This is a genomic window from Aromatoleum tolulyticum (genome assembly GCF_900156155.1).
GTDB classification, from domain to species: domain Bacteria; phylum Pseudomonadota; class Gammaproteobacteria; order Burkholderiales; family Rhodocyclaceae; genus Aromatoleum; species Aromatoleum tolulyticum.
The window spans coordinates 170,480-226,427 of the sequence record NZ_FTMD01000001.1 but is presented as its reverse complement, the minus strand read 5'-3'; the positions used below and the strand labels follow the sequence as shown (position 1 = coordinate 226,427).

General features: G+C 67.1%; 53 protein-coding genes and 2 tRNA genes (1 of these 55 only partly in view). 9 read left to right on the top strand and 46 right to left on the bottom strand.

All coding sequences use genetic code 11. The features are described 5' to 3' along the window. On the bottom strand, window positions 1-1,370 hold the 5' portion of the coding sequence (locus BW991_RS01010) for a lytic transglycosylase domain-containing protein (protein ID WP_076600233.1). 562 nt of this gene lie to the left of the window's left edge; 1,370 of the gene's 1,932 nt are visible here — the first part of the coding sequence; the start codon lies at window positions 1,368-1,370; its stop codon lies beyond the left edge, outside the window. Between the two features lie 39 nt (window positions 1,371-1,409). On the opposite strand from BW991_RS01010, the gene BW991_RS01005 reads away from it, so the two are divergent. Beyond that, window positions 1,410-2,018, top strand: coding sequence for a 5-formyltetrahydrofolate cyclo-ligase (locus BW991_RS01005; protein ID WP_076600232.1), 609 nt, complete (start codon window positions 1,410-1,412; stop codon window positions 2,016-2,018). Here the strand turns inward: BW991_RS01005 and ilvA are convergent. The 11 genes from ilvA to thiL form a co-directional block, all read right to left on the bottom strand. Further along, window positions 1,997-3,517 (bottom strand): threonine ammonia-lyase, biosynthetic, encoded by a 1,521-nt coding sequence (gene ilvA / locus BW991_RS01000; protein WP_076600231.1) that lies wholly within the window; start codon window positions 3,515-3,517, stop codon window positions 1,997-1,999. The genes BW991_RS01005 and ilvA overlap by 22 nt on opposite strands. Window positions 3,518-3,604: 87 nt before the next feature. Then, on the bottom strand, window positions 3,605-4,546 hold the full coding sequence (gene hprK / locus BW991_RS00995; RefSeq protein ID WP_076600230.1) for an HPr(Ser) kinase/phosphatase: 942 nt from the start codon (window positions 4,544-4,546) through the stop codon (window positions 3,605-3,607). Continuing rightward, window positions 4,515-5,000 (bottom strand): PTS IIA-like nitrogen regulatory protein PtsN, encoded by a 486-nt coding sequence (gene ptsN / locus BW991_RS00990; protein WP_076600523.1) that lies wholly within the window; start codon window positions 4,998-5,000, stop codon window positions 4,515-4,517. Before ptsN ends, hprK begins: the two co-directional genes overlap by 32 nt. Window positions 5,001-5,136: 136 nt before the next feature. Then, window positions 5,137-5,463 (bottom strand): ribosome hibernation-promoting factor, HPF/YfiA family, encoded by a 327-nt coding sequence (gene hpf, locus BW991_RS00985; protein ID WP_018988425.1) that lies wholly within the window; start codon window positions 5,461-5,463, stop codon window positions 5,137-5,139. Between the two features lie 29 nt (window positions 5,464-5,492). After that, on the bottom strand, window positions 5,493-6,938 hold the full coding sequence (locus BW991_RS00980) for an RNA polymerase factor sigma-54 (protein WP_076600229.1): 1,446 nt from the start codon (window positions 6,936-6,938) through the stop codon (window positions 5,493-5,495). 18 nt (window positions 6,939-6,956) lie between these two features. After that, on the bottom strand, window positions 6,957-7,679 hold the full coding sequence (gene lptB / locus BW991_RS00975; protein WP_076600228.1) for an LPS export ABC transporter ATP-binding protein: 723 nt from the start codon (window positions 7,677-7,679) through the stop codon (window positions 6,957-6,959). Further along, window positions 7,666-8,115 carry a recombination regulator RecX gene (gene recX, locus BW991_RS00970; RefSeq protein ID WP_076600227.1) on the bottom strand — a complete coding sequence of 150 codons (450 nt, stop codon included), beginning with the start codon at window positions 8,113-8,115 and terminating at the stop codon, window positions 7,666-7,668. Before recX ends, lptB begins: the two co-directional genes overlap by 14 nt. A gap of 17 nt (window positions 8,116-8,132) precedes the next feature. Then, window positions 8,133-9,167 (bottom strand): recombinase RecA, encoded by a 1,035-nt coding sequence (recA, locus tag BW991_RS00965; protein WP_076600226.1) that lies wholly within the window; start codon window positions 9,165-9,167, stop codon window positions 8,133-8,135. An 85-nt stretch (window positions 9,168-9,252) separates the two neighbouring features. After that, complete coding sequence (locus tag BW991_RS00960) at window positions 9,253-9,732, bottom strand: nicotinamide-nucleotide amidohydrolase family protein (RefSeq protein WP_076600225.1); 480 nt, start codon at window positions 9,730-9,732, stop codon at window positions 9,253-9,255. Between the two features lie 4 nt (window positions 9,733-9,736). Next, window positions 9,737-10,216 (bottom strand): phosphatidylglycerophosphatase A family protein, encoded by a 480-nt coding sequence (locus BW991_RS00955; RefSeq protein WP_076600224.1) that lies wholly within the window; start codon window positions 10,214-10,216, stop codon window positions 9,737-9,739. Window positions 10,217-10,237: 21 nt separating this feature from the next. Then, window positions 10,238-11,197 (bottom strand): thiamine-phosphate kinase, encoded by a 960-nt coding sequence (gene thiL, locus BW991_RS00950; protein WP_076600522.1) that lies wholly within the window; start codon window positions 11,195-11,197, stop codon window positions 10,238-10,240. Between the two features lie 181 nt (window positions 11,198-11,378). Between thiL and BW991_RS00945 the strand changes: the two genes are divergently transcribed. Then, on the top strand, window positions 11,379-13,292 hold the full coding sequence (locus BW991_RS00945; RefSeq protein ID WP_244551570.1) for a flagellar assembly protein A: 1,914 nt from the start codon (window positions 11,379-11,381) through the stop codon (window positions 13,290-13,292). Window positions 13,293-13,308: 16 nt separating this feature from the next. On the opposite strand, the gene BW991_RS00940 is transcribed toward BW991_RS00945, so the two are convergent. The 20 genes from BW991_RS00940 to ybgC all read right to left on the bottom strand — a co-directional run bounded on the left by BW991_RS00940 (window position 13,309) and on the right by ybgC (window position 31,739). Further along, window positions 13,309-14,238, bottom strand: a complete 930-nt coding sequence (locus BW991_RS00940; protein ID WP_076600222.1) for a branched-chain amino acid ABC transporter permease — start codon at window positions 14,236-14,238, stop codon at window positions 13,309-13,311. 94 nt (window positions 14,239-14,332) lie between these two features. Next, window positions 14,333-15,217 (bottom strand): branched-chain amino acid ABC transporter permease, encoded by an 885-nt coding sequence (locus BW991_RS00935; RefSeq protein WP_076600221.1) that lies wholly within the window; start codon window positions 15,215-15,217, stop codon window positions 14,333-14,335. 94 nt (window positions 15,218-15,311) lie between these two features. Beyond that, complete coding sequence (locus BW991_RS00930; protein ID WP_076600220.1) at window positions 15,312-16,529, bottom strand: ABC transporter substrate-binding protein; 1,218 nt, start codon at window positions 16,527-16,529, stop codon at window positions 15,312-15,314. A 28-nt stretch (window positions 16,530-16,557) separates the two neighbouring features. After that, a complete protein-coding gene (locus BW991_RS00925) occupies window positions 16,558-17,286 on the bottom strand; it encodes an ABC transporter ATP-binding protein (RefSeq protein WP_076600219.1) in 729 nt (242 codons plus the stop codon). After that, the gene (locus BW991_RS00920; protein ID WP_076600218.1) at window positions 17,279-18,034 is read right to left on the bottom strand and encodes an ABC transporter ATP-binding protein; all 756 of its coding nucleotides are present in this window, start codon (window positions 18,032-18,034) and stop codon (window positions 17,279-17,281) included. Before BW991_RS00920 ends, BW991_RS00925 begins: the two co-directional genes overlap by 8 nt. 313 nt (window positions 18,035-18,347) lie before the next feature. Beyond that, entirely contained in the window at window positions 18,348-19,988 is a 1,641-nt protein-coding gene (locus BW991_RS00915; RefSeq protein ID WP_076600217.1) for an acyl-CoA synthetase, read from the bottom strand. Between the two features lie 184 nt (window positions 19,989-20,172). After that, on the bottom strand, window positions 20,173-21,834 hold the full coding sequence (locus tag BW991_RS00910; protein WP_076600216.1) for a putative bifunctional diguanylate cyclase/phosphodiesterase: 1,662 nt from the start codon (window positions 21,832-21,834) through the stop codon (window positions 20,173-20,175). Between the two features lie 145 nt (window positions 21,835-21,979). After that, a tRNA-Lys gene (locus tag BW991_RS00905) sits at window positions 21,980-22,055 on the bottom strand. Window positions 22,056-22,096: 41 nt separating this feature from the next. After that, window positions 22,097-22,172 (bottom strand) — tRNA-Lys (locus BW991_RS00900). A 56-nt stretch (window positions 22,173-22,228) separates the two neighbouring features. Beyond that, complete coding sequence (locus BW991_RS00895) at window positions 22,229-23,215, bottom strand: response regulator (RefSeq protein WP_076600215.1); 987 nt, start codon at window positions 23,213-23,215, stop codon at window positions 22,229-22,231. A 20-nt stretch (window positions 23,216-23,235) separates the two neighbouring features. Then, window positions 23,236-25,035, bottom strand: coding sequence for a sensor histidine kinase (locus BW991_RS00890; RefSeq protein WP_076600214.1), 1,800 nt, complete (start codon window positions 25,033-25,035; stop codon window positions 23,236-23,238). Window positions 25,036-25,223: 188 nt separating this feature from the next. Continuing rightward, on the bottom strand, window positions 25,224-25,907 hold the full coding sequence (gene queC / locus BW991_RS00885) for a 7-cyano-7-deazaguanine synthase QueC (protein ID WP_076600213.1): 684 nt from the start codon (window positions 25,905-25,907) through the stop codon (window positions 25,224-25,226). 52 nt (window positions 25,908-25,959) lie between these two features. Further along, window positions 25,960-26,622, bottom strand: coding sequence for a 7-carboxy-7-deazaguanine synthase QueE (gene queE / locus BW991_RS00880; RefSeq protein WP_076600212.1), 663 nt, complete (start codon window positions 26,620-26,622; stop codon window positions 25,960-25,962). Between the two features lie 7 nt (window positions 26,623-26,629). Next, complete coding sequence (gene ybgF, locus BW991_RS00875; protein WP_076600211.1) at window positions 26,630-27,358, bottom strand: tol-pal system protein YbgF; 729 nt, start codon at window positions 27,356-27,358, stop codon at window positions 26,630-26,632. After that, window positions 27,358-27,891: a peptidoglycan-associated lipoprotein Pal gene (gene pal / locus BW991_RS00870; RefSeq protein ID WP_076600210.1), complete on the bottom strand. Its 534-nt coding sequence runs from the start codon at window positions 27,889-27,891 to the stop codon at window positions 27,358-27,360. Before pal ends, ybgF begins: the two co-directional genes overlap by 1 nt. A gap of 48 nt (window positions 27,892-27,939) precedes the next feature. Beyond that, window positions 27,940-29,232 carry a Tol-Pal system beta propeller repeat protein TolB gene (tolB, locus tag BW991_RS00865; RefSeq protein ID WP_076600209.1) on the bottom strand — a complete coding sequence of 431 codons (1,293 nt, stop codon included), beginning with the start codon at window positions 29,230-29,232 and terminating at the stop codon, window positions 27,940-27,942. 108 nt (window positions 29,233-29,340) lie between these two features. Beyond that, the gene (locus tag BW991_RS00860; RefSeq protein ID WP_076600208.1) at window positions 29,341-30,198 is read right to left on the bottom strand and encodes an energy transducer TonB; all 858 of its coding nucleotides are present in this window, start codon (window positions 30,196-30,198) and stop codon (window positions 29,341-29,343) included. Beyond that, window positions 30,195-30,605 (bottom strand): protein TolR, encoded by a 411-nt coding sequence (tolR, locus tag BW991_RS00855; RefSeq protein WP_050417714.1) that lies wholly within the window; start codon window positions 30,603-30,605, stop codon window positions 30,195-30,197. The genes BW991_RS00860 and tolR overlap by 4 nt, the downstream gene beginning before the upstream one ends. Before the next feature lie 16 nt (window positions 30,606-30,621). Next, on the bottom strand, window positions 30,622-31,296 hold the full coding sequence (gene tolQ / locus BW991_RS00850; protein WP_076600207.1) for a protein TolQ: 675 nt from the start codon (window positions 31,294-31,296) through the stop codon (window positions 30,622-30,624). Continuing rightward, window positions 31,293-31,739, bottom strand: a complete 447-nt coding sequence (gene ybgC, locus BW991_RS00845) for a tol-pal system-associated acyl-CoA thioesterase (RefSeq protein WP_076600206.1) — start codon at window positions 31,737-31,739, stop codon at window positions 31,293-31,295. Before ybgC ends, tolQ begins: the two co-directional genes overlap by 4 nt. 183 nt (window positions 31,740-31,922) lie before the next feature. Here ybgC and BW991_RS00840 point away from each other — a divergent pair, with 183 nt between their 5' ends. From BW991_RS00840 to BW991_RS00820, 5 genes are all read left to right on the top strand, one after another. Beyond that, window positions 31,923-33,101: an STAS domain-containing protein gene (locus BW991_RS00840; protein ID WP_076600205.1), complete on the top strand. Its 1,179-nt coding sequence runs from the start codon at window positions 31,923-31,925 to the stop codon at window positions 33,099-33,101. 37 nt (window positions 33,102-33,138) lie between these two features. Beyond that, on the top strand, window positions 33,139-33,678 hold the full coding sequence (gene hslV / locus BW991_RS00835) for an ATP-dependent protease subunit HslV (RefSeq protein WP_076600204.1): 540 nt from the start codon (window positions 33,139-33,141) through the stop codon (window positions 33,676-33,678). Beyond that, window positions 33,675-35,006 (top strand): ATP-dependent protease ATPase subunit HslU, encoded by a 1,332-nt coding sequence (gene hslU / locus BW991_RS00830; RefSeq protein ID WP_076600203.1) that lies wholly within the window; start codon window positions 33,675-33,677, stop codon window positions 35,004-35,006. The genes hslV and hslU overlap by 4 nt, the downstream gene beginning before the upstream one ends. Before the next feature lie 8 nt (window positions 35,007-35,014). Then, the gene (locus BW991_RS00825; protein WP_076600202.1) at window positions 35,015-35,533 is read left to right on the top strand and encodes an acyloxyacyl hydrolase; all 519 of its coding nucleotides are present in this window, start codon (window positions 35,015-35,017) and stop codon (window positions 35,531-35,533) included. Between the two features lie 87 nt (window positions 35,534-35,620). Next, window positions 35,621-36,496, top strand: a complete 876-nt coding sequence (locus BW991_RS00820) for an AEC family transporter (protein WP_076600201.1) — start codon at window positions 35,621-35,623, stop codon at window positions 36,494-36,496. Here BW991_RS00820 and BW991_RS00815 read toward each other — a convergent pair whose 3' ends face one another. The 10 genes from BW991_RS00815 to BW991_RS00775 all read right to left on the bottom strand — a co-directional run bounded on the left by BW991_RS00815 (window position 36,497) and on the right by BW991_RS00775 (window position 47,004). After that, on the bottom strand, window positions 36,497-37,273 hold the full coding sequence (locus BW991_RS00815) for a slipin family protein (RefSeq protein ID WP_076600200.1): 777 nt from the start codon (window positions 37,271-37,273) through the stop codon (window positions 36,497-36,499). Continuing rightward, a complete protein-coding gene (locus BW991_RS00810) occupies window positions 37,270-38,694 on the bottom strand; it encodes an NfeD family protein (protein WP_076600199.1) in 1,425 nt (474 codons plus the stop codon). The genes BW991_RS00815 and BW991_RS00810 overlap by 4 nt, the downstream gene beginning before the upstream one ends. Before the next feature lie 232 nt (window positions 38,695-38,926). Further along, the gene (locus tag BW991_RS00805; protein ID WP_076600198.1) at window positions 38,927-40,201 is read right to left on the bottom strand and encodes a nitronate monooxygenase; all 1,275 of its coding nucleotides are present in this window, start codon (window positions 40,199-40,201) and stop codon (window positions 38,927-38,929) included. Between the two features lie 154 nt (window positions 40,202-40,355). After that, complete coding sequence (gene cysN, locus BW991_RS00800) at window positions 40,356-41,636, bottom strand: sulfate adenylyltransferase subunit CysN (protein ID WP_076600197.1); 1,281 nt, start codon at window positions 41,634-41,636, stop codon at window positions 40,356-40,358. 462 nt (window positions 41,637-42,098) lie between these two features. Next, entirely contained in the window at window positions 42,099-43,034 is a 936-nt protein-coding gene (gene cysD / locus BW991_RS00795) for a sulfate adenylyltransferase subunit CysD (protein WP_076600196.1), read from the bottom strand. A gap of 8 nt (window positions 43,035-43,042) precedes the next feature. Further along, window positions 43,043-43,204, bottom strand: coding sequence for a hypothetical protein (locus BW991_RS23810; protein WP_170879029.1), 162 nt, complete (start codon window positions 43,202-43,204; stop codon window positions 43,043-43,045). A gap of 4 nt (window positions 43,205-43,208) precedes the next feature. After that, window positions 43,209-43,979, bottom strand: coding sequence for a phosphoadenylyl-sulfate reductase (locus BW991_RS00790; RefSeq protein ID WP_076600195.1), 771 nt, complete (start codon window positions 43,977-43,979; stop codon window positions 43,209-43,211). Continuing rightward, window positions 43,976-44,509, bottom strand: a complete 534-nt coding sequence (locus tag BW991_RS00785) for a DUF934 domain-containing protein (RefSeq protein ID WP_076600194.1) — start codon at window positions 44,507-44,509, stop codon at window positions 43,976-43,978. The genes BW991_RS00790 and BW991_RS00785 overlap by 4 nt, the downstream gene beginning before the upstream one ends. Then, window positions 44,502-46,184, bottom strand: a complete 1,683-nt coding sequence (locus BW991_RS00780) for a nitrite/sulfite reductase (RefSeq protein ID WP_076600193.1) — start codon at window positions 46,182-46,184, stop codon at window positions 44,502-44,504. Before BW991_RS00780 ends, BW991_RS00785 begins: the two co-directional genes overlap by 8 nt. A gap of 40 nt (window positions 46,185-46,224) precedes the next feature. Then, window positions 46,225-47,004 carry a sulfite exporter TauE/SafE family protein gene (locus tag BW991_RS00775; RefSeq protein WP_076600192.1) on the bottom strand — a complete coding sequence of 260 codons (780 nt, stop codon included), beginning with the start codon at window positions 47,002-47,004 and terminating at the stop codon, window positions 46,225-46,227. 105 nt (window positions 47,005-47,109) lie between these two features. Here BW991_RS00775 and cysB point away from each other — a divergent pair, with 105 nt between their 5' ends. Next, a complete protein-coding gene (gene cysB, locus BW991_RS00770; RefSeq protein ID WP_076600191.1) occupies window positions 47,110-48,051 on the top strand; it encodes an HTH-type transcriptional regulator CysB in 942 nt (313 codons plus the stop codon). Here the strand turns inward: cysB and BW991_RS24295 are convergent. The 3 genes from BW991_RS24295 to BW991_RS00755 all read right to left on the bottom strand — a co-directional run bounded on the left by BW991_RS24295 (window position 48,039) and on the right by BW991_RS00755 (window position 52,704). Next, complete coding sequence (locus tag BW991_RS24295) at window positions 48,039-49,019, bottom strand: asparaginase (protein ID WP_076600190.1); 981 nt, start codon at window positions 49,017-49,019, stop codon at window positions 48,039-48,041. The two genes, cysB and BW991_RS24295, sit on opposite strands and share 13 nt — an antisense overlap. Window positions 49,020-49,041: 22 nt before the next feature. Next, window positions 49,042-50,781, bottom strand: coding sequence for a cation:proton antiporter domain-containing protein (locus BW991_RS00760; protein ID WP_076600189.1), 1,740 nt, complete (start codon window positions 50,779-50,781; stop codon window positions 49,042-49,044). 99 nt (window positions 50,782-50,880) lie between these two features. Further along, window positions 50,881-52,704: an ABCB family ABC transporter ATP-binding protein/permease gene (locus tag BW991_RS00755; RefSeq protein WP_076600188.1), complete on the bottom strand. Its 1,824-nt coding sequence runs from the start codon at window positions 52,702-52,704 to the stop codon at window positions 50,881-50,883. 86 nt (window positions 52,705-52,790) lie between these two features. Between BW991_RS00755 and BW991_RS00750 the strand changes: the two genes are divergently transcribed. Continuing rightward, entirely contained in the window at window positions 52,791-54,185 is a 1,395-nt protein-coding gene (locus BW991_RS00750; protein WP_076600187.1) for a DNA recombination protein RmuC, read from the top strand. Here BW991_RS00750 and BW991_RS00745 read toward each other — a convergent pair. Then, the gene (locus BW991_RS00745; protein ID WP_088179566.1) at window positions 54,161-55,834 is read right to left on the bottom strand and encodes an alpha-glucosidase; all 1,674 of its coding nucleotides are present in this window, start codon (window positions 55,832-55,834) and stop codon (window positions 54,161-54,163) included. The two genes, BW991_RS00750 and BW991_RS00745, sit on opposite strands and share 25 nt — an antisense overlap. Window positions 55,835-55,948: the final 114 nt, after the last annotated feature.

The following is a 55,948-nucleotide window of genomic DNA, read 5'->3' as shown; positions in this document are numbered from 1 at the left end:
GTGTTGATCGCGCGGTCGTAGATCTCGTTGCGCAGCGCGAGCCGTGCCGCGGCGATCAGGAAGCCCTCGTCGCGGCCGCGCAGCGACCAGTTCCATTCGCGCATGCCCTCGGTGCGCATCTCCAGCCGGTACAGCGCGAGCGCGCGACGCAGCCCGGGGTCGGCATCGGCGCGCGCAATGTCCTCGGCCGTGACGGTGCCGCTACGCGACGGGGCGGCGAAGGCGTTGCCCAGCTCCTCTCCGGCGAGGATGCCGTAGAAGCTGGGCCGTCCGGCGATGCGCTGGAACAGGGCCGCGGCCTCCGCGGGGCGGCTCTGTGCCGCGAGCGCGCGGCCGAGCCAGTAGGTCCATTCGGGTTGCGTCTGCTCGGTTGCGGCGAGGCCCTCGATCGCCGCCTGCACGCCGCGCCAGTCCTCGACGCGCAGTTCGGCGCGCACGCGCCACGCACGCTGCTCCGCGCTCATCGGCACCTTGCCGGCGGCGCGGAACCAGCGCACCGCCCCCGGCGAGCCCTGCAGCGATCCGTGGTGGCCCAGCGTCGCATGGATGTAGGCGCGCTCGTCGGCGCCCAGGCGATCCTCGATGCGCGCGAAGCGCGCGTAGGCGGACGACACGTCTTCGCGCGCGATGCGCACGAGCGCGGCCATGGCGAGCTCGCGGCCCGCGCGCGAGATGGCGAAATTCGCCGGCAGGCGGTCGAGCCAGGTCGACGGGCTTTTCATCATGCGGTCGAAGTCGGCGACCGAGGGAGCGTCCGCGGGTTTCATCCACGACAGCGTCGCGCGCGCGTTGGACGGGCTGCGGCTGTCGATCTGCCGCCGCGCCCGCCACCACAGCTCGTCGCTGCCGATGTGCCCGGCCAGCGCCAGCGTGCGGAACACCGGCTCGCAGGCGTTGTGGTTGTCCGCGAGTTCCATCCAGCGTGCGCGGACCTCGTCCAGCACCGTCATGTCGCCGGACTCCAGCCGTGCGTTGCGCTGCAGACAGCGCAGCTCGGCGTCCGGTTCGCGCAGGTCCGCGTAGACCTGCAGGAAGCCGCTCCAGTCCTGTTCGCGCGCCATGCGCCGCAGCCAGTCGCCGCGCAGGCGCTCGGCGAGCTGGCTATCGGGCTCGCGCAACAGGAAGTCGTTGAGCTCGTCGACCGGCAGCGCCTCGGGGCGCGCGAGGATGTTCGTCAGCCGCCAGTAGCGCACGTAGGGGTCGAGCACGTGCGGTTCGCGTTCCGCGGCAAGGCGCTCCAGCGTCGCGCGGTCGCCGGTGCGCAGCGCTTCGCGCGCCGCGAGAATGCGGTCGTCCCCGATCTGCCCGTAGGCGCCCTGCGTCAGGCTCGCCAGCACCAGTGCCAGCGCCGCCCACAAACCCTTTGCCATCCCTTACCATCCCCTTTCGATCTGCCCGACCATACCACAGTGAATCCCGCTCTTCCCGCCCCCGACATCGACCCGGTCGAGCAGCGCCGGGCCCTGCGCGCCCGCACCATCGCCGCACGCCAGGCGCTGACTGCGACACACCGCGCCGCGCTGATGCGCCATTTCGAAACTCACCTCGGCGAACTCGTCGCCCGCCTGGCGCCGACGACGCTGGGCTTCTGCTGGCCCTACCGCGGCGAGCCGGACCTGCGCGCGTGGGCCGCGCACTGGCTGGCGGGGGACGCATCGCGCGTCGCGACGCTGCCGGTAGTACCGCACGAGGCCGGACCGATGGTGTTCCGCCGCTGGATTCCCGGCATGGAAATGCCGCTCGACCGGCACGGCATTCCTCATCCCGCGGAAGGCGACCCGCTTGTTCCCGACCTGATTCTCGTGCCGTGCAACGCCTTCGATGCCGCGGGCTACCGCGTCGGCTACGGGGGCGGATACTTCGACCGCACGCTGGCGGTGATGAATCCCGTCGCGGTGGGGCTGGGCTTCGAATTCGCCCGCGTCGACGACGTCCGGCCGCAGCCGCACGACCGCCCGATGGACTGGATCGTCACCGAGGCGGGTGCCTTCCCCGCTCAGCCGAGGAACATGCGGTAGGCCGGGTTGGCCGACTCGTCCGCGTATTCGTAGCCGAGCCGGTCAAGGAAGTCCTGGAAGGCATGCTTGTCCTCGGGCGGCACCTGCATGCCGACCAGGATGCGGCCGAAATCGGCGCCGTGGTTGCGGTAGTGGAACAGGCTGATGTTCCAGTCCGAATGCAGGCTGGTGAGGAAATTCATCAGCGCGCCGGGGCGCTCGGGGAATTCGAAGCGATACACCAGTTCGTTGTTCACGTGCGGCGCGCGCCCGCCGACCATGTAGCGGATGTGGCTCTTCGCCATCTCGTCGTCGGTGAGGTCCACCGCCGGCAGTTCGTGGCGTTCCAGCATCTCGATGACGCGCGTGGCCTCGGCGCGGTTATGCACCGCCACGCCGACGAAGATGTGCGCGCGCTGCGGGTCGGCGTAGCGGTAGTTGAACTCGGTGATGTGGCGGTTGCCGATCAGGCTGCAAAACTTGCGGAAGGAGCCCGGGCGCTCCGGGATCGTCACCGCGAACACCGCCTCGCGCTGCTCGCCGACTTCCGCGCGCTCGGCAACGAAGCGCAGCCGGTCGAAGTTCATGTTCGCGCCCGACGCCACCGCGACGAGGCTCTTGCCGTGCAGGTTGTGGCGCTTCGCGTATTCCTTCGCGCCGGCCACCGCGAGTGCGCCCGAGGGCTCGAGGATCGAGCGCGTGTCCTCGAACACGTCCTTGAGCGCGGCGCAGATCGCGTCGTTGTCGACCAGGATCATCTCGTCGACGTACTGCTGGCACAGGCGGAAGGTTTCCTCGCCGACCTGCTTCACCGCGGTGCCGTCGGCGAACAGTCCGACCTGTTCGAGCGCGACGCGGCGGCCTTCGGCGAGCGAGCGGGTCATCGCGTCGGCGTCTACGGTCTCCACGCCGATGATCTTCGTTTCCGGGCGCAGGCGCTTGATGTAGGCGGCGACGCCGGCGATCAGGCCGCCGCCGCCGACTGCGCAGAACACCGCGTGGAGCGGATCGGGGTGCGCGCGCAGGATCTCCATGCCGATCGTGCCCTGGCCGGCGATCACGTCCGGGTCGTCGTAGGGATGGACGAAGGTCAGCTTCTCGGTCTTCTCCAGTTCGACCGCGTGGGCGTAGGCGTCGGAGTACGAGTCGCCCGCGAGCACGACCTCGCCGCCGCGCGACCTGACCGCGTCGACCTTGATCTGCGGCGTCGAGGTCGGCATCACGATCACCGCGCGCACCCCCATACGCTGGGCGGAAAGGGCGACGCCCTGCGCATGGTTGCCGGCCGAGGCGCAGATCACGCCGCGCTTGAGGGCCTGCGGCGACAGGTGCGCCATCTTGTTGTACGCGCCGCGCAGCTTGAAGCTGAACACCGGCTGCATGTCCTCGCGTTTCAGGTAGACGCGGTTATGCACGCGTTCCGAGAGGTTCGTGGCGAGGTCCAGCGGTGTTTCCTCGGCCACGTCGTAGACGCGGGCATTGAGGATCTTTTCCAGGTAGTCCGGTGTTGCGGCAGTCATCAGGGAAGCCTTCGCGGGGAGGCGCAAAGACCTTGAGCGTATCAGCCGATGCGGCAGTGCGGCAAGAGCTACGCCGGCGGCGGGCGATCAGAGGGTTTCGCCGTCCGCGTCGAGCAGGCGCTGCTGGCGGTCGATGAATTCCTGCGTCGAATCGATGCCGCGCAATTGCAGGATCGTCGAGCGCACGGCCGCTTCGAGCAGCACTGCAATGTTGCGTCCGGCCGCGACCGGCAGGGTGGTGCGGATCACCGGCACACCGAGGATGTCCTGCGTCTCGCGCTGCACCGGCAGGCGCGAGGGGTCGGACTGGCCCGGCAGGCGGCGTTCGAGATGCACGATCAGGCGCAGGCGCATCTTCCGCCGGCACGCGGTCTCGCCGAAGATCGTGCGGATGTTGAGGATGCCCAGGCCGCGCACCTCGATGAAGTCCTTGAGCATCTCCGGGCACCGCCCTTCGAGCACCGTCGGCGCGATGCGCGAGAACTCGACGATGTCGTCGGCGACGAGGCCGTGGCCGCGCGAGATGAGTTCGAGCGCGAGTTCGGACTTGCCGGCGCCGGAGCTGCCGGTGATGAACACGCCGATGCCCAGAACGTCCATGAACACGCCGTGCAGCGAGATTTTCTCGGCGAGTTCGCGCGACATGTAGAGGCGCAGCTGGTCGATCACGCTCGCGGAGGGCTGCGGCGTCGTGATCAGCGCGACGTCGGCGTATTCGCAGATGCCGCGCAGGATGTCGGGGATTTCGCAGCCGTCGGCGACGATGATGGCCGGCGGGCGCGCGCTGATGATCTCGGTGAGGTGGTGGGCGACCTTCTCGCGCGAATGGCGTTGCGCCCACGCGAGCTCGGCCGCGCCCAGGATCTGGATGCGCGTCGGGTGGATCAGATTGAGGTGGCCGACGAGGTCGGCCGGCCAGATACGCTCTTCGTTGACCGAGATGACCCGGTCGAGCCGGCCGCTGACGTGCGTCAGCTCCAGCTGCTCGCGGTGCAGGTCATACAGCCGCGCGACGCTGGTCTGCCTCATGCGGGCCCCAGGAGGCAAACAGCGAATGGATCGTCGCGGCGTCGGGCGCGTTCTGCAGCTGGTCGCGGAAGTCGCGGTCGCTGAACATCTGCGCGAGCTCGGACAGCAGTTGCAGGTGGGTCTCGTTGGCCTGTTCGGGCACCAGCAGCACGAACAGCATCGTGACGGGGCGGCCGTCGGGGGCGTCGAACTGTACCGGGGCGGACAGGCGCAGGAAGGCGCCGGCGGCTTCCTTCAGGCCCTTGATGCGGCCGTGGGGAATCGCGATGCCCTGGCCCAGTCCGGTCGAGCCGAGGCGCTCGCGCGAAAACAGGCTGTCGAAGACGACGCTGCGGGCGATGCCCTGATTGTTTTCGAACAGGAGTCCGGCTTGTTCGAAGACGCGCTTCTTGCTGCTGGCGTCCAGATCGATGACCACGTTCGAGGGTGGCAGGAGTTCGGCAATGAGGCTCATGCGAATCACCACCTGCACGACACGGGCCTTGCCGGTGCCGGGAGGGCGCGGAAAGAGGCTCGGGGTGTGCAGCAGGCGCGGATTGAAAACGCGCGAATTATAAACACACCCCGGACCCCCGGCGCGAATTAAAGGATCACAGCTCGGTCGGCTGCTGGTGCTTCAGCGTGTCGTGGCCGTGGTCGTAGTTCTTGTCCTTGTACTTGAGGACCTGGCGGTCGAGCTTGTCGGTCATGCTGTCGATCGCGGCGTACATGTCGCCGTCCTCGCTCTCGACGTAGATGTCCTTGCCGCGTACGTGCAGCGTGACTTCCGCTTTCTGCCGCAGCTTCTCCACCGACAGGATCACACTGACGCTGGTCACGTTGTCGAAGTGGCGGATGACGCGATCGAGCTTGGTGTTGACGTACTCGCGGATCGCGGGGGTGACTTCGACATGATGTCCGGTGATGGTGAGATTCATGATGTTTCCTCGTATTGTCAGATCGTCTTTCAGATCGCTTTGCGCAGGCTGACCGGCGGGATATTGAGTGACTCGCGGTACTTCGCGATCGTCCTGCGTGCCACCACGATACCCTGCTGGCCCAACAATTCGGCAATTTTCGCGTCGGACAGGGGCTTCTTCCTGTCTTCGGCCTCCACCAGCTGGCGAATCAGCGCTCGAATCGCCGTGGAAGATGCCGCCCCACCGGTGTCGGTGGCAACGTGGCTGCCGAAAAAGTACTTCAGTTCGAACACGCCGCGCGGTGTGGCCATGAATTTCTGCGTCGTGACTCGCGAGACCGTCGATTCGTGCAGCTCGAGCTGGTCCGCGATCTCCCTCAACGTCAGAGGTCGCATCGCCACATCGCCATAATCGAAGAACTGCCGCTGCTGGTCAACGATCGCCTGGGAAACGCGCAGGATCGTGTCGAAACGTTGTTGCACATTCTTGATCAGCCAGCGCGCTTCCTGCAGCTGGCTGGTGAGCGCGCCGCCCGATCCGCGGTTCTGCTGCAGGATGCTGGCGTACAGGGAATTGATGCGCAGCTTGGGCATCGCCTCGGGGTTGAGCGTGACCGTCCAGCGGTTGCGCACCTTGCGCACGACGACGTCGGGCAGGATATAGCGCGTCTCCTGTACCGAGTGCTGCGAACCCGGGTGCGGGTCGAGGCGGCAGATCAGCGCGTGCGCGGCGCGCAGCGCGTCGTCGTCGCAGCCGGTGGCGCGCTTGATGCGCAGGAAGTTGCGCTCGGCGAGCAGGTCCAGATGCTCGTCGACGATCTTCAGCGCGAGGTCGCGCGTCGGGCAGGACGGCATCGCCCGGAGCTGCAGGCTCAGGCATTCCTGCGGCGTGCGCGCGCCGATGCCGGCCGGGTCGAGGTTCTGCACGTGGTGCAGCGCGATCGAGAGGTCGTCCAGGTCGTATTCGAGTTCCGGCGGCAGCAGCGGCAGCAGTTCATCGAGCGACTGGTTGAGGTAGCCGTCGTCGTCGAGCGCCTCGATGATGAAGCGCACCAGCGCACGGTCGCGGTCCGAGAGCGGCGACAGGCTGACCTGCTGGTCGAGGTGGTCGCGCAGGCTGGTGCCGGCCGCCTGCAGTTCCTGGAAGTCGGTATCGTCGTCATCGTCGCGGTTCGACGAGCCGCTGCTCGCGCTCGACCATTCGCCGGCCTCATCGAAGCTTGCCGGCTCGGCGTCGCCATGCGCTTCCTCGCCGGGGGCCGGCGTGTCGGGCTGGTTGCCGGCTTCCGGCGTCTCGCCCGGGCCCTGGGCTGAGCCCGGTGCAAAATCGCTGCCATCGCCGTCCTCGCGCTCGAGCATGGGGTTTTCGAGGAGGAAGCGTTCCAGCTCCTGGTTGAGCTCCAGCGTGGACAGCTGCAGCAGCTTGATCGATTGCTGCAGCTGCGGCGTCAGCGTGAGGTGCTGGGAGATCTTGAGCTGGAGGGACGGTTTCATGGGGCGACGCTGCTTGGATCAGAGGCGGAAATGCTCGCCGAGATAGACACGGCGAACCTGTTCGTTGGCGACGATCTCGTCGGGCCGTCCGCTCGCGAGCACGCGGCCTTCGCTGATGATGTAGGCGCGGTTGCAGATGCCGAGCGTCTCGCGCACGTTGTGATCGGTGATCAGCACCCCGATGCCGCGGTCGCGCAGGAAGCGGATGATCTTCTGGATGTCGAGCACCGCGATCGGATCGACCCCCGCGAAGGGTTCGTCGAGCAGGATCAGGCGTGGGTCGGTCGCCAGTGCGCGGGCGATCTCGCAGCGGCGCCGTTCGCCGCCGGACAGCGACACGGCGGTGTTGTCGCGCAGGTGGGCGATGCCCAGCTCCTCGAGCAGTTCCTCGAGGCGTTCGTCGACGCGTGCGCTGCCCAGGCCCTGCAGTTCCAGCACCGCGCGGATGTTCTCGGCGACGGTGAGCTTGCGGAACACGCTCATTTCCTGCGGCAGGTAGGACAGGCCGAGGCGCGCCCGCGCATGTACCGGGATGTGCGTGAGTTCGGCGTCGTCGAGGCGGATGTCGCCGCCGTCGGCGCGCACGAGGCCCACGATCATGTAGAAGCAGGTGGTCTTGCCGGCGCCGTTGGGGCCCAGCAGTCCGACCACTTCGCCGCTGCCGACTTCGAAGCCGACATCGTGGACGACGGTGCGCGCCTTGTAGCGTTTCTGCAGTCCGGCGACCTTAAGCAGACTCATCGGGGTTCTCTTTCAATATCTTGCGGATCACGTCGGTGCCGAAGCCACGACCTTGCAGGAATCTCGCCTGGCGCGCCCACTCGCGCGCATCGGCCGGCGCGGCGCCGAACTTGCCGCGCCATACGGCGCGCGCGCGCTCGACGTCATCCTCGACGGCTTCGGCGTCGAGCGCCGCGTCTATCGTGTCGCGCCCGACGCCGCGCTGTGCGAGCTCACGCCGCAGGCGCGCCGTGCCGAAGCGGGCAGCCTTGCTGCGCACCCAGGCTTCGGCGAAACGGTGGTCGCTGAGCAGGCCGAGTTCGGTGATGCGGTCGAGCACGTCTTCGATCTCTTCGGCTGCGCCGTGCGGGGCGAGCTTGCGGGCAAGTTCGGCGCGCGAGTGCTCGCGACGCGCGAGGTGCCGCAAGGCGCGTTCCCGCAGGCTCGTCTCCGGCATGATCCCGGGAAGGGGCGTCAGGCCGCCTCGGCTGCCGGCTGCGCGGGTTCGGCCGGCAGTTCCTTGAGGCCGACCGCGACGCGCACCTTGTTCTCGATTTCGCGTGCGAGGGCCGGCTTGCTGCGCAGGAACTCGCGCGTGTTGTCCTTGCCCTGGCCGATCTTGTCGCCCTGGTACGCATACCAGGCGCCCGACTTGTCGACGATCTTGTTCTCGACCCCGAGGTCGATGATCTCGCCTTCGCGCGAGATGCCTTCGCCGTAGAGGATGTCGAAGTGCGCTTCCCTGAACGGGGGCGCGACCTTGTTCTTGACGACCTTGCAGCGGGTTTCGGAGCCGATGACCTCGTCGCCCTTCTTGATCGCGCCGGTGCGGCGGATGTCGAGGCGCACCGAGGCGTAGAACTTCAGCGCGTTGCCGCCGGTGGTGGTTTCGGGGTTGCCGAACATCACGCCGATCTTCATGCGGATCTGGTTGATGAAGATCACCAGCGTGTTGGTGCGCTTGATGTTGGCGGTGAGCTTGCGCAGCGCCTGGCTCATCAGGCGGGCCTGCAGGCCGGGCAGCTGGTCGCCCATCTCGCCTTCGATTTCGGCCTTCGGCGTCAGCGCCGCAACCGAGTCGATGACGACGATGTCGACGCCGCCCGAGCGCACCAGCATGTCGGCGATCTCGAGCGCCTGCTCGCCGGTGTCGGGCTGCGAGATCAGCAGGTCGGTGATGTTTACGCCGAGCTTCTCGGCGTAGCCGACGTCGAGCGCGTGCTCGGCGTCGATGAAGGCTGCGGTGCCGCCGAGCTTCTGCATCTCGGCGATGACCTGCAGCGTCAGCGTGGTCTTGCCGGACGATTCCGGTCCGTAGATTTCGACGACGCGACCGCGCGGCAGGCCGCCGAGGCCGAGCGCGATGTCGAGCCCGAGCGAGCCGGTCGAGACCGTCTGGATGTCCTTCTCGACGTTGCCGTCGCCCATCCGCATGATCGAACCCTTGCCGAACTGCTTCTCGATCTGCGAGAGCGCGGCGGCGAGGGCCTTGGCCTTGTTGTCGTCCATGTCCTGTCCTTTCAAAACGTTGGGGAATTATGGCACAGAGATTGCTGGTGTGTTGCAGGTCGCCTGCATGACGATCTAAATATGATTATGTCATCAACTCGGCGAGCGCGCGGATGACCGCCTGGCGCCGGATTCCGGTGCGATCGCCGGCGAAGCGGACGGTCTCGCTGCGGACCTCGCCGCCGCGCTCGCCCCATGCGAAGCACACCATCCCGACCGGCTTGGCGGCGGTGCCGCCGCCCGGGCCGGCGACGCCGGAAACCGCCAGGGCATAGCGTGCGCGGCTGTGCGCGAGGGTGCCGGCGACCATTTCGCGCACCGTTTCCTCGCTGACGGCGCCGTGGCGGGCGAGCGTCGCCGCGGTCACGCCGAGGAGTTCCTGCTTGGCTTCGTTCGAATAGGTCACGAAGCCGCGGTCGAACCAGCCGGAGCTGCCGGCGGTGGCGGTCACGGTCTGCGCGACCCAGCCGCCGGTGCAGGATTCCGCGCACGCGAGGGTTGCGCCGCGCGCGGCGAGCCAGTCGCCGACCCGGCGCGACAGGGCGTGCAGTTCTTCGTCGATCATCGGCTCACCCGAGGAAGTGCTTGAGCATGGCGAGCGCGAGGATCGCGTAGCCGGCGGCGATCAGGTCGTCGAGCATCACGCCGAAGCCGCCGCCGACGTGGCTGTCGGCCCAGCGGATGGGCTGCGGTTTGACGATGTCGAAGAAGCGGAACAGCGCGAAGGCGGTCGCCTGCCACGCCAGTCCGGGCGGAGCGAAGAACAGCACGAGCCAGAACGCGACGATCTCGTCCCACACGATCGCGCCGTGGTCCGGTGTGCCGAGGGCGCGCCCGGTGCGGTCGGCCGCGATGATGCCGGCGACGAAGAAGCTCGCGAGCAGGGCGAGGAACACGAATTCGGAGATCGGCGCGCGCAGCAGCGGATAGAGCAGCCAGGCGGCGAGGGTGCCGGCGGTGCCCGGCGCGCGCGGGGACAGGCCGGAGCCGAACCCGAGCGAGATGAAGTGCGCGGGGTGGCTCAGGAGCAGGCGGACGGTGGGGCGCATGGACGGCCTTCGGTGCGTGGGTCAGGCGAAATGGTCGTAGCCGGCGTGGGCCGTCGGGTGCTCGCGGCCGTCGGTCTCGCGCAGCACGAGTTCGCCGGCGCTCGCGGTGATCGTGCCGATGCGCGACAGCGGCAGCCCGTGCCCGTGGGCGAGCGCGGCGAGGCGCTCGCGCTGCGCGGGCGGCGCGGCGAACAGGAGTTCGTAGTCGTCGCCGCCCGACAGCAGGCAGCGCCGCGCGAGGGCGTCGTCGGCCCCGCAGGCGTGCAGGGCGGCAAGGGGCAGTGCGGCGACGTCGATAAGCGCGCCGCAGCCGGAACATTCGAGGATGTGGCCGAGGTCGCCGAGCAGCCCGTCGGAGACGTCGAGCATCGCGCTGGCGATGCCGCGCAGGGCCTGCCCGAACGCGACGCGCGGCTGCGGGCGGTGCAGGGCGGCGAGGCATGTGCGCGCAGCGTCCGCGCCGAGCGCGACTTCGCCGCGCAGGTGTGCGAGACCGAGCGCCGCGTGACCGGGCGTTCCGGTGATCCACAGGTCGTCGCCGGTGCGTGCGCCGCCGCGCGTGACTGCCGCCCCGGCCGGGACTTCGCCGAAGATCGTCACGCACAGGTTCAAGGGGCCGCGCGTGGTGTCGCCGCCCGCGAGATCGACGCCGAACGCGTCGGCGCAGGCGAAGAAGCCACGGGCGAAGGCCGCGATCCACGCTTCGTCGGCTGCCGGCAGCGACAGCGCGAGCACGGCCCAGCGCGGCTCGGCGCCCATCGCGGCGAGATCGGAGACGTTCACCGCGAGGGTCTTCCAGCCCAGCGCCTCGGGGTCGGCATCGGCGAAGAAGTGCGTGCCGGCGACCAGCATGTCGGTCGATACGGCGAGCTGCATGCCCGCCCGCGGCGCGAGCAATGCCGCGTCGTCGCCGACCGACAGCGTCGTGTGGTGCGCGGGGCGGGTGAAGTGGCGGCGGATGAGGTCGAACTCGGAGGGCATGGGCGGCGCGGCGCGGTTGATCGCGCGCAAGCTTACCGCAGTCGTGGCGGCTGCGACCAACGGCACCTGAATGCGGAGCGCCCGCGCCGCGCGCCGACGGGTAAGATGAAAACAAATATTGCTGGCGGGGGGCGGGATGGTTGCCAATGTGGCCGAATCTCGGGGGGACGGGGACGAACCGTTGCCGGGCTTCATCGTCCGTGACGAAGACGGGCTGTGGGTCGATCTGTCGCAATTGGGGGGCGCTGCGGAGTTTCGCGCGTGGGTGGACCGGGCGTTCATTCGCGGCATCTGCTTCCGGGAACTCGACTACGCCGCCTTCGTGCGCCTGGCATTCGATTGCGAGGCGGGGTGCGTCGATGACGAAGTCGAGGCTTGCGCGACCACCGGGCAGCCGCCGCGCGTGCGCTTCGCCGCCGGCATGACCCACATCCTGCCGGTGCGCATGCCGCTTTATCGGGGCCTCAAGATCTCGGGCGCGCGTGCGGAATACCTGTTCGAGCCGGTGAGTATCGACTGCACGGTGCCGCGCACCGCCGCGGGTGGTTCGGCGGATGGTACGGAGTTCGAGACGGTCACGCAGAAGACCCGGCTCGATTTCGACGAGTTCGTCGCCCAGGCGTGGCTGAAGGGCCTGCGCTGCGGCATCGACGAGTCCGTCGTGCGCGGTGCGATCGACAGCGAGCGCACGGGCAGGGTTGTCATCGCCCACGCCGTACCGCCGGGTGCCGGCCGCGATGCGTGCGTCGAGGAGCTTTCGGCGGGCATGCACCGCGATGACGCGCCGGGGCTGTTGCCGGACGGGCGCGTCGATCTCGCCCGCTTCCGCAACCGTTTTCCGCAGATCCGCGCGGGCGAGAAGCTGCTGCGCAAACGGCCGCCTGTGCCCGGCGAACCGGGCCGCGAACTCGACGGCCGGGCGGTGGCGCCCGCGCTGCCAAAGGACATCGACTTTGCCGCGCTCGCGGGTGCGGGCACGCGTGTCGAGAGCGGGCCCGACGGTGAGTTCATGGTCGCGACGATCGACGGTTTCCTCGACATCGACGAGGCGTCGAGCAAGATCTCGGTGACGGACAAGATCGTCAATCGTGCCGGCGTGAGCCTGCGGACGACGGGCGACCTCGTGCTGATGGGCGACGATTACGAGGAGCACGGCGAGATCCAGGAAGGCCGTGTGGTCGAAGGGCTCAACGTGACGACCTTCGCGGACGTATTCGGCAAGCTCGTGTCGCATGGCGGCGCGGTCGTGCTGAAGAAGAACCTGAGCGGCGGTGCGATCGTGAATCCGGGCGGGCAGGTCGCGGTGGACGGGCGTGTCAGCGGCGCGACGATCCTTGCGCCGGACGGCGAGGTGACGCTGCAGCATGCCGAGAACAGCCTGATCGTCGGTCGCTGCGTCGTGGTGCGCGAACGGGCCGTCGGCTGCGACATCCTCGCCGACGAGCTGGACATTGCCCTTGCCGAAGCCTCGGTGCTGGCCGGGTGCAGGATCGCCGTCGCGCAGGTGCGTCCGCACGGACCGGCCGAGACCGTCGTGTCCGTCCTGGTGCCGCCCGAAGCCGCGCAGGGCGAGCTGATCAAGGCGGCACGCGCGCAGCTCGGCGAGCTACAGGCGGCCGACGAGCAGGCGAAGCAGATCATGGAGACCTTGCGCGCGCGACCCGGGGTGACCAACTACCTGACCGTCGCCGCCAGGGTCCGCCGCGAGGAGATCGCGTTGAGCGCCGAACAGCAGGTCGCCTTCCACAAGCTGCGCGACAGCGTGACGCCGGTGCTCAAGGCCATGGCGCAGCTGTCGGAGCAGGGCAAGGCGCGCGCGGCGCATCGCGACAAACTGCTCGCGGGGATCGCTGCGGTGGAAGCGGCGCGGCAGGCGGCGGCCGCATCGATCCATTGCCGCATCGGCGACATCGCGGGCGATGTGATCGTGCGGGCGCGGTATCTGGCCGCCGATGCGAAGGCGCCACAAAGCTTGGCGCCGGGAGAGCTGAGGGCCTTCCTGCGGGCTGCGCCCGGCGGCAGCCGGCCGCTGTTCGCCGGCAGCAGCGGCAGCTTCGAGTGGAGCCCGGCCGGAAGCGCGGGCGAGACGGGTTGAGCGTCCGGCGCCTGCGTCAGGGCCGGATGCCCGAGCGTTTGATCAGCAGCGCGACTTCGCCGACGACGCCGCGGCGGAAGGCGAGCACGCAGACGACGAAGATCACGCCGGTCAGCACGGTGACCCACTGTCCCAGTTCCGCGCCGTAGTTCTGCAGGCTCACGACGATGGTCGCGCCGACGATGGGGCCGAACACCGTGCCTACCCCGCCCAGCAGCGTCATCAGCACGACTTCGCCGGACATGTGCCAATGCACGTCGGTCAGCGACGCGAGCTGGAACACGAGGGTCTTGGTCGCGCCGGCGAGGCCCGCAAGCGCGGCCGACAGCACGAAGGCGAGCAGCTTGTAGCGATCGACGTCGTAGCCGAGCGAGATCGCGCGCGGCTCGTTCTCGCGGATCGCCTTCAGCACCTGGCCGAAGGGCGAGTCGATCGCGCGGTCTATCACCCAGAAACCGAACAGGAATACCGCGAGCACGAAGAAATACATGTTCATCGTGTCGGAGAGATCGATGAGGCCGAACAGGTGGCCGCGTGGAATGCCCTGCATGCCGTCCTCGCCGCCGGTGAAGGGGAACTGCAGCGCAAGGAAATACACGAGCTGGGCGAGCGCGAGCGTGATCATCGCGAAATAGATGCCGGCGCGGCGGATCGCGAGGCTGCCGAAGATGAAGCCCAGCGCCGCGGCGCCCACCGTGCCGGCGAGGAGGCCCAGCTCCGGCGACAGACCGAGCCCTTGCATCGTGTAGCCGCAGAGGTAGCCGGCGGAGCCGAGGAAGGCGGCGTGGCCGAAGGACAGCAGGCCGGTGTAGCCGAGCAGCAGGTTGAACGCGCAGGCGAACAGCGCGAAGCACAGGATCTTCATCACCAGCACGGGATAGACGAGGAAGGGCGCGACCAGCCCGAGCAGGAGCAGGACGATCCAGCCGATGTGTTTGCCATTCATGGTGCGATTCCCGGTGCGGAGGCGCCGTTCGGCGGCAGGGTCGGGGCGCCTTTCGGCGCCGGGGTCAGGGCGATGAGGGGACGCGGCATGGCGCTCAGCGCTCCCGCCCGAAGAGTCCGGCCGGCCGCAGCAACAGCACGATGCCCATGATGACGAAGATCACGACCGCCGACGCCTCGGGGTAGAACACGCGCGTGAGGCCCTCGATCAGCCCGAGGCCGAGGCCGGTGACGATGGAGCCCATGATCGAGCCCATGCCGCCGATCACCACCACCGCGAACACGACGATGATGAGGTTGGAGCCCATCACCGGGTTCACCTGGAACACCGGCGCGGCGAGCACCCCGGCCAAGGCCGCGAGCGCGACGCCGAAGCCGTAGGTGAGGGTGATCATCAGCGGCACGTTGATGCCGAAAGCCTGCAGCAGCTGCGGGTTCTCGGTGCCCGCGCGCAGGTAGGAGCCGAGCTTGGTGCGCTCGATGATGAACCAGCTGCCGAAGCACACGACCAGCGACACCGCGACGACCCAGGCGCGGTATTTCGGCAGGAACATGAAGCCGAGGTTGAAGCCGCCCGACAGCAGCTCCGGCACCGGGTAGCTTTCGCCGGAGATGCCGAAGCGGTAGCGGAACAGCCCTTCGATGATCAGCGCGAGCCCGAAGGTCAGCAGCAGCCCGTACAGGTGATCGAGCTGGTACAGGTGCTTGAGCATCGTGCGCTCGATCAGCATGCCGAGCGCCCCGACGACGACGGGGACGGCGATCAGTGCGACCCAGTAGTTGAGCCCGAGCCAGGTCAGGCCGATCCACGCGCAGAAGGCGCCCGTCATGTACAGCGCGCCGTGCGCGAAGTTGATGATGTTGAGCAGGCCGAAGATGATCGCCAGCCCGAGGCTGAGGATCGCGTAGAACGAGCCGTTGATGAGCCCGATCAGCAGTTGCCCCATCAGGGCCTGGATCGGAATGCCGAAGATGTCCATGGTCTCGCGCTCGGGTGTCGGTGCCGGCCGCGGGGTGGTGCGCGTTCGCGCTGCTCACCACCCCGCGGTCATGGCCGGTCTGGCGTGCCTGATCCTACTTCTTGACCAGCGGGCACTTGCTCTCGGCCAGCGGGATATAGGCTTCGTCGCCGGGGATCACCTCGCGGATGTGGTAGTAGTCCCACGGGTACTTGGACTCGGACGGTTTCTTCACCTGCGCGAGGTACATGTCATGCACCATGCGGCCGTCGACGCGCACCTTGCCGTTCTTGGCGAAGAAGTCGTTCACCGGCATTTCGCGCATCTTCGCCATCACCGCCTTCGCCTCGTCCGTCCCGGCGGCCTTGATCGCCTTGAGGTAGTGGTAGGTCGCCGAGTAGTCGCCGGCCTGCACCATCGTCGGCATGCGCTTCATCTTCTCGAAGTAACGCTTCGACCATGCGCGCGTCTCGTCGTTGCGGTCCCAGTAGAAGCCGGTCGTCAGGTACATTCCCGCCGTCGCCTCGAGGCCCAGGCTATGCACGTCCGAGATGAACATCAGCAGGCCGGCGAGCGACTGCTTGGGCGTGATGCCGAACTCCTTCGCCTGCTTGATCGAATTGATCGTGTCCGCCCCCGCGTTGGCGAGACCGATCACTTGCGCGCCGGAGGCCTGCGCGCTCAGCAGGAAGGACGAAAAGTCGCTGCCCGGGAAAGGGTGGCGCACGCTGCCGAGCACCTTGCCGCCGCTCTTCGTGACCACGTCCGAGGTGTTCTTCTCGAGCGAGTGGCCGAAGGCGTAGTCGGCGGTGATGAAGTACCAGTTCTTGCCGCCCTGCTTGACGACCGCCTTGGCGGTGCCGACCGGCAGCGCGTAGGTGTCGTAGGCCCAGTGCACGGTGGTGTCGTTGCACTGCTCGTTGGTGATCGGGGTCGAGCCTGCGCCGGATACCAGCGAGACGCGGTTCTTCTCGTTGGCGACCTTCATCACCGCGAGCGCGGTCGAAGTCGTCACGAGGTCCACGATCGCGTCGACCTTCTGTGTGTCGAACCACTCGCGCGCCTTGTTGGCCGAGATATCGGCCTTGTTCTGGTGGTCCGCCGAGATCACCTCGATCTTGAAGTCGGGCTTCTCCTTCGCGACGAAGTCCTCGACCGCCATCTTCGTCGCCTCGAGCGCGCCCGGACCCGACAGGTCAGAATACGTGCCCGACATGTCGGTGAGCACACCCAGCTTCACGATGCCGTCGCTGACCGTCGTCGCCGCGGGCGACAGCGCCGGTGCCATCGCGACGGTGGCCGCGATCGCCGAACCCAGAATCTTGCGCTTCATCCTCTCTCTCCTCCTCGTGTGCCGGGGCTCAGACGCCCAGCAGTTTTTGCAGCAGGGGCATCTTCGACTCGAGCTCGTCCTTGCTCACCATCTCGACGATGCGGCCGTGTTCGATGACGTAGTGGCGGTCCGCGAGCCGCGCCGCAAAGCGGAAATTCTGTTCGACCAGGATGATGGTCAGCCCCTTCTCCTTGAGCTGCGCGATGACGCGGCCCAAGGCCTGCACGATCACCGGCGCGAGGCCCTCGGTGATTTCGTCGAGCAGAAGCAGGCGCGCGCCGGTGCGCAGGATGCGCGCCATCGCGAGCATCTGCTGCTCGCCGCCGGACAGCCGGCTGCCGGGGCTGCTGCGCCGCTCCTTGAGGTTGGGGAACATCTCGTAGATTTCGTCGAGCGACATCCCGGAGCTGTTCACCGCCGGCGGCAGCAGCAGGTTCTCCTCGGTCGACAGGCTCGCGTAGATGCCGCGTTCCTCGGGGCAGTAGCCGATGCCCAGATGCGCGATGCGGTGCGTCGGCAGGTCGATGACCTGGCGGCCGTTGATCATGATCGAGCCGCTGCGCTTGCCGACGAGCCCGAGGATGGCCTTCAGCGTGGTCGTGCGGCCGGCGCCGTTGCGCCCCAGCAGCGTCACCAGTTCGCCGCGGTTCACCTGGAAGTCGATGCCGTGCAGGATATGCGACTCGCCGTAGAACGCGTGCAGGTCGTGCACCCGCAGCATCTCCGAATCGGGCGTGAATGCGCTCGCCTTAGCCATGTGCGGTACCCATGTAGGCCTCCAGCACGCGCGCATCGGCCGAGACGACTTCGTAAGGCCCTTCGGCCAGCACGGCGCCGCGCTGCAGGACGGTGATCGTGTCGCAGATATGCGAGACCACGCCGAGGTTGTGTTCGACCATCAACACCGTGCGGTTGGCTGCGACGCGCTTGATCAGGTCGGCCACGCGCCCGACGTCCTCGTGGCCCATGCCCTGCGTCGGCTCGTCGAGCAGCATCAGCTCGGGCTCCAGCGCGAGCGTCGTCGCGATCTCCAGCGCACGCTTGCGTCCGTAGGGCAGCTCCACCGTCACCGTGTCGGCGAAGGACCGCAGGTCGACGGCTTCGAGCAGTTCCATCGCGCGCCCGTTCAGCACGTCCAGGCTCTTGGCGGAGCGCCAGAAGTGGAAGCTCGTGCCGAGCTTGCGCTGCAGCGCGATGCGCACATTCTCGAGCACCGACAGATGCGGGAACACTGCCGAGATCTGGAACGAGCGCACGACTCCGCGGCGCGCGATCTGCGCGGACCGCTCGGGCGTGATGTCGATGCCGTTGAAGTGGATCGTGCCGCGCGTGGGCGTGAGGAACTTGGTCAGCAGGTTGAAGACGGTCGTCTTGCCTGCGCCGTTGGGGCCGATCAGGGCGTGGATCGTGCCCCGCTGCACCTGCAGGTTGACCTTGTCGACCGCGACGAACCCCTTGAACTCCTTGGTGAGGTCGCGGGTTTGAAGGATGTAATCCGTGCTCATCGCGTCTGTCAGATCCTGCCTCTCTCGGTGGGTCGAAGCTGAACTGCGCCGGCAGCGGGTGCCGGTTGAAACACGTGTCGTCGTCGCGGAGCGGACAAGGACGGCAGCAGACGGATTATAAGAACCCGTGTTGCGCGAATATGTATCCTTGATCACGGCCGGCACAAGTTAACACCCGTGCCGGGGTGCGTCAATGCGTATCGACTAGGGGTGAACCCGCATGGCTGCTCGATCTGCAGGCGGCGCGGGAAGAAAAAAGCCGCCGTCGCTTGCGCAACGGCGGCCTTTCCGGACGCATTCCGGCTGTCGCGTGTTACTCGATCGCGGACGCCGACTTCGCCTGCTCGCGCAGCACGAACTTCTGGATCTTGCCGGTCGAGGTCTTGGGCAGCACGCAGAATTCGATGAACTTCGGCACCTTGTAGCGCGCGAGATGCTCGCGGCAGTGCGCGATGATGTCCTCTGCCGTCACCGCGACGCCTTCCTTGACCTCGATGTAGGCCGCGGGCACCTCGCCCCACTTCGGATCGGGCTTCGCCACCACCGCTGCCGTCATCACCGCCGGATGGCGGTACAGCACGTCCTCGACCTCCAGCGACGAGATGTTCTCGCCGCCCGAGATGATCACGTCCTTGGAGCGGTCCTTGATCTTGACGTAGCCGTCCGGCTGCATCACGCCCAGGTCGCCGGTGTGGAACCAGCCGCCCGCGAAGGCCTCCTCGCTCGCCTTCTCGTTCTTCAGGTAACCCTTCATGACGAGGTTGCCGCGGAACATCAGTTCGCCCATCGTCTCGCCGTCGGCCGGCACCGGTTCCATCGTCTCCGGATTGAGCACCGTGATGGCTTCCTGCATGTGGTAGCGCACGCCCTGGCGGCCGTTGCGCTCGGCGCGGTTGGCGATCGGCAGGTCGTCCCATTCCGGGTGTTTCGCGCACACCGACGCCGGGCCGTAGGTCTCGGTCAGGCCATACACGTGGGTGATGTCGAAACCGATGCGCTCCATGCCCTCGATGATCGCGGCCGGGGGCGCGGCGCCGGCGATCAGCGCCGACACCTTGTGGTCGATGCCGGCGCGCATGCCCTCGGGCGCGTTGATCAGCATGCCGTGCACGATCGGTGCGCCGCAGAAGTGGCTGACCTTGTGCTTGCGGATCAGCTCGCAGATCAGCGCGACATCGACCTTGCGCAGGCACACGTTGACGCCGGCGTTGGCCGCCATCGTCCACGGGAAGCACCAGCCGTTGCAGTGGAACATCGGCAGCGTCCACAGATACACCGCATGCTGCGGCATGCCCCAGCTGATGATGTTCGAGGCCGCGTTCAGGTAGGCGCCGCGGTGGTGATAGACGACGCCTTTGGGATTCCCGGTCGTGCCCGAAGTGTAGTTCAGCGCGATCGCGTCCCACTCGTCCTGCGGCAGGCTCCATGCGTAGTCCGGATCGCCGCCGGCGATGAAGTCCTCATACTCGATCTCGCCGCAGCGGTCGGTGCTGGGGTACTCCGCATCCAGCGAGTCGATGACCAGCGGCTTGGGGCCTTCGAGCAGCTCCAGCGCGCGGCGGATGGTGGTCGCGAACTCGGGGTCGGTGATCAGCACCTTGGCCTCGCCGTGCGCGAGCATGAACGCGATCGCTTCCGGATCGAGGCGCGTGTTCAGGGTGTTCAGGACCGCGCCGGTCATCGGCACGCCGAAATGCGCTTCGTACATGGACGGCACGTTGGGCAGCATCACCGCGACGGTGTCGCCGCGCCCGACGCCTTTTTGCACCAGCGCGCTGGCGAGGCGGCGGCAGCGCTCGTAGGTCTGTGCCCAGGTGAAGGAGCGGTCGCCGTGCACCACCGACGTGCGCTGCGGATAGACGTAGGCCGAGCGTTCGAGATAGCTCAGGGGCGAGAGCGGCACGTAGTTCGCGGCGTTCTTGCCCAAGCCTTGTTCGTATGGACTGTTCGACACGATTTTCCTCTTTGTTGGAGTAGTTGATCGATGACGCCGTTGCCGGCGCCTGTCGGGATGGGCGGCCGTTGCCGGCCGTGGGAGTCCTGAGCGGGTGGGCGCAAATGTACCCAAATCCGCTAAACGCACCAAACGCTTCCGGGCCGGAATGGGCGATTCCGGCACGGAAGCGGCGCTAAATTCCTCAGGTTCGCGTTCGCGCGAAACGGCGTACGAAGTCTTCCCCGCACACCGCCTGTCCGTAGAGGTGTCCCTGGAACTCGTCGCATCCCTCGTTGCGCAGGAATACGGCCTGATCCTCGGTTTCCACCCCTTCGGCGATCACGCGCAGGCCCAGCGTGCGCGCGACGCCCAGCACGGTGCGCACGATCGTGTCGTTGCCCTGGTTGCTGCCGATGCCACTCACGAAGCTGCGGTCGATGTTGAGCTTGGATATCGGCAGCGTCTTGAGGTTTCCGAGCGGCGAGAACCCCGTGCCGAAACCGTCGATCGACAGCCGGATGCCCATCCGGTCGAGCGCCTCGAGCGCCGGCACGACGTAGGCGACGTCGGAAAGCACCGATTCGCGGAACTCGAATTCCAGCGATTGTGGCGAAATGCCCGTTTCGGCGACGAGCGCGGCGACGCTGTCGACGAAGTCGATGCGTTCGAGCTGGCGTGCCGAAATGTTCAGCGACAGCACCGGCGGCGCGATACCCGCCGCCTGCCAGGAGATGAATTGCGTGAAGGCCCTGCGCATCACCCACTCGCCGAGCGGGTGGATGAGGCCGTTGTCTTCCGCGATCGTGACGAAGCGCTCGGGTTCGACGACACCCAGTTCGGGATCGGTCCAGCGTACCAGCGCCTCGACGCCCACCACCGAGCTGCCCGAAACCTCGAACTGCGGCTGGAAGTGGAGTTCCAGCGCGCCGTCGGCGATGGCGCGGCGCAACTGGCGTTCGATCGTCGCGCGCTCGTTCGCGAAGGCAGTCATTTCGGCGGAGTAGAAACGGAATCCGCGGCGGTCGCGGATGCGCGCCTGCAGCATTGCCGCATCGGCCGCGGTAGCGAGATCGTCCAGCGAGTAGCCATCCATCGGGTACAGACTGATGCCGATGTTCGCGGCGGCATAGACGTCGAGGCCGTCCACCGCGAGCGGTTTCTCGAGGGCCTTGAGCAGCTGGTCGGCCGTCACGCTGGCGTCGCGCGGGCCGTTGATGCCTTCGATCAGCACCAGGAATTCATTCTCGCCGTAGCGCGCGAACGTGTCGGTTTCGCGCAGGTGCGTCGCCAGCCGCTCCGACGCGGCGACGAGGAAGGGATCGTTCGGCACCTTGCCCTGCGGCGTTACCTCGACCATGAGCACCGCGAGCTGACGCGCGTCACGCAGGCTGCGCCGCGCGGCCTGCTCGAAGCGGTCGCGCAGCAGCATGCGGTTAGGCAGGCGGGTGAGCGGGTCGTGGTAGGCGAGGTCGCGCAGCTTTTCCTGCTCCGCCATGATGTGGGAGATGTCGGTGAATACGCCGACGTAGTGGAGCACCTCGCCGGCCTCATTCCGCACGGTACTGATCGACAGCCACTCCGGGTAGATCTCGCCGCTTTTGCGGCGGTTCCAGATCTCGCCCTGCCAGCGCCCTTCGTCGCGCAGCGCGAGCCACATGCGCGCGTAGAACTCGCGCCCGTGCCGCCCGGAGCGGAGCATTGCCGGGGTCTTGCCGACGACGTCGCCGGCGGGGTATCCGGTCAGCGCGGTAAATGCGCCGTTGACCGCCAGGATGCGTCCCTGGGGATCGGTGATCGCGATGCCTTCTGCAGCGTTCTGGAAGACGATGTGGGCAAATTGCCCGGAGTCCTGGATGGCCGTCATGATCCGCCTCTCGTGCACATCCGGACATTATGCCGAAGCGGAGGGAGGCTGGATTTGCTTATCGTCATATGCCCGCATCGCGTGGGCGTCGCAGGCGTTGCCGAAAGCAAAAAGGCCAGCTGCGGGAGCTGGCCTTTTCAGTATCTGGTGGGGGCACTAGGACTCGAACCTAGGACCAATTGATTAAGAGTCAACTGCTCTACCAACTGAGCTATACCCCCGGGTGCTGCTGATCTTCTGCCGGAAATTCCACCGGTAAGGGTGGTAGGCCGTGCGGGATTCGAACCTGCGACCAACGGATTAAAAGTCCGCTGCTCTACCAGCTGAGCTAACGACCCCCGTGCAGAAGGACCCGAATTCTATTCAACGGATCGGATCCCGTCAAGCAATTGCATCATCCGGCCCCGAAGATGCGGCGGAACCCGGCGCCGAGAGAGGCCATGAAGCCGCCGCTCTTGGCTGCCGCGGCCGTTTCGGCTTGCGGCGCAGCCAGCTGGACATCCGAAATCAGGGACTCCATGGCGCCCGCCGAGGTGGCCTCGACAGTGTGGCGGAAAGTCAGGGCCGGGTCGCTGGCCAGTGCGCTGTGCTTGCGCAGCGCGGACTGCAGCACGAGCTTGAGGTAACCCGTGCGGATGGGCTTGGGGACGAAGCGGTAGATCTGGCCCTGGTTGATCAGCGTCGTGATGGTGTCGGCGTCGCTCTCTGCGGTGAGCATGACGGTGACGATCTCCGGGTGCTTGCTCTTCATGAGGCGCACGAGCCGCGTCGCGTCGATGGTGCCGACGCGGGTTTCGGAGACGATCACCGACACCTGTTCGCTGTTGAGGATGCCCACAGCGTCGGCGAGGTTGCGCGTGAAGGACACTTTCGCGCTGGCGCCGACGAGGTCGGAAACCGCGCGCCCCATCTCGGGGTCGTCGTCGATGACGAGGATGCGTTCGCCGTTGGCGATGATGGGCGCGTCTTCGGAAATCTCGGGGGCCGGTGCCTCGACGGGCTGGGTCTTGGCGATCGTGATGGCCTGCGCGACGACCTTGGGAAGTTCGGCAATGTTCCACGGCTTGTTGATGAAGCGGAACACCTCGCTTTCGTTCACCGAGCGCACGATCGCCTGCATGTCCGAGTAGCCGGTGAGCAGGATGCGCATCGTGCGCGGCGAGAGCTTGCGCACTTCGCGCAGAACCTCGACGCCGGTCATCGTCGGCATGCGCTGGTCGCTGATGACGACATCGAAGTCATGCTGTTTCACGAGTTCGAGCGCTTCGGCGCCGCTGGTGGCGGTGAGCACCTCGAACTGCTTCTGCAGCAGCCACTGCAGCGAGCGGACGATGCCCGGCTCGTCGTCGACGCAGAGGACCTTGCCGGCCAATCGTGTCATGTGTCTTTCTCCTGCCTGTGTCAGGCGGCCTTGGCCAGCGGGGGCTGCTGGCGCACCGGCAGCGTGACCGTGAAGGTCGTTCCGACGCCGATGCGCGTGCTGACGGTGATGTCGCCACCGTGTTCGGTGACGATGTTACGCGCAATCGCGAGGCCGAGGCCGGTGCCTTCGCCGGCAGGCTTGGTCGTGTAGTAGAGGTCGAAGATGTGCGGCAGCACGTCGTCGGGGATGCCGCGGCCGTTGTCCTGCACTTCGACGCGCACCTGGTCGCCCTCGGCCACGCTGCGGATGCGGATGCGGCCGGGGCCGTCGATCGCCTGCGCGGCGTTGTTGATGAGGTTGAGGAACACCTGGTTGAGTTGCGACGGGTTGCACTCGACGTCGGGCAGGTCGCCGTAGTCCTCGACGAGTTCGATGTTCTTGGGAATCACCGTCTGCGCGATGTAGGCGACCGTATGCAGGGACTTGTTGAGATCCGCGTTGGTGGTCGCAGCACGGTCCAGGCGGGTGAAGTCGCGCAGGTTCACGACGAGCTCCGACATCTGGTCGATGCCGCCGAGGACGTCCTTGAGCATCTCCTGCAGCATGGTGACGTCGACATTGCCTTCCTGCAGCTTGTCGAGGTTCGCCTTGAGCTGCGACACCTTGATCGTGACCTTGTCGCCCTCGACGTCCTCGAGGATGGTCGAGAGCTTGCCGGCGACCTTCATCGGCAGTTCCATGCTCTGCAGCGCGTCCTTGACCATCAGGATGTTGTTCTGCGAGAACGCGAGCGGGGTATTGAGCTGGTGCGCGACCCCGGCGACCATCTGGCCGAGCGAGGCCATTTTCTCGGACTGCGCGAGCTGCTGGTGTGCGTGGGCGCGGTCGGCTTCCTGCTGCAGGATGATCTTCTCGGCGCGGCGCACGATTGCCAGCAGGGCGGCGAAGAGCAGCACGAGCAGCAGGCCGATCGTCGCGAACTGGCGGTAGGAGGTCGCGTCGACGGCGGCCTGGTTCTCGATCGCGGCGGCTTCGAGCTTCGCCTGGTTGCCGGCCGCGGTGGCGCGGATCTGCTCCGAGGTCTGCTGGATCTGCTTCAGGAAGGGCGTCACGTCGGAATACACCTCGAACACGCCGACGATGCGCGAGGTGCCCGGTTCGAGGACGGGCAGGTAGCTGCTGATCAGGTCGCGGTTCTCGACGACGCCCTCGAAGGCGCTGAACTTGCCGCGGTGGGTGAGCTCGCTCTTGGGCACGCCGTCGAAAGCCGCGCTGCGCCAGCCGGCGTTGGTGCTCTTGTCTTCGCCCATCTGTGCGTGTTCGGACGAGTACACGGTGATTCCGCGCAGGTCGAACACCTTGATCTTGAACACGGTGCTCTTTTTCATCGAGGCGAACACCTTCGCGTCGATCGACTTGAAGTCGGGCAGGGCCGCGATGCGCTTGCCGATCTCCGCGAAGCAGGCCTTCTTCTCGGGCGACGCCGCTTTCTTGCCCTTGTCGTCGGTGACGTCGGCCATCGCGTGGCAGGCCTTGGCATCGATGGTTTGCGCCTGGGCGACGAAGGGGGCGAAATCCTTTTCCCACAGCGCGTTCGCGAACAGGCGCGTGAGGTTGACGTTGCCGGCTTCGTGAATCGTCAGCAGGTCACGGCGGGCGGATTCTTCCTGCTGCTTCGCGAAGGATTGCTGCACTTCGCCGAAGAAGGTCCGCTGATCGTCACCGGTCTGGCGGAAGAAATCGCCTTGCTGGCGTTCGAAGTAGAAGAGGCTCAGCGCGACCAGGGCGAACATGCCGAGGCTGGCAAGCGTGAAATACCGGACTAGACGGAACTGCATGGAAAGGCTCCCGCGAGGACGCAAGGTCACAGCGGGAAATGTTACGAAACCTTTCGGCAAACAGGACTGACCTAGGTCAAAGGGTTTCGACTGAGTGTCTATTACGAAATGGAGGCCCGGCCGGGTTTCGCGGATCAGTTATCCGTCATGGTCTGCATGCGCCGCTGCGGACCGGGCGCGATGTATCTTCAGGCATACCGCGTGGGGTCCGGCACTGCGGCCGCCTCGAAGCCCGCCCGACGCAGGCGGCAGGCGTCGCACATGCCGCATGCGTGCCCGGCGTCGTCGGCCTGGTAGCACGACACGGTCTGGCTGTAATCGACACCCAGGGCGCTGCCGCGGCGGATGATGTCGGCCTTGGACAGCGCGATCAGCGGGGCGTGGATCTGGAGGCGTGTGCCTTCGACGCCGGCCTTGGTGGCGAGGTTCGCCATCGTCTCGAAGGCAGCGATGAACTCGGGGCGGCAGTCCGGGTAGCCCGAGTAGTCGACCGCATTCACGCCGACGAAGATGTCATTCGCGCCGAGCACTTCGGCCCACGCCAGCGCGATCGACAGCATCACGGTGTTGCGCGCCGGGACGTAGGTCACGGGGATGCCGTCGGAGCTGCCTTCGACGGGAACGGGGATCTTCTCGTCCGTCAGTGCGGAGCCGCCGAACTGGCCCAGCTCGACGCTCGCGACGCGGTGTTCGCGCGCGCCGAGCGAGGCGGCAACGCGCCGCGCGGCGTCGAGTTCGGCCGCATGGCGCTGGCCGTAGGCAACCGACAGCGCGTAGGTCTCGAAGCCCATGTCGCGCGCGATCGCGAGGCAGGTGGCGGAGTCCAGTCCGCCGGACAGCAGGATGACGGCGCGCTTGGGATGATCGGGCATGGCATGGGGCTCCGGGGCGAGGCGAAAACTGAAGAGCGCGGCGCGCGGGCGTTCAGCGTCCCCGGGCGTCGTTCCACAGGATCTTGTGCAGTTGCAGCTGGAAGCGCACCGGCAGGCGGTCGCGTACGATCCACTCGGCAAGCAGGGTGGGGTCGAGGCTGCCCTGCACCGGCGACAGCAGGACGGTGCAACGCCCGCCGAGGCCGTGCAGTGCGATCTGGGCCTTCGCCCAGGCGTAGTCGGCCTCGTCGGCCAGCACGATCTTGATCTCGTCGTGCGCGGTGAGGTGGGCGAGGTTTTCCCAGCGGTTGCGCGAGACCTCGCCCGACCCGGGGGCCTTGAGGTCCATGATGCGCGACACGCGCGGATCGACTGCGGCGATATCGAGCGCGCCGCTGGTCTCCAGCGACACCGAGAAGCCGGCGTCGCACAATGCCGCGAGTAGCGCGAGGCAGGATTTCTGCGCCAGCGGCTCGCCACCGGTAACGCACACGTGCCGGATGCCGTGGGCGGCGACCGCATCGCGGACTTCGGCGATGCTGCGGTTCTCGCCGCCCTGGAAGGCGTATTCGGTGTCGCACCAGCTGCAGCGCAGCGGGCAGCCGGTCAGCCGTACGAACACCGTGGGCAGGCCGACGCGCGTCGACTCGCCCTGGATCGATGCGAAGATCTCGGTAATCCGCAGCCTGGGGCCGGCGGTTTCGGGAAGGGTCATGCGGACTTCAGGACTTGCGTGCGAGGCGCTGCTTGGCCGCCTTGCCTGCGGAGCTGTCGGGGAAGCGTTCGACGAGCTTCTTCAGCGTTTCCTGCGACGATTTGGCGTCGCCGAGGGCTTGCTGGCAGTTGGCCATGCCGAGCATGGCGTCGGGCGCGACGGGGTCGTTCGGCCAGTTCGTCAGCACGCTCTTGAAATAGTTGTTGGCGACCGCGACGTCCTTCGCCTGCAGCGCGGCATTGCCGGCCCAGAAGTGGGCGCCGGGCTGCACGCCGCTGCGCGGGTAGCGCTTGATGAACAGGTCGAAGGCGGTCTGCGCTTCCTTGTACTTGCCTTCCTTGAGCAGATTCAGTGCGGCTTCGTAGTCGCGCGACTCGGCTGCGGGATCGGGTGCGGGGGCTTCCGGTGCGGCCGCGACCGGTGCGGTCTCGAGCTTGCGCACGCGATTGTCGAGATCGACATAGAAATCGCGCTGGCGCTGCTTCAGCGCTTCGATCTCGTGCAGCAGGACTTCGAGTTGTCCGTGGAGTTTCGATACTTCGGTGCGAAGCAGCTCGTTCTGGTTCGCCAGTTCGAGCTGCCCGCGGCTGCTGGCCTCCAGCCGTTCGATGCGGGGGGTGATGTCCGTGCGCAAGTTGGTGATTGCGCGCCGCGCCTCCTCGTCGTCGAACAGCGCGTGGGACGGCGCGACGTACGACAGGGCGGCAACGACAGCGAGCGGCAGGAGGCGCTTCATCAGAATTCGCCCGAGTAGAGCATGTCACCGCGGCGGTTCTGCGCGTAGCAGGCTTCGGTCGCTTCCGTGCAGCGCGGCTTCTCTTCGCCGAGGCTGACGGATTCGATCTGTGCTTCCTTGGCGCCGAGCAGGGTCAGGGCCTTGCGCACGGCGTCGGCACGCTTCTGGCCGAGGGCCAGGTTGTACTCGCGGCTGCCGCGCTCGTCGGCGTTGCCCTGGATCAGCATCTTCATCGTCGGGTTCTGGACGAGGAACTTGGCGTGCGCTTCGACCAGCGGACGGAACTCGTCGTTGATGACGTAGCTGTCGAAGTCGAACATCACGCTGCGCTTGGACAGGATGTTCTTCGGATCGGTCAGCGCGGCGATGCCGGAGCCCGATGCGCTCGGGGCGGTCACGGTGGCGACGCCGGCGCCGGCGCCCTGGCTGCGCTCATCGACAGCCGCGCCGCCGGCGGGCTGGTCGAAGGTGCCGGTGCTGCTGCATGCGGCGAGAAGGGTGGAAAGGAGGACGGGGACGAGCACTTTTTTCATGGGGGTTTCCTGATCTAGTCGAACAGTGTTGTTGCTTGCGGGAGGGAGTTACCGGATCTGCGGGCCCCATGAGGGCTCGCGGACATCGGCGGCCTGCACCGACAGGCGCTGCTTCACCCGGCCATCGGACGAAACTGCTGCAAGCACTCCCCGTCCGCCGGTTTCGGTGGCGTAGAGGATCATGCGGCCGTTGGGCGCGAAGCTGGGCGACTCGTCACGTGCCGAGTCGGTGAGGATCGTGGTCTGGCGGGTGGCGAGGTCCATGATGGCCACCTGGAAGCGCCCGCTGTTGCGCGTGATGAAGGCAAGGCTCGTGCCGTCGGCCGAGGGGCGCGGGGTCACGTTGTAGCTGCCTTCGAAACTGACGCGCTGGGCGCTGCCGCCGCTGGAGGAGGTGCGGTAGATCTGCGGGCTGCCGCCGCGGTCGGAGGTGAAGTAGATCCACGCGCCGTCGGGCGACCATGCGGGTTCGGTGTCGATGCCGGGCGACGTGGCGAGGCGGCGCACGCCGGAGCCGTCGGCATTGAGGACGTAGAGTTGGGACTGGCCGTCCTTCGTGAGCACGACGGCGAGACGCTGGCCGTCCGGTGCCCAGGCCGGGGCGGAGTTGGAGCCCTTGAAGTTGGCGACTACCTGGCGCTGCCCGGTGGCCAGCGTGTGCACGTAGATGACCGGCTTCTTGGCTTCGAAGGACACATAGGCGATGCGCTGCCCGTCCGGTGCCCAGGCGGGCGAGATGATGGGTTCGCGCGACGCCAGCGCGGTGGCGGCGTTCATGCCGTCGGCGTCGGCGATCTGCAGTTCGTAGCGCGGTGCCGCGTTCGGGCCGCTCTTGACGACGTAGGCGATGCGGGTCGAGAAGTAGCCGGGCTGGCCGGTGAGCTTCTCATACACGAAATCGGCGATCTTGTGGCCGATGGCACGGTTCTGTGCCGGGGCCATGCGCATCGAAAGTCCGCCCAGTTCGGTCTGCTTCTGCGTGTCGAAGAGACGGAAGCGCACTTCGAAGCGGCCGTCGCCCTGCTGGAAGATGCTGCCGGTGAGCACCGCGTCCGCGCCGCGACCGCGGATCGAGGCCATGTCGGGAACGGCTGTGACAGGGAAGGCGGCGAGGCCCATGTCGACGAGGCTGAAGAGTCCGCTGCGTTCGAGGTCGGCGCGCACGACGTCGGTGACGCCGCGCGGCAGGCTGCCTTCGTTTTCGAATACGGGGATCGCTACGGGGAAGCGGCTCGCGCCGGCGCCCGTGATCTCGATCGAGAGCTGCGCATGCGCGAGGGCGCTGACGAGGGTCAGCGCGGCAGCGATGAGCAGACGGTATGCGGAGAGGAATTTTCTCATGGCTAGGGCTTGCCTAAAGGCGAATTATAACGAATGGAGTCGAACGCGATGCTTAAAGATCGCAAGTGATTCGATTTGGTTCCGTCATGGGGTTCCGTCGTGGTCCCTTCATTCCTCGAGCGGCCGGAAGCGCAGTTCGAGGGTGCGCTCGAACAGTTCCGGCTCCTTGGGCAGCGGCAGCGGACTCGAACGCCGGATCGCGCGCTCGATCGCATCGTCGAGCGCGGCGACGCCCGAGGAGCGCTTGAGGCGGATCGCGAGCACTTCGCCGCTGGGGAGCTGATCGACTTCGAATACCGCCTCGGGGTTGCCGCTCAGGCCGGGTGGGCGTAGCAGGTTGCCGCGCACCTTGGTGCTGATCGCGTTCCGGTAGGCGTCGACGGCGCCCTTCGTGCGCGCGGCCGACGAACGTGCCGCGTCCTCGCGCATCGTGCGTTCGAGATCGGCGCGGGCGCGGGTCTGCGCCGTTTCCTGGGCGAGTTTCTGCGCGAGGTAATCGTCCTTGGGCGGCGTGACCGGCTTGGGCTCGGGCTTCTTCGGTTCCGGCTTGGGCTCGGGCTTTTTCGGCTCGGGTTTGGGTTCCGGTTTTGGCTCGGGCTTCGGTTCCGGCTTGGGCGGCTTCTTGACTTCGGGGACTTTGGTCGCGATGTCCGGCTTCGGTTCGGGTTTCTTCGGCTCGGGCTTGGGTTCGGGCTTCGGTTCCGGCTTGGGCGGCTCCGGCTTGGGCGGCTCCGGCTTGGGTTCCGGTTTCGGCTCCGGTCGGACTTCCGGCGCGGGTGGCGGTAAAGCCGTTACGGACGACGGCGGGGCGACGAGTTCGACCTCGAGCGCCGCCGGTGGACTGCTCTGCCAGCGGATGCCGAAGATCAGGAAGGCGACGAGGCCCAGGTGAACGACGACCGTCAGCGCCAGCGAGGCCCACTTGCCGGGCTCGTCGCGCTGCAGGTCAAGGTGCGTGTCTTTCATCGGGTGCTGCTGGTGCTCGTCTGGAGGCCGACCTTCTGGAAGCCGGCCTTGCGGATGCTGTCCAGCGTGTCCATCACTCGTTCGTACGACACCTGCTTGTCCGCGGCGACCAGGATCGGCTGCTGCGGATTGCGCTGCAGCGCGTTGTGCAGTTCGCGCAGCAGCTCGGTGTTGCTCATTTTCTGCTCGGTCGAGTTGCTCGTGACCTTGAAGGTCAGCGAGCCGTCCTTCTTCACGGAGACCACCATCGCTTCGGCCGGCGGTTGCGGCACTCCGCCCACGGTGGGGAGATCGACGCTGCCGGTCTGGATCATCGGCGCGGTGACCATGAAGATCACGAGCAGCACCAGCATCACGTCGATGTAGGGCACGACGTTGATCTGGTTCATCAGGCGGCGCTGGCGCATCGGTGTTTCCTCCCGCTCAGCGCAACTGGCGCTGCAGGATGTTCGAGAATTCTTCCATGAAGCTCTCGAAGCGGATGCTGATGCGGTCGATGTCGTGCGCGAAGCGGTTGTAGGCGACCACTGCAGGGATCGCGGCGAAGAGGCCGATCGCGGTGGCGACCAGCGCCTCGGCGATGCCGGGGGCGACGTTCGCGAGGGTCGCGGAGCTGACGTTCGACAGGCCGCGGAAGGCGTTCATGATGCCCCACACGGTGCCGAAGAGGCCGATATACGGGGATACGGAGCCGACCGAGGCGAGGAAGGCGAGATGTGCCTCGAGGTCGTCGACCTCGCGTTGGTAGGTCGCGCGCATCGCACGGCGGGCGCCGTCGATGATCGACGCGTTGTCGTGGCTCTTGCTGCGCAGCTTGGTGAATTCACGGTAGCCGGACTCGAAGATGCGCTCCATGCCGCCGGTTTCGTGGCGCGCGGCGGCGGCCGACTGGAACATCGAGTTGAGGTCGCCGCCGCTCCAGAAGTCGCGTTCGAAGCCGTTGGTCTTGCTGCGCGCGGCGCGGATCTGGAAGGACTTGCGGAAGATCCAGTACCAGGAGACGAGCGACAGGCCTGCGAGCAGGGCCATGACGACCTGCACCAGGACGCTGGCTTGGCCGATGAGGCTGATGATCGATAGATCGTGAGTGGCGGTCATGCTTGTACGAGTTTTTCCAGTTTTGTGCGCATGTCTGCGGGGAGCGGGGTCGGGCGTTTTCTGTCGAGGTCGACGCAGGCGATGACGAAGCGGCCGCGGAACAGGACTTCGTCGCCGCGCATCACCTTCTGCACGAACACCAGGCTTGCTCCGCGGAGCGTTTCGACGCCCGCCGTGACATGTAACGCATCATCGAGCATTCCGGCTGACAGATAATCGCCTGTGACCGACCGGACGACGAAACCGATGCGCTGTTCGGTCAGTAGCGCCTGCTGTTCGAAGCCTGCGGCGCGCAGCCATTCGGTGCGGGCTCGCTCGCAGTAGCGCAGGTAGTTGGCGTAGTAGATGACTCCGGCAGCATCGGTATCCTCGTAATACACGCGGACCGGCAGCGAAAATACGCAGTTTTCGCCGGAGATCGACGACGGGCGAGGTGTGTGCATCGCAGCATTCTAGCCGACGGCGCGCCATCTGTTATACCCGCGATGTCCGGACTGTTTTGCAAAAGGTAAGGTGTGGTCGGCCTGGCGTCCGACTGCGCCGCAGCAGGGGGCGCAAGAGCCGGGTCCGAAATGCTATCCTTCCACATCCCCGACTAGTCCATTTCCGTTCGCACAGGTCGTAACGTGGTTCTTCCATTCTTCGGCAAGAAGCCTGCTCCCGGCACGCAGCCCGGTGCGTCGGCCGGTACGGCGCCCTCGTCGGCTGCGCCCGCGGCGGAGCCGCCCGAGTTGTCCACGCTGGATTTTTCGGTCGGCGACCCGACGCACGCGCTAGCGCACTGCGCCGGTCAGGTCGAGGTGCAGGAGATGGCGGCCGGCATCGGTGCTGCGTACGAGGAAGCCGCGGTGCTGTACGCGAACGGCAATACGACGGAAGCCGAGGCGGCGCTCAATGCGGTGCTGGACGGGCAGGGCGGCCATGCGGGCGAGGGCCTGTGGATGATGCTGCTGGACCTGTACCGGCTGACCGGGCAGCGCCAGCGTTTCGAGGCGCGGGTGCTGGATTATGCGACGCGCTTCGAGCGGTCGCCGCCGCCGTGGATGGATTTGTCGAGTGCGCCGGAGGGCACGCGCTCGAACGTCGCGCCGATGGTGAACATGGCGGGCAGTCTCTCCGGGCAGGCCGCGGCGCAATTCCAGCAGATGGGCATCATCGGCAAGAAGAGCGGCGCGATCCGCATCGATCTCGGGCGTCTGCGCGCGGTCGATGAGAACGGATGCACGCTGTTCCGCAACGTGCTGCGCGAATTCGCGGCGGAGCGCGTGAAGGTGTCGCTGCTGAACTGCGGCCAGCTCGCGGAGATGCTGGCCGGACAGGTGCGCACGGGCGAACCCAGCGGGCGGGACATCTGGCTGCTGCTGCTGGAGATGCTGCAGCACACCGGCGAGCAGGAGCGTTTCGAAAACCTGGCGGTGGACTACGCGATCACCTTCGAGGAGTCGCCCCCGTCCTGGGAGGCGCGGGTTGCTCAGGCGGCGTCGACGACGATGGTCCAGGAGGTCGCGCTCGATCTCGATGCGCCCGCGAGCGAGGATTTCGTACTCGACGGCGAGATCACCAGCGCGGCGGTCGAGAAGATCCGCAAGCTGGCGGCGCACGCGAGCGGCCTGCAGAGTGTCGAGGTCGATTGCGGCCAGTTGCGCCGCATCGATTTCGTCAGCGCGGGGACGCTTTTCAACATTCTTGCAACCCTGCAGGCGCAGGGTAAGACGGTCGTGCTGCGCAATGTGAACGCGATGGTCGCGGCCTTGCTGCGGGTGATGGGCGTCGATCAGGTCGCAGTGGTGCTGCTGCGCAGCTGACCGGATTCGCCGTCCTTTCGGACTCAAGGAAAATCGAATGGAACAGTATCACGGCACCACGATCCTCTCGGTGCGCCGCGGCAATCGTGTCGCGCTGGGAGGCGACGGCCAGGTCACCCTGGGCAATATCGTGATCAAGGCGACGGCGCGCAAGGTGCGGCCGATCTACCAAGGCAAGATCCTCGCGGGCTTTGCGGGCGGTACGGCCGATGCCTTCACGCTGATCGAGCGCTTCGAGGCGAAGCTGGAGAAGCACCAGGGCAACCTGCTGCGCAGCGCGGTGGAACTCGCCAAGGACTGGCGTACCGACCGCGTGCTGCGGCGGCTGGAGGCGATGCTGGCGGTCGCGGATCGCGACAATTCGCTGGTGATCACGGGCAATGGCGACGTGCTTGAGCCGGAGCAGGGCATCGTCGCGATCGGCAGCGGCGGCGCCTATGCACAGTCGGCGGCGCGCGCACTGCTGGAGAACACCGACCTGCCGCCCGAGGAAATCGTGCGCAAGTCGCTGCAGATCGCCGGCGATCTGTGTATCTATACGAATCAGAGCCACGTGATCGAGGTGATCGAGGGATGACACAGATGACCCCGCCGGAGATCGTCTCCGAACTCGACAAGCACATCGTCGGACAGGGCAAGGCGAAGAAGGCCGTTGCGATTGCGCTGCGCAACCGTTGGCGGCGTGCGCAGGTCGAGGAGCCGCTGCGCAGCGAGATCACGCCCAAGAACATCCTCATGATCGGGCCGACCGGCGTCGGCAAGACCGAGATCGCGCGCCGGCTCGCGCGCCTGGCGAACGCACCCTTCATCAAGATCGAGGCGACGAAATTCACCGAAGTGGGCTATGTCGGTCGCGACGTGGAAACGATCATCCGCGATCTGGCGGAGATCGCGATCAAGGACGGCCGCGAACGGGCGATGAAGACGGTGCGCGACCGGGCGATGGACGGGGCCGAGGATCGTGTGCTCGACGCGCTGCTGCCGGCGGCGCGACCGGTCGGCTTCGCGGCCGAGCCCGAGACGCAGGATACGGCGACGCGGCAAAAATTCCGCAAGAAGCTGCGCGAGGGCGAACTCGACGACAAGGAGATCGAGATCGAGGTCGCCGCGCATGCGATGACGGCGGAAATCTTCGCACCCCCCGGCATGGAGGAGCTGACCCAGCAGATCCAGGGCATGTTCCAGAACCTCGGCAGCGGCAAGAAGAAGCTGCGCAAGATGAAGATCGGCGAAGCGCTGAAGGCCTTGGCCGACGAGGAGGCCGCACGCCTGATCAACGATGAGGAGATCAAGGCGGAGGCGATCCGCGCGGTGGAGCAGAACGGCATCGTGTTCCTCGACGAGATCGACAAGATCGCTGCGCGTTCGGATGTGCACGGCGCGGACGTGTCGCGCCAGGGGGTGCAGCGCGACCTCCTGCCGCTGGTCGAGGGCACGACGGTGTCGACCAAGTACGGCATGATCAAGACCGATCACATCCTGTTCATCGCCAGCGGCGCGTTCCACCTGTCCAAGCCGAGCGACCTGATCCCGGAGCTGCAGGGCCGCTTTCCGATCCGGGTCGAACTGGAGAGCCTGTCGGTGGAGGATTTCGAGCGCATCCTGACGCAGACGGATGCCTGCCTCGTGCGCCAGTACCAGGCGCTGCTCGCGACCGACGGGGTGACGCTGGAATTTGTCGACGCCGGGATTCGGCGCCTCGCCGAGATCGCCTTCCAGGTGAACGAGAAAACCGAGAACATCGGTGCGCGCCGGCTGTACACGGTGATGGAGAGGCTGCTCGAGGAAGTGTCCTTCGAGGCCGGCAAGAGCGGTCTCGGCAAGGTGCTGATCGACGCCGCCTATGTCGATGTGCGGCTCGATGTATTTGCCCAGCGCGAGGATCTCGCGCGTTACGTCCTGTGAGGTGCTGAATGACGTTCCGGATGTGCATGGCGGCTTCGATGCTGGCGGCGGGTGTCGCGTCGGCGGGGGAGCCGGCGGTCAGCGTGTTCCACGGCGAGCATGACAACTACGAACGCACGGGCTTGTCCGTGCGCCTCGGTCCGGTGTGGGAGCGCGACTGGGGCGCGTGGCATGCCGGTGTGCATCCGGAACTGGAATTGAGCCGCTTTCATTACAGTGGTTCGAGTGCCGGCCCGAACACGCTGAACCAGGCGGGGGCGATCGGCATGCTGCGCATGGTGCGCGGCAAGGGAAATTTCCAGCCCTACGCAGAACTGGGGCTTGGTGCGGCGCTCCTGAGCCGCACGCACCTGGGGCCCAAGGTGTTCTCGACGACCTTCCAGTTTTCGCAGCACGCCGGACTCGGTGTCGAGTTCGCCGGGCGTTATTCGATGGGCTGGCGCTACTCGCATTATTCGAACGGCGACATCGAGATGCCCAACGACGGTATCGACCTGCACCAGTTCGTGATCGGCGCACGTTTCTGAGCCTCCCCCCGCTCATCGCGAGGGCCCGGTCGGGCCCTTTTTCATCTGTGCCGTCCGCAGCGCATTACCGGACCCCGCCCGTCTTTCATGCTGATTCGCATTGTCTCGATCCTGTTTCCGCTGTTCGCGCTGACCGCTCTCGGCTATTTCGTCGGCAGGCGCATGCGGCCCGATCTGTCGCATGCGAACAAGCTCAACATGGATGTGTTCATCCCGGCGCTGATCTTCGCGGCGCTTGCGAACAAGGAGTTCCGCATCGCCGAGTTCGGCTCGCTGACCGTCGCGACGCTGTTGCTGGTGGTCGGTTCGGGTGCGGCCGGCTACGTGCTCGCGCGCCTGTCGGGCATCGCGCCGAAGAGCTTCGTGCCGCCGCTGATGTTCAACAATTGCGGCAACCTGGGGCTGCCGCTGGCGGTGCTGGCGTTCGGCGACGCGGCGCTGGCCCCGGCGGTGGTGATGTTCATGGTGTCGAACCTGCTGCACTTCTCGTTCGGCGCGTGGCTGCTCGACCATCGCATCAAGGTGTGGACGGTGTGGCGGGTGCCGTCGGTGCTGGCGACCTTGGCCGGGCTCGCGGTCGGCATCGCCGGCATCGAGGTGTGGCCGCCGCTGATGCTTGCGACCAAGATGCTGGGCGACATCGCGATCCCGCTGATGCTGTTCGCGCTGGGGGTGCGCCTGACCGATTCGCGCATCGCCTCGCTCGGCCTGGGCCTGTATGCCGCCGTCGCGCGACCCGTCGTGGGCATGCTGCTGGCGTTTGCGGTGCTGCAGGTGTTCGACCTGCCGGCGCAGGAGCGCGCACTGGTGGTCGTGTTCGGCGCCCTGCCGCCGGCGGTGCTGAACTACATCTTCGCCGAGCGCTACCATCAGGAGCCGGAGGCGGTCGCGTCGATGGTGCTGATCGGCAACGTCGCGGCGGTGGTGTTCCTGCCGATCGCGCTGGCGATGGTGCTGCCCTGATCAATCCGGCGGCGTCTTTCGCGACGCCTCGGCGAGCAGCCCTTTCAGCAGGTCGACCGGGACGGGAAACACGATCGTCGAAGCCTTGTCGCCGGCGATCTGGGTGAGGGTCTGCAGGTAGCGCAACTGCATCGCCGCGGGCTCGCGCGAGAGCATTTCGGCGGCGTTCATGAGGCTCTCCGCGGCCTGTTTTTCGCCTTCCGCATGGATCACCTTGGCGCGCCGCTCGCGTTCCGCCTCGGCCTGGCGGGCGATCGCGCGAATCATGTTCTCGTTGAGGTCGATGTGCTTGATCTCGACGTTCGCGACCTTGATGCCCCAGCCGTCGGTCTGCGCGTCGAGGATCTGCTGCACGTCGAGGTTGAGGCGCTCGCGTTCGGCCAGCATCTCGTCGAGTTCGTGCTTGCCGAGCACCGCGCGCAGCGTCGTCTGCGCGAGCTGGCTGGTGGCGACGAGGTAGTTCTCGACCTGGATGATCGCTTTCTGCGGGTCGATGACGCGGAAAAATATGATCGCATTGACCTTCACCGAGACGTTGTCGCGCGAGATCACGTCCTGGGCGGGCACGTCGAGGGTGACGACGCGCAGGTCGACCTTGACCATCTGCTGGATGCCCGGAAGCACGATGATGAGGCCGGGGCCCTTGACCTTCCAGAAGCGGCCGAGCATGAACACGACGCCGCGTTCGTATTCGCGCAGGATGCGCAGCGAACTCGCGACGAGCGCGACGAGCAGGAGGAGGATCGTGCCGAGGCCCAGGTTGAGATCGAAGATCATGGCGGGATTCCTTCGCGGCGATTGACCGGATCGGGGGTGAGCGGCTCGACGTGCAGGGTGAGCCCGTCGAGGGCGGTGATGCGTACGCGATCCCCCGGTGCGAGGGGCGAATCGCTGCGCACGCGCCAGGATTCGCCCTGGACGAGGGCCCATGCGCCCTCCGGGGTGACGGTGCTGACCGTTGCGACCATGCCGGTCATCTGCTCGCGGCCGCTGACGACGGGGCGTCGGCGTGTGCGGGCGGCGAAGCTGCCGACGGCCGCGATCGTCAGCGCGCTCGCGACGGCGAGCCCGAGCAGGAAGGGCAGGGGAATGCCGAAGCCGGGGGCCTCGGTGTCCATGAGGAACAGTCCGCCGACGACGAAGGCGATGATGCCGCCGACGCCGAGCGCACCGAAGCTCGGCAGGAAGGTTTCCGCGAGCATCAGGATCGCGCCCAGTGCGACCAGCGCGACGCCGGCCCAGTTCACCGGCAGAAGCTGGAAGGCGTACAGCGCGACGAGCAGGCAGATCGCGCCCGCCACGCCCGGCACGCCGAAGCCGGGGCTGGTGAATTCGAAGAACAGCGCGTAGATGCCGATCATCATCAGCACCAATGCGAGCTGGGGATTGGAGAGCAGGGCGAGCACACGCATGCGCCAGTCGGGCGTGATTTCGGTGATCGTCGCGGCGGCGGTCGACAGGCGCTGCGTGCGCCCGCCGTCCAGTTTCACTTCGCGGCCGTCGAGTTTCGTCATCAGTTCGCGCAGGTCGGCGGCGATCAGGTCGATGACGCCCCCGGCGAGCGCCTCGTCCGCGGACAGGCTGGCAGCCTCGCGCACCGCACGCTCGGCGAAGTCGCCGCTGCGCCCGCGCAGTTGCGCGAGGCTGCGCAGGTAGGCGGCGGCGTCGTTGCGCACCTTTTCCATCATGGCATCGCCGATGCCCGCGGCGCTCTTGCCGTCCTTGTCCTTGGCGCCGTCGTCCGCTCTGTCTTTGCGCGCGGCGTCGTCTTCCGGCTTGGCGCCGGGCATCCCGATCGCTACCGGCGTCGCCGCACCGAGGTTGGTGGCGGGTGCCATCGCCGCGATGTGGCTGGCGTACAGGATGTAGGTGCCGGCGCTGGCGGCGCGCGCGCCTTCAGGGCCGACCCAGGTGGCGACGGGGATCGGCGAGGCGAGGATGTCCTTGATGATGGCGCGCATCGAGGTGTCGAGCCCGCCCGGCGTGTCCATCGCGAGCACCACCAGGCCGGCCTCGCGCACCCGCGCGCGGGCGAGTTCGCGTGCGAAGAAGTCGGAGGTCGCCGGTCCGATCACGCCCTCGATGCGCAACACGACGACCTCGCCGCCAGCCGGCGCGGCCGCCGCGGGGCGGGTGAGCAGCAGAAAGCCGAGGATCAGCAGTGCGAGCGCAAGCAGCGCCCATATCGTTCTGCGCATACGCATTCCTTGCGCCCGGGGCGCGTGCGGTGTGCGGCATGCATGAAGCATCCGCTCGTATGAGTGCGGGGCAAGGGCGTGCGTTCCCGCAATCGACGCGGGGGCGAAGGAAATCGTGCGGCAGGAGGGGGGGCTGGCGCCGGACAGTGGCGCCTGACGAACGAAGGGCGTGTCCACCGGTATGGCGGACACGCCCTTCGGGCCGTGCGGGACCGGCCTGCGCCGGTGCGGATCAGGCAGACTTGGCCGGTTCGTACGCTTCGACCGGTGGCAGCGCGATCTTGTTATCCTTGCTGTACTGGTAGTCGTGGAAAATGTGCTCGGCGGACAGGATCTGGTAGGTGCCGTCGGCGTGGCGGTGCGTGGTGTCCTTGAGCCGGTAGGTGTAGTGGCCGCAGGTCCAGCAGTCGAAGTTGCGCATGTGCGTGCACAGGCAGGTCTTGTCCATCACCTTGAGCCGCTTCTCGTCCGGATGCAGCGCGAGTTCGCGGTTGTAGGCGGTGATGTAGGCGCAGTTGCCGTTGCCGTCGAGCAGGTAGCCGTAGGCTTCGCAGTTCGGGCGGATGCCGGAGCCGATCGACGGGCTGCTCTTCAACATGCGCATCGGATAGCCGGTGGGCGAGGTGTTGTTGACTTCGATGTCGTCTTCTTTCGCGCCGAAGTAATGCTGCTGCACGTCAGGCGGCAGTCCGCATTCGTGCGACACGGTGAAGCGGGTGGCGACCTGTACCGCGGCGGCGCCGGCTTCGAGGAAGGATACGCCGTCGCTGCCGGTGAAGATGCCGCCGGCCGGGATCAGCGGGATGTCGAGCTTTTCGGCGATCAGGTAGTCGCGGATCTCGGCAACGATGGTGTGCAGGTCGTACTGCGCCCAGTCCATGCCGAAGCCGAGGTGGCCGCCGGCGAGCGGGCCTTCGACAACGACGTAGTCGGGCAGGCGGTTGGTGCGCGCAGACTTGCGCAGGAAGAGCACGAGGGCGCGCAGCGAGGAGACGATGATGCCGAGCTTGACGTCGCGGAAGCGCGGGTGGTCCTCGATCAGGCCGAAGGAGCCCAGGTGCAGGCCGGCCGCGAGGGTGATGCCGTCGATGCCGGCATCCATCGCGGCACGCAGGCGCACGCGCAGCGTCTCCTTGGGGCCGTTCATCGTGAGCTTTTCCATGCAGTTCATGAAGATCAGTCCGTCGCCGCGCTTGCGCTCCATGGTGCGCGTGACGTGGGTCTTCTGGGCTTCCTCGAGCAGGCCGAGGTCGAACTGCACTTCCGACTTGTTGGCGTTGGCGACGTTGTACTTGTATTGTTTGAGCTTGTCGCGCACGTACTTGGTGTCGTAGCGGCGGTCGCTCACCGTCGGGATCATCGCGTCGGAGATGTGCCCGATGCCGCCGAGGCGCGCTGCTTCGAGCGACAGGTCGGACGTGGAGATGTCTACGCCCATCCCGCCAATCATGATCGGTACGTAATCCCTGCTCCCGAACCGCAGGCGGAAATCATCGAGACATTTCATATGTGTCTTCTACATTGCGTTGCTGTGCCGGCCAGCAGACAAATCGGCAAGGCGGGATTTTCCCACAGCCGGGCCCGGAAAGGGAAAAGCGCTTGCACCCCGGCCGTCGAGCCGACGGTCGGGGTGAGCATTTTCGGACCAGCGGGCGCGCCGTTCAGCCGATCATGCCGGCGCCGACGGTGTTGTTGGTACTCTCGTCGATGATGATGAAGGCGCCGGTGGCGCGGTTGTCGGCGTACGCATCGGCAAAGATCGGCTGTGCAAGTTTGAGCGTCAGGCGCGCGATATCGTTCATCGCGAGGGCGGTCGCGGGTTCGTGCTCGAGCGTGTTGACGTCCAGGCGGTAGTCGATCTTGGCGACCTTGGCTTTGACCTCGCGCGTGGTGTGGCGCAAGACGTAGGTGCGGGCGGGCGACAGCGGCGTCTCGGACAGCCAGCACAGGGTCGCGTCGACCTGTTTCAGCTGCTCGGGTTGTTCCGCCGTCTTGACGATCATGTCGCCGCGCGAGATGTCGATCTCGTCGGCGAGCAGGAGCGTGACCGATTGTTCGTGGATCGCGCGCTCGATGCCGACGCCGCCGATCTGGATGTCCTTGACGGTGCTGCTGCGGCCCGAGGGCAGGACGGTCACGGCGTCGCCGACGGCGATCTCGCCGGATTCGACTCGGCCCATGAAGCCGCGGAAGTCGTGCAGTTCGGGGTTCGCGGAATCCTGCGGGCGGCACACGAACTGGACGGGGAAGCGGAAGTTTTCGGCCTGTTCGGTGTGGGCGGCGGGCACCGCTTCGAGGATTTCGAGCAGCGTGGGGCCGTCGTACCAGCCGAGGCGGTCGCCACGGTCGACGATCATGTCGCCGTTGAGGGCCGACAGCGGGATGAAGCGTACGTCCTTGATGCCGAGTTTGCCGGCGAAGGCGAGGTAGTCGGCCTTGATGCGCTCGTAGGTGGCCTGGTCGTAGTCGACGAGGTCCATCTTGTTCACGGCGACGAGCAGGTGCGGGATGCCGACGAGGCTGGCGAGGTAGGAGTGGCGGCGGGTCTGCGTGAGTACGCCCTTGCGCGCATCGACGAGGATGATCGCGAGGTTGGCGGTGGAGGCGGCCGTGACCATGTTGCGGGTGTACTGCTCGTGGCCCGGGGCGTCGGCAATGATGTACTTGCGCGTGCCTGTGGAGAAGTAACGGTAGGCGACGTCGATGGTGATGCCCTGCTCGCGCTCGGCCTGCAGGCCGTCGGTGAGGAGCGACAGGTCGACGGCGCTCATGCCGCGCTTGGCGGAGGTCTTCTCGATGGCGTTGAGGGTGTCGGCGAGGATGGTCTTGGTGTCGAACAGCAGGCGGCCGATCAGCGTGCTCTTGCCGTCGTCGACGCTGCCGCAGGTGAGGAAGCGCAGGAGGCCGTGGTCGGTTTCGGGCAGGTTTTCGAGGGCGGACATGGTTTTCTTTCCTTCAGATCTTTCGAGAATTCTGGTGCTACTGGATTCGTTGATTGCGGCCGGTGCTGCTAATCCGCCGGGGCCGCGCGGGGTATTCGCTCTGCGGCTGCTGCTTCGCAGCGCGGCGGAGGTGACACAACTGAGCGCGCAGCGGCGCGCTTCCGCGCCTGCGCTCAGACAGTCCTCGCCGCGCCGCGAACACCCCGCACGTCCCCGGCTACGCTCGGGGCTTTATTGGAGGGCAGTTCAATGCTGTTTCGCATCGCCGTCAGAACGCCTTTGCTTTTCCGTTCAGTGCTGCAATCTGTCAGAGCAGGGTGGGGTGTTTGCGGAGCGGCGAGGACTGTCTGAGCAGACAGCGCGGACGCGCGCTGTACTGCGAGTTCCGCTGCCGACGGAGCAAATTCCCCGCCCTGCTCGCTTAGCACCCCGCACTCCCGGCAACCGTGATCCAACGCTGCGTCAGAAGTAGCCTTCCTTCTTCCGCTGCTCCATCGACGCCTCAGAGGTCTGGTCGTCCAGACGGGTGGCGCCGCGCTCGGTGATGGTGGTGGTGGCAGTTTCAAGCACGATCTTCTCGACGGTGTCGGCGTCCGACTCCACCGGCGCCGTGCAGGAGATGTCGCCGACGGTACGGAAACGTACCTGCAGTTCGACGATTTCCTCCCCGGCCTTGGGCAGGTTGGTCAATTCGCCGGTCATCAGCGGCACGTTGACCGGCACGATGGCGCCTTGGCGGATGACCACCGGGCGCTGGTGGGCGAAGTAGATCGACGGCAGTTCGAGCTTCTCGCGTTCGATGTACTGCCAGACGTCCATTTCCGTCCAGTTGCTGATCGGGAAGGCGCGGATGTTCTCGCCCTTATGGCTGCGGGCGTTGTACAGGTTCCACAGCTCCGGGCGCTGGTTCTTCGGATCCCACTGACCGAACTCGTCGCGGAAGCTCATGATCCGCTCCTTCGCGCGCGCCTTCTCCTCGTCGCGGCGGGCGCCGCCGATGCAGGCGTCGAAGCCGAATTCCTCGATCGCCTCGAGCAGGGTCACCGACTGGTGCTTGTTGCGCGACTCGTTCTCGTGCTTCAGCACGACGGTGCCGCGCTTCATGGAGTCTTCCACGGAGCGGACGATCAGCCGCTCGCCCAGCTCGGCTGCGCGCTTGTCGCGGAACTCGACCACTTCCTTGTAATTGTGGCCGGTATCGATGTGCATCAGCGGGAAGGGGAACTTGCCCGGGCGGAACGCCTTCTCGGCGATGCGCAGCATGCAGATCGAGTCCTTGCCGCCGGAGAACAGCAGCACGGGGTTCGAGCACTGGCCGGCGACCTCGCGCATGATGTGGATCGCCTCGGCTTCGAGCCAGTCGAGGTGGGACAGGGTTTGACGGGTCAGCGTGGACATCTTCGTTCTCAGTTACTGGTGTTCTTGGCGCGCAGCGCACGCACTGCCGCCTTGATTCCGGCGCGCAGTGCCGCCAGGCGGCGGCGCAGGCCGGGGTGCGAATAGGGTGCCGCCGGCGAGTGACGGTGTGCGGTTGTGCCAGTCTGCTCGGTTTCCGCTCGGCGTTTCATCAGGTCAGCCCTTCTTGACGTGAAGTCCGCATTCCTTGGACGTCGGATCTTCCCACCACCAGCGTCCGGCGCGGACATCCTCGCCGACCGCGATCGCGCGGGTGCAGGGGGCGCAGCCGATGCTGGGATAGAACTGCTCGTGCAGGGCGTTGTACGGCACTTCGTGCATGCGGATGTAGGCCCACACCTCGGTCTCGGACCAGTCCGACAGCGGGTTGAACTTCACCAGTCCGTTGCCCTCGTCGAACTCGCGCGTCGGCAGGCCGGTGCGGGTCGCCGATTGCGCGGCGCGCAGGCCGGTGATCCAGGCCTTCTTGCCGGCCAGCGCGCGCTGCAGCGGCTCGACCTTGCGCATGTGGCAGCAGGCCTTGCGCATCTCGATCGATTCGTAGAAGGCGTTGACGCCGTGGGTGCGGACATAGGTCTCGACCGTGTCGGATTTCGGGAAGAAGACCTTCAGGCGCGTGTCGTAGTGTTGCTCGACCTCACCCATCAGCGTGTACGTCTCGGCAGGCAGGCGCCCGGTGTCGAGCGAGAAGACTTCGATCGGCAGCTTTTCGCGCAGGATCAGGTCGGTGAGCACCATGTCCTCGGCGCCGAAGCTGTTCGCGAAGGTGATCTCGCCGGCCGTGCCGAACTCGGTGACCGCCGCGCGCAGCAGCGCGAGGGCGGCGTCGGTCTTGTTGCTGACGGTCTCGACCAGCGGCTCGGTGAGTGCCGGATGGATCGCCGGATTCTTCGCCGCCGGGCGCAGCAGGCTGACCGCCCCGCTCATGCCTTCACTCCGGCGCGCGCAATGCGGCGGAAGAGCGGCTGCGGGTGGAGGACCGAGGCCTGGTAGGGCTCGGTGTAGTCGTCAAGGCTTGCGATGGCGGCGTCGAACTGGGCGTCCGTGTAGCGTCCTTCGCGCGGCTGCAGCGTGTCGAAGCCACAGCGCGTGAGGTAGTTGAACTGGTCGCGCAGGACTTCGCCGAAGGCGATGAGCTGGCCGGTGTAGCCGTAGCGGGTGCGCAGCAGTGCGGCGGTCGAGTAGCCTCGGCCGTCGACGAATTTCGGGAAGCTCACGGCGATCACGGCGACGCGGCCGATGTCGTCGGCGAGGGCTTCCGGGCCTTCGTTGCCGGCGAACCAGACGCCCACGTCGCCGCGCGCGGCGAGCTCGTCGCGGCGGGCAAGCCAGGTCGCGAGCGGGACGATCACGCGGCCGGCGGGCACGCTGAGGGCTGCGGCCTCTTCGCCTTCGGCGACGGTGAGGATCTGCCAGTCGTCGTTGACGATGCGGCCGTTCTTGATGACTTTAGACATTCGCGACCTTCCTGTGGGGCTGACGATCGGCATACACGCGCGTCTTGAACGGCTCGAGGCCGATACGGCGCACGGTGTCGATGAAGAGTTCGTCTTCGTGGCGTTCTTCGATGTAGGTTTCGATGATTTCCGAGATCACGTCGGGCATCTCGGCTCGCGCGAACGACGGCCCGATGACCTTGCCGATCGTCGCGTGGTTGCCCTGGCTGCCGCCGAGCGTGACCTGGTACCACTCCTCGCCGTTCTTATCGACGCCGAGGATGCCGATGTGGCCGACGTGGTGGTGGCCGCAGGCGTTCATGCAGCCGGAGATGTTGATCTCGATGTCGCCGATGTCGTGCAGGTAGTCGAGGTCGTCGAAACGCTCCTGGATCGCGGCGGCGATCGGGATCGACTTGGCGTTCGCGAGCGAGCAGAAATCGCCGCCCGGACAGCAGATGATGTCGGTGAGCAGCCCGATGTTGGGCGTCGCCAGACCCGCCTTGCGGGCGAGCTGCCAAAGCGTGTAGAGCTCGGACTTCCTGACGTCGGCGAGCACGAGGTTCTGTTCGTGCGTGACACGCGCTTCGCCGAAGCTGAAGCGGTCGGCCCAGTCGGCAACGAGGTCGAGCTGGTCGGAGGTGATGTCGCCGGGGGCGACGCCGGGCTTCTTCAGCGACAGCACGACCGAGGCGTAGCCGGGCTTCTTGTGTGCGCGGACGTTGCGCTTCACCCACGAGGCGAAGGCCAGGTCTTCGGCGATGTGGTGGTGGTAGCCGACGTCGTCGGCCGGCAGGGCCTCGTAGGCCGGGTCGTCGAAGAAGTCGGCGACGCGGTGCACTTCATCGACGGTGAGGGTGTTCGGGCCGTCCTTGACGTGCGCCCATTCCTCGCGCACCTGCCAGCGGAACTCGTCGATGCCGAGCGCGCTGACGAGGATCTTGATGCGCGCCTTGAAGCTGTTGTCGCGGCGGCCGTAGCGGTTATATACGCGCAGGATCGCTTCGCAGTAGGTGATGATGTGCTGCCACGGGATGAAGGCTTCGATCTCGCGGCCGATGATCGGGGTGCGGCCGAGGCCGCCGCCGACGAGGATGCGGAAACCGATCTCGCCCGCTTCGTTCTTCTTCAGGTCGAGGCCGATGTCGTGCACCTGAATCACCGCGCGGTCTTCCTTCGCGCCGTTCACGGCGATCTTGAACTTGCGCGGCAGGTAGGCGAATTCGGGGTGGAAGGTGGCCCACTGGCGCAGGATCTCGGCCCACGGGCGCGGGTCGATGAGCTCGTCGCCGGCGACGCCCGCGAAGGGGTCGGAGGTGAAGTTGCGGATGCAGTTGCCCGAGGTCTGGATCGAATGCAGCTGCACGGTCGCGAGTTCGGCGCAGATCTCCGGGATCACTTCCAGCGGCGCCCAGTTGAACTGCACGTTCTGGCGCGTCGTGAAATGCAGGTAGCCCTTGTCGTAGGTGCGCGCGAGGTAAGCGAGCTTGCGCAGCTGGCGGCTGGCGAGGTGGCCGTAGGGGATGGAGATCCGGTACATCGGCGCGTGGCGCTGGATGTACAGGCCGTTCTGCAGGCGCACGGGACGGAACTCGTCGTCGCTGAGCTCGCCGGCGAGGTGGCGGCGCATCTGGTCGCGGAACTGCGCGACGCGCTCATCCACGAGTTTCTGGTCATAGGCGTCGTATCGGTACATCGCGTCTCTCTCGTTGAATCCGTCTTGGTTCGGTCGCTGCTCAGTGGCTGATCAGTTTGGCGCCTACCAGCACCAGCATCGTCGCCAGGATCGGGCGCAAGACCCGGTCCGGCACTTTCGTCGAAATGTGGCTGCCGACCCAGATTCCGGGGAGCGAACCGATGATCAGGCTGCCCAGCAGGAACCAGTCGACGCTGCCGAGCATCCAGTGGCCGATGCCGGCGACCAGCGTCAGCGGCACCGCGTGGGCGATGTCCGAGCCGACGATGCGCAGCGCCGACATCCTCGGGTAGAGGAAGAACAGCGCGGTCACGCCCAGTGCGCCGGCACCGACCGACGAGATCGACACCAGCACGCCCAGCACCGCGCCGGTCAGCACGGTCAGGCGGGCGGTGCGCGCCGGGTTGGGCTCGCCGCCGAAGCGCTTGACCGCGTAGTCCTGGATCTGCTTGCGGAAGATGATCGCGACCGCCGTCAGCAGCAGCGCGATGCCCAGCGCCACCTTGATGAGTCCGGTGGCGCCGCCGATGCCGCCGGGCGCGAACTTGCCGACCAGCACCAGCGTCAGCGCAGCGGCCGGGATGCTACCGGTGGCGAGCCGCCTTGTCACGGCCCAGTCGACGGTGCCCTTCATGCCGTGGGCGAGGGTGCCGCCGGCCTTGGTGATCGAGGCATACAGCAGGTCGGTGCCGACCGCGACCGAGGGATGGATGCCGAACAGCAGCACGAGCAGCGGCGTCATCAGCGATCCGCCGCCGACGCCGGTCAATCCGACGATGGCGCCGACCGCGAACCCGGCGACTGTGTAGGCAAAGTCCATGAAACGTTCCCCTTGTATGGTGCGGTGCATCGTATGGTCGAAGCACAGGATCAAAAAGATGGTTTGCGTTAAACTTTAAGAAGTTTTGGTTATAAAGAGGTGGCGATGAACCTCCAGCAGCTGCGTTACATCCATGAAGTCGCGCGCCGTGGGCTGAACGTTTCCGAGGCTGCGGAGGCGCTGTTCACGTCCCAGCCGGGGGTGTCGAAGCAGATCCGGCAGTTCGAGGCGGAGCTGGGGGTCGATATCTTCGTGCGCCACGGCAAGCGCCTGGTGGACGTGACGGCGCCGGGGCGGCAGGTGCTGGCGATCGCCGAGCGCATGCTGCGCGACGCCGACAACCTGCGCCAGGTCGGCGACGAGTTCACGAACGAGATTGCGGGCGGGTTGTCGATCGCGACGACGCACACGCAGGCGCGCTACGTGCTGCCGCGCGTGATCCGCGACTTCATGCAGCGCTTCCCGCAGGTGAAGCTGTCGCTGCACCAGGGCAGCCCGCGCCAGGTGTGCGACATGGTGATGTCGGGCGAGGCGGACATCGCCATCGCGACCGAGGCGATCGCCGAGTACGACGAGCTGGTGATGCTGCCGTGCTACCAGTGGAATCGCTGCATCGTCGCGGCGCCGCGCCACCCGATCCTGAAGGAGCATCCGCTGACGCTGGAGGCGATCGCGCGCTATCCGGTGATCACCTACGACGACGCCTTCACCGGGCGCAGCCTGATCAACAAGGCCTTCCTCGGGCGCGGCTTGCGGCCGAACGTGGTGCTGACGGCGCTGGATTCGGACGTGATCAAGACCTACGTGGCGATGGATCTCGGCATCGGCATCGTCGCGCGCATGGCCTACGACCCTGCGACCGACAAGGCGCTGGGGATGGCGGACGCCGCGCATCTCTTCGAGTCGAGCACGACGCGCGTGGGACTGCGGCGCAATGCCTACCTGCGCGGCTATGTGTATGCGTTCATCGAACTCTTCGCGCCGCACCTGACGCGGCGCATGGTGGATGTGGCGCTGGCGGGCGGGGGCGAGGACTACGGGATGTAGTCGTCAGTCAGCAGGCGGTCGAGCAAGGCGGGATCGCCCGCTGCGAGCGCCAGCATCAGCGCGACGCGGGCCTGCGACGCGGGCAGTTCGCCCGCTGGACGGGTGCCGAGGCGCTCGTCCAGCGCCTTGCGCGCGACCGGCCCCATGCCGACGCGGGACGCGCGGACTACCGGAATCCCGCGTGCGACGGCACCGGCGACAGCGGTGTCCCATGCGGCGGGCAGGCTGCCGTTGCCGGGCAGGGCGAGCACGAGGCCGCGTGCGCCGTCCGCGATCATCAGGTCGATGAGCCCGGGCGGGGTGCCGGCGCCGACGTGGAGGACGTCGACACGCGGCAGCTCGTCGAGGTCGGGGGGCAGGGGAACAGGCCCCCGTTTCCTGAGCGGGGGCGGCGCGAAATAGCGCAGCGGATCGCTGCGGCCGATGGCGCCGGCGCAGCCGCCGGCGAAGGCGTCGAGACGGTGCGTATGGCACTTGCGCACGCCGAGGGCCGGGAATATGGCGTCGCCAAAGCTCACCAGCACGCCCCGGCCGGCGCTGTCCGGGTGGGCGGCGACGCAGGCGGCGCTGTAGAGGTTCATCGGGCCGTCGGCGGAGAGCGCAGTCGCGGGGCGCATCGCGGCGGTGAGGACCACGGGCTTCGCGCTCGCGAGCGTCAGATCGAGGAAGGCGGCCGTCTCTTCCAGCGTGTCGGTCCCGTGCGTGACGACGATGCCGTCGATCGCGGGGTCGTCGAGGAGCGCGCGGGCGCGGCGGCCGAGCGCGAGCCAGTGGGCGGGCACCATGTCCTTGCTGTCGAGATTGAACAGCTGCTCCGCGCGCATCTCTGCAACCCCTGCGAGTTGCGGCACGGCGGCAAGCAGCGCGCCGGCGCCGAGCGCGCCGGCGGTGTAGCCGGTGGTGTCGGTGGCCGATGCGGCGGCGCCGGCGATGGTGCCGCCGGTGGCGATGAGGGCGAGGATGGGCATGGGGACGTGCTCCGGTCAGGGATCAGCCGGGGCGGAACCCGGCGATGCGGCGCGCGCGTTCCTGCTCGAGCAGGCGGGTGGCGACGTCGCCGGGGACGCCCAGCGTTTCGAACACGGAACCGGCGAGCTGCAGGCCCGACTCCAGCGTTTCGGGGATCACGACGGTGGCGCCGGCGTCGCGCAGGGCCTGAGCATGGGATTCGTCGCGCGCACGGGCGGCGATGCGGATGTTGGGCGAGGTCGCGCGGATGCCTTTGACGGCATGCAGTGCGGCAGCGGTGCGGTCCATCGTCAGCACGACCGCGACGGCGCGTTCGAGGTGCAGGCGGCGCAGCAGTTCCGGGCGGCTCGCGTCGCCGAAATACACCGGGGCGTCCTCCGTGCGCATCTGCTTGACGAGCTTCGCGTCGGATTCCAGCGCGAGGTAGGGGATGCCCTGTTCGGACAACAGTTCGCCGATGAGCCGGCCGACGCGGCCGTAGCCGGCGATGATCACGTGGCCGCTGAGCTGTTCGAGCTGCCGGTCTTCCTCGAAGACGGGCTTGCCGACGCGCGCGTCGATGCTGTTGCCGAGCTTGCGGCCGAGCAGGGTGAGCGAGGGCGTGATGAGCATCGACAGGCCGACGACCAGCAGCATGAAGTGGCCGACCTGGGGATCGAGCAGGTCAAGTCCGAGCGCCATGCCGATGACGATGAAGGCGAACTCGCCGCCCTGGCCGAGCATGATGCCGCCTTCGGTCGCGCGGCCCCAAGACAGGCCGAAGAGGCGGAACAGCACGATCAGGATCAGCGCCTTGATCGCGAGCACGCCGATTACGGACAGCGGCAGCAGCAGCGGCTTGGCGAGGATTGCGCTGACGTCGATGCCCATGCCGACGGACATGAAAAACACGCCCATCAGCAGGCCCTTGAAGGGCTCGATGGTGACCTCGACCTCGTGGCGGAATTCGGTCTCGGCGATCAGCAGGCCTGCGAGCAGCGCCCCCATCTCCATCGACAGGCCGGCCAGCTGAGTGAGCACGGCGACGCCGAGGGCCGTCAGCAGCGTCACCGCCATGAAGGACTCCGACTGGCGGCTCGCGGCGATCTGGTGAAAGAGCGGGCGCACGACGCGGCTGCCGATGAAGTAGATCAGGCCGACGGTGATGACGCCCTTGAGTGCCGCGATGGCCATCAGCGCCGCGACGCTGTCCCCCGACTTCTGGCCCAGCACCGTGACCAGGACGAGCAGCGGCACGACGGCGAGATCCTGGAACAGCAGCACCGAGAAGGTCGCCTGGCCGAGCGGGGTGCCGAGCTCGCGGCGCTGCGTGAGCAGCTGCATGACGACGGCGGTCGAGGAGAAGGACAGCACCACGCCGAGCACGACGGACGATTCGATGCTGTTGCCGAACGCGTAGGCGATGCCGCCGATCGTGAGCGCCGACAGGCCGACCTGCAGGTGCCCCAGCCCGAACACCAGGCGGCGCATCGCCCACAGGCGGTCGACGGACATCTCCAGCCCGATCATGAACATCAGGAAGATCACGCCGAATTCGGCGAAGACGGCGACGTCCTCCTGGCGCGAGAAGGTCAGGTAGCGCAGCCACGGCGAGCTGTCGGTGTACTGGCCGAGGCCGAAGGGGCCGACGATCATTCCGACCGTGAGGAAGCCGAGCACCGGATTGATGCTGCGCCGCTGCAGCAACGGGATCAGCACGCCGGCGAGCGCGAGGAAGAGGATGACTTCGTGAAGGAAGGCGGGTGCGTCGTGCGCGTCCATTACCGGATCTTGTCTTGTCGTATGCCGTAAGTGTATCGGATCGGTGCGCCCCCAGAACCTGCGGACAACACTGCCTGCGGAGCGCGCGCCGCGCCGGGCTTACGGACTGGAGTCTTCCAGCTGCGCTTCCTCGCGTTCCTGCTGCTGCAGGGCCCACATGCGGGCGTAGTCGGCGCCGCGCGCAAGCAGGACGGCATGCGTGCCGCGCTCGACGATGCGGCCCTGGTCGAGCACGATGATCTCGTCGGCGTTCATGATGGTGGAGAGGCGGTGCGCGATCACGAGCGCGGTGCGTCCTTCGGCGGCGAGGTCGAGCTGCGCCTGGATCGCCTGCTCGGTCTTGGAATCGAGCGCCGAGGTGGCCTCGTCGAAGATCAGGATCGCCGGGTTCTTCAGCAGCGCGCGCGCGATGGCGACGCGCTGCTTCTCGCCGCCGGAGAGCTTCAGCCCGCGCTCGCCGACGCGCGTCTCCCAGCCGTCGGGCAGGCGCGCGATGAAGTCGATGAGCTGGGCGGCGCGCGCGGCGGCCTCGACTTCGGCGCGGCTTGCGTCGGGGCGGCCGTACTGGATGTTGTAGAACAGCGTGTCGTTGAACAGCACCGTGTCCTGCGGCACGATGCCGATCGCCTGGCGCAGGCTCGCCTGCGTGAGCGCGCGCAGGTCGTGGCCGTTCACGCGGATCGCGCCCTGCTGGACGTCGTAGAAGCGGTACAGCAGGCGGGCGAGCGTCGACTTGCCCGAGCCCGAATGGCCGACGACGGCGACGGTGCGCCCGGCCGGAATCGCGAAGTCGACATCGTGCAGGATGGTGCGCTTCGGGTCGTAGGCGAAGCCGACATGCTCGAAGTACACGCTCGCGGGGCCGGGCGGCAGCGCGAGCGCGTCAGGGGCGTCGGCGACCTCGCGGTGCTGGTGCATCAGGCCGAACATGCGCTCGATGTCGGTGAGCGACTGGCGCAGCTCGCGGTACAGCACGCCGAGGAAGTTGAGCGGGATGTAGAGCTGGATCAGGAAGGCGTTGACCAGCACGATGTCGCCGATCGTCATCGCACCGCTTGCCACGCGGCTGGCCGCCTGCCACATCATCGCCGTGACGCCGACGGCGATGATCGCGGCCTGGCCGATGTTGAGCGCCGACAGCGACATCTGGTTGGTGACCTGGGCGTTGGTCCACTTCTGCATCTGCTCGTCGTAGCGGCGCGCCTCGAAGTCCTCGTTGTTGAAGTACTTGACGGTCTCGAAGTTGATCAGGCTGTCGATCGCGCGCGCGTTGGCGGCCGAGTCGAGCTCGTTGGCGTGGCGGCGCAGCGCGGTGCGCCAGTTGGTGACGCGGACCGTGAAGAAGATGTAGAGCACCAGCGTGCCGAGCGTGATCAGCGCGAACACCGCGTCGTACTGCACGAGCAGGATGCCGACGACCAGCCCGATCTCGATCAGGGTCGGCAGGATCGAGTACAGCGTGTAGCTGATCAGCGAGCCGATCGAGCGCGTGCCGCGTTCGATGTCGCGCGTGAGCCCGCCGGTCTGGCGTTCGAGGTGAAAGCGCAGCGACAGCGCGTGCAGGTGGCGGAAGACGCGTAGCGCGATCTCGCGCACGGCCTGCTGCGTGACGCGCGCGAACACGATCTCGCGCAACTCGGTGAATAGCGAGGTGGAGAAGCGCAGCACGCCGTAGGCGAGCAGCAGCGCCGCGGGCACGACGATGAAGGCCTGCTCGGTGGTGAGCGCGAGCCGGTCGATGAGCTGCTTGAAGATCAGGGGCACCGTGACGTTCGCGCCCTTGGCGGCGACGAGGCAGGACAGCGCGAACAGGACGCGGACCTTGTAGGCCCAGATGTACGGGAACAGGCTCTTGATCGTCTGCCAGTCGTGGCGTTCGGTCGGCTCGGGGCCGGGCAGGGCGGTGGCGGGTGCGCGTCTCATCAGGCAATTCTAACGTGCGGGCGCTACCATTTCGCCTTTCGCCCGCCCCGTCCGGGGCGCGGCAGACGATTCGGGATGGCGGAACGATGGAGAGCGGTTCGGCAGGGATGCTGGTCTGGTTGGTCGCGGTGCTGGGTGGCGTGCTCGCAGGCGCCCTGCTGGTGTGGCTGCTGCTGCGCGGGCGGGCGGCCGAGGCGGCGGCGCTGGCGGTCGAGCAGGGGCGCGCGGAGGTGCGCGTCGAGCTGGCGGCGGCGATCGAACGGGCCTCGCGCGTCGCGGGGCTGGAACAGCAGCTCGCGGCGACGGCCGCACAGCTGAGCGCGGCGCGCAGTCGGCTTGCCGAACTCGATGCCCGTCTCGAAGCCGAACGCCGCGCGGCCGACGACAAGCTCGCGATGCTGAGCGCGGCGCGCGAGAGCCTCGCCGACCAGTTCAAAAGCCTCGCCAACGACATCCTCGAGGAGAAGGCGAAGCGCTTCACCGAGCAGAATCGGACCAACCTCGGCCAGCTCCTCGATCCGCTGCGTGTGAAGCTGCAGGAGTTCCAGGGCAAGGTCGAGCAGGTCTATGTGCAGGAAGGCAAGGACCGCAGCGCGCTCGCCGAGCAGGTGCGCCAGCTGATGGAGCTGAACCGGTCGCTCAGCCAGGACGCGAAGAACCTCACGCGCGCGTTGAAGGGTTCGAGCAAGACGCAGGGCAACTGGGGCGAGCTGATCCTCGAGCGCGTGCTGGAGGCTTCTGGCCTGCGGAAGGGCGAGGAGTACGACGTGCAGGAGAGCCACACGCGCGACGACGGCTCGCGCGCGCAGCCCGACGTCGTGATCCATCTGCCGGAAGACCGCCATCTGGTCGTCGACGCGAAGGTGTCGCTGACGGCCTACGAGGAGTATGTGAGCGCCGAGGACGAGGGCGAGCGCCAAACGTGGACCAGGCGCCATCTCGATTCGGTGCGCGGCCACATCAAGGGCCTGTCGGAGCGCAACTACCAGGATCTGTACGGCTTGAAGTCGCTCGACTTCGTGCTGATGTTCGTGCCGGTCGAGCCCGCCTTCATGCTTGCGGTGACGCACGACCGCGAGCTCTTCATGGACGCGTGGCAGAAGAACGTGCTGCTCGTGAGTCCGTCGACGCTGCTGTTCGTCGTGCGCACCGTCGCCCACCTGTGGCGCCAGGAGGCGCAGAGCCGCAACGCGCAGGACATCGCCAAGCGCGGGGCGGAGCTGTACGACAAGCTCGTCGGCTTCGTCGAGGATCTGGAATCGGTCGGCAACCGCATCGAGCAGGCGCAGAAGGCCTATCACGCCGCGCACAACAAGCTCGCGAGCGGGCGCGGCAACGTGATCCGGCAGGCGGAGATGCTGAAGCAGCTGGGAGTGAAGCCGGCGAAGGAGTTGCCGGCGGGGATGGTGGAGGCGGCGATGGATGGCGATGAGGCCGCCGCGCCGGTCGCCGGGGCTCAGGAAGCGGTCGCGGCGCGGTAGACGCGCGCCTCCCACGGCGCGAGGCTCAGCACGTGGCGCGGACCGTGCGGTGCGACCGGACCGTTCGCGAGCAGCAAGCCGCCGGAGTCGAGCGCGAATCCGGCGTGGCGGAAAGTCGCAGGACGGCCGCTCAGGTTGCACATCACGGCGATGCGTTCGCTGCCCTCGCCGCGGGTGTAGGCGTAGATCCGCGTGCTGCGCATGGCGAGTTCGGTGTAGCGGCCGTGGATCAGCACCGGCTCGCGCCGGCGCAGCGCGATCAGGGCGCGGTAGTGGTTGAGCACCGAAGTCTCGTCGGCCTGCTGGAGCGCGACGTTGAGGCGGCGAGCGTCCTGGTGCGCCGCGAGCCACGGCGTGCCGGTCGTGAAGCCGCCGTGCGGACCGTCGTCCCAGGGCATGGGCGTGCGCGAGGTGTCGCGGCCGGTGCGGCGCATCTCGTCGAGGATCGCGTCCTCGCTCATCCCCGATGCGCGCATCTCGGCGATGCGGTTGTGCGCGAAGCTGTCCTGGAAGTCGGCGAGGCTCGCGAATCCGGCGTTGGCGAGGCCCAGTTCCTGCCCTTGGTAGATGAAGGGCGTGCCCTCCATCAGGAAGTACATCGTCGCGAGCGCGGTGGCGCTCTCGCGCGGGTGGCGCTGCGGGTCGCCCCAGCGCGAGGCGACGCGCGGCAGGTCGTGGTTCTCCAGATACAGCGCGTTCCAGCCGCGCCCGTGCAGCGCGCGTTGCCAGCGGCCGAGGATGCGCCTGAGCGCCATGACGTCGAGCGCCGCCTGCGGGGCGTTCGACCACAGGTGCCAGTGCTCGAACTGCAGGATCATCGACAGGCGCCCGCGCGTCGCCCCGACCCATTCCTCCGCGGCGTCGGGACCGATGCCGTTGGCCTCGCCGACGGTCATCGCGTCGCGGCCGGCGAGCGTCGCGCGGATGAGCTCGTCGACGTAGTCGAGGATGCCGGCGACGTTCATGTGGTACGGGTAGGCGGCGACCTGCGCGAGGCCCTGCGGGTTGGGCATGTCGGGCAGCCCCGGCGCCTTCCTGATATGCGTGATCGCGTCGATGCGGAAGCCGTCCACGCCCGTGTCCAGCCACCAGCGCATCATCGCGTGGATCGCCGCGCGCACCGCGGGGTTCTCCCAGTCGAGGTCGGGCTGGCGGCGGGTGAAGAGATGCAGGTACCACTGGTCCGTCGCGGCGTCGTGTTCCCACGCCGGGCCGCGGAAGATGCTTTCCCAGTTGTTCGGCGGGCCGCCGTTGCGGCCGTCGCGCCAGATGTACCAGTCGCGCTTCGGGTTGTCGCGCGAGCTGCGCGACTCGACGAACCACGGGTGTTCGTCGCTGGTGTGGTTGATGACGAGGTCGAGGATCACGCGCATGCCGCGCCGGTGCGCGGCGGCGAGCAGGCGCTCGAAGTCGGCCATGGTGCCGAACTCGGCCATGATCGCGCAGTAGTCCGAGATGTCGTAGCCGTTGTCGTCGTTGGGCGAGCGGTAGATCGGGCACAGCCACAGCACGTCCACGCCCAGCCATGCGAGGTAGTCGAGCCGCGCGAGGATGCCCGGCAGGTCGCCGACGCCGTCGCCGTCCGTGTCCATGAAGCTGCGCGGGTAGATCTGGTAGACGACTGCCTGTTGCCACCATCTGCTTTTCATGGCGCCCCCTGCATCGTGCATGCCGCCAGTCTGCCGCAGCGGCGCGAACATCTCCGTGCAATATGGCAAGGAAGGTCCGTGCTTTCAGCGCTACAGTGAATGGCGACATCGTGG

Coding starts and splice junctions, on each gene's coding strand:
- ilvA (WP_076600231.1), bottom strand. CDS start 3,517: ATGACTGCCGCAACACCGGACTACCTGGAAAAGATCCTCAATGCCCGC.
- hprK (WP_076600230.1), bottom strand. CDS start 4,546: ATGAGGCAGACCAGCGTCGCGCGGCTGTATGACCTGCACCGCGAGCAG.
- ptsN (WP_076600523.1), bottom strand. CDS start 5,000: ATGAGCCTCATTGCCGAACTCCTGCCACCCTCGAACGTGGTCATCGAT.
- hpf (WP_018988425.1), bottom strand. CDS start 5,463: ATGAATCTCACCATCACCGGACATCATGTCGAAGTCACCCCCGCGATC.
- BW991_RS00980 (WP_076600229.1), bottom strand. CDS start 6,938: ATGAAACCGTCCCTCCAGCTCAAGATCTCCCAGCACCTCACGCTGACG.
- lptB (WP_076600228.1), bottom strand. CDS start 7,679: ATGAGTCTGCTTAAGGTCGCCGGACTGCAGAAACGCTACAAGGCGCGC.
- recX (WP_076600227.1), bottom strand. CDS start 8,115: ATGCCGGAGACGAGCCTGCGGGAACGCGCCTTGCGGCACCTCGCGCGT.
- recA (WP_076600226.1), bottom strand. CDS start 9,167: ATGGACGACAACAAGGCCAAGGCCCTCGCCGCCGCGCTCTCGCAGATC.
- BW991_RS00960 (WP_076600225.1), bottom strand. CDS start 9,732: ATGATCGACGAAGAACTGCACGCCCTGTCGCGCCGGGTCGGCGACTGG.
- BW991_RS00955 (WP_076600224.1), bottom strand. CDS start 10,216: ATGCGCCCCACCGTCCGCCTGCTCCTGAGCCACCCCGCGCACTTCATC.
- thiL (WP_076600522.1), bottom strand. CDS start 11,197: ATGCCCTCCGAGTTCGACCTCATCCGCCGCCACTTCACCCGCCCCGCG.
- BW991_RS00940 (WP_076600222.1), bottom strand. CDS start 14,238: ATGAATGGCAAACACATCGGCTGGATCGTCCTGCTCCTGCTCGGGCTG.
- BW991_RS00935 (WP_076600221.1), bottom strand. CDS start 15,217: ATGGACATCTTCGGCATTCCGATCCAGGCCCTGATGGGGCAACTGCTG.
- BW991_RS00930 (WP_076600220.1), bottom strand. CDS start 16,529: ATGAAGCGCAAGATTCTGGGTTCGGCGATCGCGGCCACCGTCGCGATG.
- BW991_RS00925 (WP_076600219.1), bottom strand. CDS start 17,286: ATGGCTAAGGCGAGCGCATTCACGCCCGATTCGGAGATGCTGCGGGTG.
- BW991_RS00920 (WP_076600218.1), bottom strand. CDS start 18,034: ATGAGCACGGATTACATCCTTCAAACCCGCGACCTCACCAAGGAGTTC.
- BW991_RS00910 (WP_076600216.1), bottom strand. CDS start 21,834: ATGACGGCCATCCAGGACTCCGGGCAATTTGCCCACATCGTCTTCCAG.
- BW991_RS00895 (WP_076600215.1), bottom strand. CDS start 23,215: ATGACACGATTGGCCGGCAAGGTCCTCTGCGTCGACGACGAGCCGGGC.
- BW991_RS00890 (WP_076600214.1), bottom strand. CDS start 25,035: ATGCAGTTCCGTCTAGTCCGGTATTTCACGCTTGCCAGCCTCGGCATG.
- queC (WP_076600213.1), bottom strand. CDS start 25,907: ATGCCCGATCATCCCAAGCGCGCCGTCATCCTGCTGTCCGGCGGACTG.
- queE (WP_076600212.1), bottom strand. CDS start 26,622: ATGACCCTTCCCGAAACCGCCGGCCCCAGGCTGCGGATTACCGAGATC.
- ybgF (WP_076600211.1), bottom strand. CDS start 27,358: ATGAAGCGCCTCCTGCCGCTCGCTGTCGTTGCCGCCCTGTCGTACGTC.
- pal (WP_076600210.1), bottom strand. CDS start 27,891: ATGAAAAAAGTGCTCGTCCCCGTCCTCCTTTCCACCCTTCTCGCCGCA.
- tolB (WP_076600209.1), bottom strand. CDS start 29,232: ATGAGAAAATTCCTCTCCGCATACCGTCTGCTCATCGCTGCCGCGCTG.
- BW991_RS00860 (WP_076600208.1), bottom strand. CDS start 30,198: ATGAAAGACACGCACCTTGACCTGCAGCGCGACGAGCCCGGCAAGTGG.
- tolR (WP_050417714.1), bottom strand. CDS start 30,605: ATGCGCCAGCGCCGCCTGATGAACCAGATCAACGTCGTGCCCTACATC.
- tolQ (WP_076600207.1), bottom strand. CDS start 31,296: ATGACCGCCACTCACGATCTATCGATCATCAGCCTCATCGGCCAAGCC.
- ybgC (WP_076600206.1), bottom strand. CDS start 31,739: ATGCACACACCTCGCCCGTCGTCGATCTCCGGCGAAAACTGCGTATTT.
- hslV (WP_076600204.1), top strand. CDS start 33,139: ATGGAACAGTATCACGGCACCACGATCCTCTCGGTGCGCCGCGGCAAT.
- hslU (WP_076600203.1), top strand. CDS start 33,675: ATGACACAGATGACCCCGCCGGAGATCGTCTCCGAACTCGACAAGCAC.
- BW991_RS00825 (WP_076600202.1), top strand. CDS start 35,015: ATGACGTTCCGGATGTGCATGGCGGCTTCGATGCTGGCGGCGGGTGTC.
- BW991_RS00820 (WP_076600201.1), top strand. CDS start 35,621: ATGCTGATTCGCATTGTCTCGATCCTGTTTCCGCTGTTCGCGCTGACC.
- BW991_RS00815 (WP_076600200.1), bottom strand. CDS start 37,273: ATGATCTTCGATCTCAACCTGGGCCTCGGCACGATCCTCCTCCTGCTC.
- BW991_RS00810 (WP_076600199.1), bottom strand. CDS start 38,694: ATGCGCAGAACGATATGGGCGCTGCTTGCGCTCGCACTGCTGATCCTC.
- BW991_RS00805 (WP_076600198.1), bottom strand. CDS start 40,201: ATGAAATGTCTCGATGATTTCCGCCTGCGGTTCGGGAGCAGGGATTAC.
- cysN (WP_076600197.1), bottom strand. CDS start 41,636: ATGTCCGCCCTCGAAAACCTGCCCGAAACCGACCACGGCCTCCTGCGC.
- cysD (WP_076600196.1), bottom strand. CDS start 43,034: ATGTCCACGCTGACCCGTCAAACCCTGTCCCACCTCGACTGGCTCGAA.
- BW991_RS23810 (WP_170879029.1), bottom strand. CDS start 43,204: ATGAAACGCCGAGCGGAAACCGAGCAGACTGGCACAACCGCACACCGT.
- BW991_RS00790 (WP_076600195.1), bottom strand. CDS start 43,979: ATGAGCGGGGCGGTCAGCCTGCTGCGCCCGGCGGCGAAGAATCCGGCG.
- BW991_RS00785 (WP_076600194.1), bottom strand. CDS start 44,509: ATGTCTAAAGTCATCAAGAACGGCCGCATCGTCAACGACGACTGGCAG.
- BW991_RS00780 (WP_076600193.1), bottom strand. CDS start 46,184: ATGTACCGATACGACGCCTATGACCAGAAACTCGTGGATGAGCGCGTC.
- BW991_RS00775 (WP_076600192.1), bottom strand. CDS start 47,004: ATGGACTTTGCCTACACAGTCGCCGGGTTCGCGGTCGGCGCCATCGTC.
- cysB (WP_076600191.1), top strand. CDS start 47,110: ATGAACCTCCAGCAGCTGCGTTACATCCATGAAGTCGCGCGCCGTGGG.
- BW991_RS24295 (WP_076600190.1), bottom strand. CDS start 49,019: ATGCCCATCCTCGCCCTCATCGCCACCGGCGGCACCATCGCCGGCGCC.
- BW991_RS00760 (WP_076600189.1), bottom strand. CDS start 50,781: ATGGACGCGCACGACGCACCCGCCTTCCTTCACGAAGTCATCCTCTTC.
- BW991_RS00755 (WP_076600188.1), bottom strand. CDS start 52,704: ATGAGACGCGCACCCGCCACCGCCCTGCCCGGCCCCGAGCCGACCGAA.
- BW991_RS00750 (WP_076600187.1), top strand. CDS start 52,791: ATGGAGAGCGGTTCGGCAGGGATGCTGGTCTGGTTGGTCGCGGTGCTG.
- BW991_RS00745 (WP_088179566.1), bottom strand. CDS start 55,834: ATGAAAAGCAGATGGTGGCAACAGGCAGTCGTCTACCAGATCTACCCG.